Source organism: Acinetobacter sp. ABJ_C5_2 (genome assembly GCF_044538485.1).
In the GTDB taxonomy this organism is placed as follows: Bacteria; Pseudomonadota; Gammaproteobacteria; order Pseudomonadales; family Moraxellaceae; genus Acinetobacter; species Acinetobacter nosocomialis_A.
Genome location: NZ_JBIUCS010000008.1, coordinates 57,672 through 110,154 on the forward strand (window position 1 = coordinate 57,672; position 52,483 = coordinate 110,154).

Sequence of the window (52,483 nt, forward strand, 5' to 3'; positions counted from 1 at the left end):
ACTTGGTGAAGGTAAGGCACGTTATAAGGGTGAATGGTTACCAGCAGTTGAAGCTTTAAAAGTTGCAGGTTTAGAACCAATTTCTTTAGCTGCTAAAGAAGGTTTGGCACTTTTAAACGGTACACAAGTGTCAACGGCTTATGCGTTACGTGGCTTGTTTGAAGCTGAAGATTTATTTGCTGCTGCAACGGTTTGTGGTGGCTTAAGCGTTGAAGCAATGTTGGGTTCACGTGCACCATTCGATGCGCGTATTCACGAAGTACGTGGCCAACGTGGTCAAATTGATGTAGCTGCGGCTTATCGTGACCTATTAACAGACTCAAGTGAAATTGCACATTCACATGAAGACTGTAGCAAAGTTCAAGACCCGTACTCTTTACGTTGCCAACCACAGGTGATGGGTGCATGTTTAACCCAAATCCGTCAGGCTGCTGAAGTATTAGAAATTGAAGCAAATGCTGTATCGGATAACCCGCTCGTATTTGCTGAACAAGGTGACGTGATTTCTGGTGGTAACTTCCATGCAGAACCTGTTGCAATGGCAGCAGATAATTTAGCATTGGCGATCGCTGAAATTGGTTCACTGTCTGAACGTCGTATTTCGATGATGATGGACCGTCACATGTCACAACTTCCACCATTCTTGGTTGCAAATGGCGGTGTTAACTCAGGCTTTATGATTGCACAAGTGACAGCTGCTGCACTTGCGAGCGATAATAAAGCACTTGCGCATCCTGCAAGTGTCGATAGCTTACCAACTTCTGCCAATCAGGAAGATCATGTATCGATGGCTCCGAATGCCGGTAAGCGTCTTTGGTACATGGCTGACAACGTTCGTGGCATTTTAGCTGTTGAATGGTTAGGCGCTTGTCAGGGTTTAGACTTCCGTGAAGGTTTAAAAAGCTCGCCTAAACTTGAACAAGCTCGTAAAATCTTGCGCGATCAAGTTCCTTACTACAGTGAAGATCGTTTCTTTGCTCCTGATATCGAACAGGCTAGCGAATTGCTTGCGAGTGGTTGCCTAAACGAGTTACTCATTCCAAAACTACTCCCTAGTTTATCTGAAGTGTGATTGATAAAACGGTCACATGGAGTGGCCGAATCCAACTAAATTTCCTCAAGGATTGGAGATTAAAATGTCACAAAACTCCACACTACAGCGGGGGTTGAACACCCGCCATATTCGTTTCTTGGCATTGGGCTCAGCAATTGGAACTGGGCTTTTCTATGGTTCGGCGACTGCTATCAAAATGGCAGGGCCTTCAGTATTACTTGCGTATATCGTTGCAGGGATTGCAATTTATATTGTTATGCGCGCACTGGGTGAAATGGCTGTCCATAACCCTGTCTCTGGCTCATTCAGCCACTATGCATCTCAGTACATTGGTCCGTTGGCTGGTTTTACCACAGGTTGGACCTATGTTTTTGAGATGGTGATTGTTGCAATTGCCGATGTCACTGCATTTGGTATTTATATGGGGTTCTGGTATCCCGATGTACCGCGGTGGATCTGGATTTTGTCTCTCATCATGTTCTTGGGTGCAATTAACCTTATTCATGTAAAAGTCTTTGGTGAACTCGAATTTTGGCTTTCAATTGTTAAAGTCAGTGCCATTGTTGCCATGATTGTCGGTGGTTTAGGCCTTATGTTTTATGGCTTCCATGTTGACCATAGCAATGTTGTACCGGGGCTTCAAAACCTATGGATTTATGATGGTTTCATGCCGCATGGTATTGCAGGTTTGATTGGATGTTTATCTGTAGTCGTGTTTGCCTTTGGCGGTATCGAAATTATTGGTTTAACCGCAGGTGAGTCACAAGACCCGAAAACCACCTTACCAAAAGCAATTAATGCCGTTCCAGTCCGTATTTTACTGTTCTATGTACTGACTATTTTTGTACTGATGTCGATTTTCCCATGGAACCAGATTGGTAGCCAAGGCAGTCCGTTTGTACAAATTTTTGAAAACTTAGGCATTAAATCTGCTGCAAATATTCTAAACGTGGTGGTGGTAACCGCTGCAATTTCAGCAATTAACAGTGATGTATTTGGTGCAGGCCGTATGCTGTACGGTATGGCAAATCGTGGTCAAGCACCGCAAGTATTCAAGAAACTTTCACGTAATGGTGTGCCATGGATGACTGTTGTGGTTATGGCTGGCGTGCTGTTAATTGGCGTGGTACTGAACTACCTGATTCCTGAAAATGTATTTGTCATCATTGCATCAATCGCAACGTTTGCAACCGTTTGGGTATGGCTCATGATCTTGCTTTCGCAAGTGGCAATGCGCCGTAAATTATCTACTGCTGAAATTAAGGCACTGGATTTCCCTGTATTCGGCTGGCCATATGCACCTGCTTTTGCAATCGGGTTTATGGTGTTCATTTTAGTGATGATGGGCTACTTCCCAGACTCGCGTCCTGCAATTTATGTAGGTGCGGCATGGCTTGCTCTGTTAACCATTGCGTATCGCATTTGGGTAAAGCCGGAGCAAAGCTTGGGAAAGGAAAGTGAGCCTGTCCAGCAAAACATAGAAATGGAAAGCTAACAATTCAACTGCCCAATGGTTTAACTGTTGGGCAGTTTCGAGGATAGGCTAATGAAAAAACTTTGGCAGAACTGCCATATTGCGACCATGCAAAATGGGCAATATTCTTATATCGAAGATGCTGCAATTGTTACCGAAGAGCATCTCATCCATTGGATTGGAAAACAACAACAACTTCCTGCTGACACTTATTCCAAAACAGTTGACTTAAATGGTGCTTGGGTAACCCCAGGTTTCATCGACTGTCATACGCATAGTGTTTTTGGTGGCAACCGTAGCGTTGAGTTTGAAAAGCGCTTACAAGGCGTAAGTTATGCTGAAATTGCAGCAAGCGGTGGCGGTATTGCAAGTACAGTACGCGCAACGTGTGAAGCCAGCGAAGAACAATTACTGAAATCAGCCCTTAAGCGTATTCGTTGCATGCAACAAGATGGTGTAACCACCATCGAAATTAAGTCTGGTTACGGACTCAACTACGAAAACGAGCGCAAAATGCTGCGTGTGATCCGTCAAATTGGTGAAGCTTTACCAATGACGGTCAAAAGCACGTGTTTGGCTGCTCATGCTTTACCGCCAGAGTACAAAGATCAAAGCGATGCTTATATCGAGCATATCTGTACAGAAATGCTGCCGAAACTGCATGCTGAAGGTTTAGTCGATGCAGTAGATGCTTTCTGCGAGCATTTGGCCTTTTCACCTGCTCAGGTTGAACGTGTTTTTAAAACAGCACAATCATTGGGTCTACCCGTTAAGCTTCATGCGGAGCAGCTCTCATCGCTAGGTGGTTCAAGTTTGGCAGCACGTTATCATGCTTTGTCGGCTGACCATTTAGAGTACATGACCGAAGACGATGTCAAAGCGATGGCAGAGTCGGGTACGGTTGCTGTATTACTACCGGGCGCCTTTTATTTATTGCGTGAAACACAATATCCACCAATTGAAAGTCTGATTAAACATGGTGTGCGTATTGCGCTATCGAGTGATTTAAACCCGGGTACATCGCCAGCACTTTCTGTGCGTTTAATGCTGAACATGGGCAGTACGTTATTCCGTTTAACGCCTGAGCAAGCTTTAGCTGGTGTCACCATTCATGCCGCACAAGCGCTCGGTTTAGAGCAAACGCATGGCAGTCTGGAGCAGGGTAAAGTCGCTGACTTTGTCGCTTGGGATATTGAGCATCCATCTGAAATTGTTTACTGGCTGGGCGGAGATTTGCCTAAGCGAGTCATTCAGCATGGACAAGAAGTTATTTTTTAAACGGTGTCACATGAATCACACATTTAAATGGCAAGGCCGACATGATGGCGAGGGTGAAGCACACCAACGTATTCACCATATTGTGAACAAGACCCAACATGCTGAATTTGCTCTGATTGGTTTTAGCTCTGATGAAGGCGTGAAACGTAATAAAGGGCGAGTTGGTGCTGCCGATGCGCCAGATGCGATTCGCACACAACTGGCTAACTTACCGGTTCATCGTCCAGTCCGTATTGTCGATTTGGGTACAGTGACCTGCGAATATGAGAATTTAGAGCAAGCACAAACCGAGTTAGCAGAACAAGTCGCAAATAGCCTACAAAATGGTTTAAAGCCGATTGTGTTGGGCGGTGGACATGAAGTTGCTTTTGGCAGCTTTAGCGGTTTATTTCAATATATACAAGCGCATGCGCCAGATAAAAAAATAGGCATTATTAATTTCGATGCCCATTTTGATTTGCGTGAAGCAGAGCATGCCACCTCTGGAACACCTTTTTTACAAGCAGCAAGGCTTTCAGAACAGCATCAAAAACAATTTAATTATTTATGTATTGGGGTTGCTAACCATGCCAATACTAAAGTTTTGTTTGATACAGCCGATGCTTTAAATTGCTCATATTTACGTGATCATGAGGTTAATATTTTTAACCTACCAAACGTGCTTGCGGCAGTTGATGCTTTTATTGAAAAAGTAGACTGTTTGTACGTTACGATTGATTTAGATGTATTCACGGCTGCGGTTGCACCGGGGGTCAGTGCGCCAGCTGTCAAAGGAATTGATTTAGCCACTTTTGAAGCAATTTTTAAGCATATTCAAGAGACTGGCAAAATCAAACTTTTAGATATTGCTGAGTGCAATCCAAAATTTGATTTGGACAACAGAACAGCAAAACTGGCTGCGTATATTGTTTATCAATATTTGTTTTCTTGAGAAACAATTTTTAATGTAGAAATAAAAAAGTGCACTGAGATCGCTCATGTGCGCTTTTTTTTGACTTTCTGGTAAATTAAAGTCAGATTCGGAATATAGATAGCAACTATAAATAATTTAATTAAAAAGAAAATTAATTTATAAAATCATTGAGTTAAAAAAATACTCGATTTTTACACTATTTTATAGGCTGCTTGGCACGTAATTTGTTTTGTCTATATTTTAAACTTCGTTAAATATTTCTGGATAATTAAATGAAAAACAAAACCTTACATTATGCTTGTATCAGTGTTTTATTTTGGATGTCTCATTCCTCTAATGCTAAACCCCCCGAAATAAATACAAATACCACCGAAAAATCACAAGCTAAACAAAACAGTAATGTCTCTGTTCGGGTGAAAGCTTTAAATCAGCTTTTACAAGAACAGTGGGAATATACTTTAAAAAATAATCCTGAAACTGCAACGACTTTAGGCGATTTACGCTACAACGATCGATGGACCGAGTTTTCAAAAAATCAGATTGAGAAAGATAAAAAAACTACGCAAAATTTTTTAAAACGTTTTGAAGCGATTGATAGCACAGGATTTTCAGCAACTGATCAATTAAATAAAGACTTAATGATTTATCAGTTGAAAGAGACGCTTAAAAGTTATGATTTGAAACTCTATGAGATGCCTTTCAATCAAATGTGGGGACTACATTTACAATTTCCGGGATTTATTAGTTCGATTCCATTTAACAATGCTAGGCAATATCAAGATTATATTGCTCGTTTAAAACAAATTCCTCTTATTCTTGATCAAGGTATTCAGTTAGCGAAACAAGGACAAAAAGATGGTTTGATACCACCGAAATATTTACTTGAAAAAGTGGCAAAGCAGATTGATAGCATTGCAACTCCAGCAGGGAAAGACAGTGTTTTTGCTTCTCCATTAAAGCAATTTCCAAAAAACATTTCGAAAGCAGAACAAGAGCGTTTAAGCCGTGAAATACTACAGGCCATAGATCAGAATGTTCGCCCTGCTTATCAAAAACTCGGCACGTTTATTCAGAAAGATTACTTACCCTATGGACGACAACACGAGGGTATATGGAGTTTGCCAAACGGTGACGAGCTCTATCGTTTTTATGTAGAAAACAATACAACCACCTCGGAAAGTCCTGAAACTATTCATCAGCTCGGGTTAAAAGAAGTCGCTCGTATAGAGGCGGAAATGCTGAAAATTGCTAAAGCACAAGGTTTCAATGACTTAAAAAGTTTCCAACAATCTCTAAAAACAAATCCTGCGGTTTTCCCAAAATCTCGTGAAGAAATTTTAGAGATTTATCGTGGATATATTGCCCAAATGCAACCAGAGTTGCCGAAGCTGTTTGGTTTATTGCCAAAAAATAAAGTCGAAGTTTTACCTGTAGAGCAATATCGAGAAAAAGAAGCGGCAGGTGCGGAGTATCACCAAGGGACACCGGATGGTTCACGCCCCGGACAAGTTTATGTAAATACTGGCGACTTCTCTGAACGTTCCAAAATATCAATGGAAGCGACTGCTTACCATGAGGCAATTCCCGGCCACCATATGCAGATTGATATTGCCCAAAACTTGCCAAATTTGCCGATGTTCCGAAAGCAACCCAACCACACTGCCTACATTGAAGGATGGGCACTTTATGCCGAGCAATTGGGCAAAGACGTTGGTTTCTATAAAGACCCACTTTCAGACTATGGAAGACTATCGAGTGAGTTGTTCCGTGCTTGTCGTTTAGTGGTGGACACTGGTGTACATTATAAAAAGTGGACCCGTCAGCAAATGATTGATTTCATGCGAGAACACTCAGCTTTAGATGAACCTGATATTCAGGCAGAGGCAGACCGCTATATTGCTATTCCTGCTCAAGCATTAGCTTACAAGATGGGCCAACTGAAAATTTTAGAGCTACGGGAGCTCGCGAAACATGAGCTTGGGGACCGTTTTGATATCAAAGCGTTCCATGACATGATCTTAAATGCAGGAACATTGCCTTTAAATATACTCGATGCACGTATTAAAAATTGGATTAAGGAACAAAAAGCGGCAGCTTAAAACAAAATTCGAAACTTAGGTCAGGTCCTCGTTGGGCCTGATTTAAAAACCAATAGAAAACAGAATATAATAATAAAAAATATATTTTCGAAACTAGAAATGGAAAAAAACCTAAAAGAATATCAGGCTATTATTTTTGATTTAGATGGCACCTTAGTCGACTCCTTTCATTTTTTTCTAAGCGTTTTAAATCAACTTTCCGCAAAGTATAAGTTTAAATCGGTAAGCCTTCACGAAGTCGAGTACTACAAACAACTTACGCCTAGAGAAATTATGAAAGAAATGAATGTTTCTAGGTGGAAACTGCCTTGGATTGCGAAAGATTTTATTCGGCTAATGAAAGAAAGAGATGAAGAAATTCATCTGTTTGAAGGTATGCGGGACCACTTAATTGAACTGCATAAGCAGGGGTATACACTCGCAATTATTACTTCAAACTCTAAAGAAAACTGTCAAAATGTACTGGGTAAAGAACTCTGTGAGCTTTTTAGCCATATTGATGGTGGCTCGTCTATATTTGGCAAAGCGAAGCGAATTAAGCGTGTTCTCAACATTCTGGATGTAAGTAAAAACCAAGCAATTTATGTCGGCGACCAAACCACGGATGGCGAAGCTGCACATGAAGCAGGTATTGATTTTGCTGCGGTAGGTTGGGGTTATACATCGGCTGAAAAATTAAAAACCATTCAGCCCAAAGTCGTGCTCACAGACTTGGCAACCATGAAAGAATTTTTCTAAATACATGAAATACAGGACCAACCATGAATAACAATAACAACCCGATTGGAATGATTGACTCTGGTTTAGGCGGGTTGTCTCTCTTTAAGCATATTCGGCAGGCTCTTCCGAATGAAGACATTATCTATTTTGCAGACTCGAAATATGTCCCTTATGGAGATAGGGAAAGTGACTGGATTGTTTCACGAACCACGCATTTAATTTCAAACCTAGTGACTCATGGCAAATGCAAAGCGATCGTGATTGCTTGTAACACCATGACGGCCGTAGCGGTTGAAACGATTAGAGCGAAAATTAGTGTGCCGCTTATTGCGATAGAACCCGCAGTAAAACCCGCTGTGGCAATGACCGTGAGCAAGCATATTGCGGTTTTGGCAACTGCAACCACGGTGAGGGGCAAAAACTTAAAAAGTTTAATTGAAACGTATGCGCAAGATATTAAAGTGTCTTTGGTGCCTTGTATTGGGTTAGCCGAAAAAATCGAAACGGGCAAAGCACATACCGCAGAAGTTAAAGATTATTTAAAAAATATTTTGGCGCCGTTAGTCGAGCAAAAAGTCGATACGATTATTTTGGGTTGCACACATTATCCATTTGTTTCAGATACGATTCAGGAAATTGTCGGTCGTGATATTCAAATTATTGAGCCTTCGGAAGCTGTAACTGCCCAATTAATTCGGCAGCTCAATCAATATCATTTAAATTCTGAAAGTCCAAATGAGGGGAATCATATTATTTGGACCAGTTCAGACCCGTTGGAAGTTGCGGGCGTTACTTTTTCTTTGTTAGGTAAGCATTTACCCGTAGAAACTACTGATTTTTAAAGCCAAGAAAAACGCCTAGCCCCATAAAAATGAGTCCACCCATCACTGACATAGATTTTTGGGGCTTCTTCGATTTAGTTAATTTTTGGCTAATATAATTGGCTAAAAACACACAAACCACATCAGCAGAAACAAAGATCAGATTCACAATCAGTCCTAAAATAATGAATTGAGACCAAACTGGAAAATCTAATGAGGTATTAATAAATTGAGGTAAAAATGCGATATAAAAAATAGCAGTTTTAGGGTTTAAAACTTCGACCAGAATGCTCTGCTTTAAAGATAACTGACCATTTTCAACATTTTGCTGAAGAGTCGGGGTAGAGGTAGATCTAATTAATTTAATGCCTAACCAAACTAAATACAGCGCCCCTAAAATTTTAATAATATCATAGAGTTTTGGAATAATTTGAAAGATGGTCGTTAAGCCTAAAGATGCCGCTATGATATGAAAACAGCCTCCTAAGAAAATTCCAAATGCTGCCATTAGGCCAGATTTTCTACCGCGAGAAAGCGTCTGCGCAGCGGTATAGAGCATTGCTGGACCCGGAATATAAGCAAAAATAATTGTAGTAATTAAAAATGTAATGAAAAGCTCTAAAGAAATCATGTTTTACCTATCTTATAGTTACTATTTTTGAATGAATTTTAAACAATTTAAAGTATAAGAAATTTATAAGTATTTCAATTTTATAATCAGGTTTATTTCTATAAAACTAAAAATCATCCAAAGAATGATTTAAATTCTTTGGATGATTGAAAATAAACTTACTTAGCTTTTAGAGTCGCTCTCTAAAGTCTTAATGACTAAAAACTAAGCTCAGCGCCTAGATTAAGCTTATTTCAATTCCCAGCGCTGTTTTGGGTCATCAGATCGTTGACTAATACCTACAGATGAACCCCAGATATGTGTCAGTACAGCATCTGGTTGACCCTCTACAAAGATATAACCATCTTCAAATGCCCAATTAGTTTGGTACTGGCGACCCGCGCCTTGCAAGAAAACATCGCCACTATGCCAATTAACAGGTTTTATTTCTTTACCATTGGTACTGTTTAACGCTGTTTGCAATTGTTCAAAAGACTCATCTGATTTTAAGCTGACTTTTAAAATCTTTTTGACCGTATCCATATTTTTTTCATTCGTATGTAAATTTAGAGTTTTTCTAAGCTCTAAAAGGACTTTTATGGCTTCTTTTTTGAGGTCTTGAGTATTTTCATATTCTTTATATGCTTTTACACGAAGCTCTTGCAGGTTCTCTTTTTTCATATTTTTTAGTAGAGCATCGATATTTTGATGGCGTAAATGCAATCGGAACTCTGACCTTGTAGTCCAATCTTTTTGATCCAAGACATCTAATTGTACAGAGGCAAGAATGATCTTATAGATTTGTTCATTCTGCTGAGCGAAAGGATTTTCAGACAAACCTTTAAGTTCAGGAATATCTAAAAAGAGCCAAGGAGAGGCAGCATATTCATAGAACTTTTGTTCGATGCGACGAATTGACTCATGAGCGAGTACAGCATTTAAATATTCGTTCAGCTTAGTCTCATCGAGTTTACCAACAAGTTCCGATTTAATGGTTTCTTCGCCGTTACTATAAATAAATGTTTCTAATAAACGAACGATATCAAGACAATCACTGGTTTTTAAGTGGGCGAGTGTTTCTTCATCTTGCTTTGGTAAAAGACTAAGGAAATGCTCTAAGTCTTTATCAAATAATTTATATGCAATCGCATTTGTTTCAACACGAGCACCGAGCACCCAACTAGAACGGATATCTTTAACTTTGTTGTATAGTTTATTCTCTCGACCACTACGATAGTCGCGACTGTCAAAATACCAAAGCTCTTCGTCTATGTTTTTAACTTTATCATGTACCGTAAATAGTCGGTCATTTGTATGAGAATAAGGTAAAACACCTGTCTCACCACGTGCAGTTACAGCATCTTGTAAGCCATGGGTTTGCCCACCGTATGCGCTTGCGATACATGCACCTGTTTCTTTGTTAATGATTCTAAAGTTTCCACCTGGAAATCCATTAGCCATGATAAGTTGCTCCTTATAATTAGAAAGTTTTTGTAATAGTCGAAATTTATAGTTATTAGGCAAATTTCGAAGCGTGATTTATATCATGATTTTTCATGTAAAAAGCCAAGTGTTTTTGTTGGTTTTTGTATATAACATGTTGATTTAGTTGTATTTATTAGAATGTCTTAATAAAGGCCAGAGACTATGCTTTAGAGCTTTATAAATTCAATAAAGCTATAGAGAAATAAGTTTTAGAAAAGATGCTAGAAGTGCTCGCTTATCAACTTATGGAGTAGGGCGTTCTATAAGTTGTTTTTATAGCTAAATCGTCTTTATCTTAGAGTCATTTATATAAACTATTAAATTAGAATTAACGATTAATCTATTTTATTAACTAAATATATATAACCAAATTTTATATTTTAAATTTAATTTAAAGACATAAATATAATAAAGAGAATAATATTATTTAAACATTAATTAAATTATTATATTTAAACTTTTTCATTAAAATAAATTGACGTTCTTTATTATACCGATTATTATCTCGTTGCTGGCCTACATTGCCAGACGGTTTTGACAGACCGTAAGTCCCCATAGCGGATTATAGTTCTACTATAAGTCGTTAGACCCTTGCGTCCCCTTTCTTTGCGGTAGGACGGAAGGGGGACGCCCCGTGCGTGCTGGTCTCTATGGGCACCAGTCTGTCAACCCTCTTTCGTTCTGCCACCCTAATCAATTGACGGTGATTTGGTGGTAGGACTCCATTTTTAAGGAGTTGGCCATGCCATTATTCAAACTCATTTTCTCTCTCATTTAACTATTTTATTTATTTAAAATTTGGGTTTTTGCTACCTGATTTTTTAAATTTATAAATTATTTTTATTTTAAAATCTTAATTATTTTATTTTCCTATTTTTGTGGGAGGATTAATTATTATTTAAAAAATTATTTTAATATTTATTCGAATCATATTTTTGTTTTATTTAAAGATATAAATAATCATGAGAATAATATGAAACTTCATAAATTTATATTGTTTTTAAAACTTGTGGTCGGTGCTTACGGTATTACAAATGATGACGCCAATGCTCAGCAGGAATTTAAAAGAATTTGCTTGTCAGGTGAGCACATGCAAGCCAGTTGCGATTGTATTTGCCAACAGCTTGCACAGGTGTATTCGCCTCAAACCGTACAACGTTTAAAACAAACCAGTTTGCAAAGTCCTGATCTCCCACAGGACTTTGCCCCTAATTTGTTTAGCAGCATTCAACGCTGCGACAAAAATGAAATGGGCTAAGTTCGCTTAGCTCCTTTATCTCTGTGTCGCAATGATCTCTCAAACTTTAAATCAGCGCAAAAGTAAAAGTCTGTTGTGGCATGGGGGCCTAGGGGGGAGTGTTCAGTTAGCCTAAGTCGGTTGTGCAATAGCCTTTGTTCACCATGTTATTTCGCTTTTTTATTATTCGAAGAAACTTGAAGACTATTTAAAATAAAGTCGTGGAGCTGTATGACATTTTTTTGGCTGATATTCGAATAAAATGACTCATTGGGATTGGTCATTTCCGCACTTTCTAAACTATAGTGAATAAAGGGGTCATTGTAATTATCTAAGGTTCCCAGATATTGCCAAGCTCCATCTTCAAATCCACGTTCAGCTAATCCTCTTTCGTAAATATGATTGAGAACTTCTTCTCCAGCTAAACCATGAATCACTTTTTGTTGTTCGCGAAGATTTTTGACCCCTAACTTTATTTTGGCTATTTCGGGCAAATCTTGCTGATTTTTTTTCATCATAGCAATTAAGGGTTGATCGGATTCATAGGTAACTCGATGATTTATATCTATTCGCACTCCAGGATAACTTGGGAATTTAAAATGCAAATAGCCCCCACCAAATGGAATATTTTTACTCATGTCATCTAAAATAAAAAACTCTTTCCAACATAAACCAGCCTGTTCCTCACCTTTAGTCGATCTAATTTTTATATTTTTTAATGTTTGTTTCATGTCCTCAACAGCTTCATCCAATAAATCATTACTAGCTCCGCTTTTTAGAATAAGTAGTTTTCCCGGACTTAAATAAAGATAACCATAAATTTCATAAATTGATGTTACATACTGCCCATCTCGAAAAATAATGATATGGCTAACTGAACGACCAACTTGATTTACAGGACCTTGAATTTCTCGTTTTAATAAAACACCCTCTGTTTCATGAGGTTCATGCTTTAAATACTCAATCTTGTCATTAATGAGTTTTTGATACGCTTCGTATGTTTTTACACTTTCATCAACTTCTATATCACTACCATTATAGTTAAAGTTACTGTATTCAACTTCTGTTTCTTTCGGGATCGTTAATTCAATTCGACCAAAACATACTTTTTTAGGATTACTATAATCAATCACTTGAATTCCTTCTTTTTGTTTCTCAACATTTGAACAAGCACTAAAAGAAACTGCTGTTAAGGTGCAAAGCATTAAGCTCTTTAATAGTTTCATTCTTAACCATCCTTCGTACTTTATTCTGGAGAAAATACTTCAATATTTAACGCGGTCATCACATCTTTGGTAAAAACTGTGGTTTTCCCATCTTTACCAGATACCCCTTCAAAAACCTGACCATCTTCAGCCGTAATTCGGTATTTCAGATTCTTGGCGGGTTCGCCATCTGGATAATGCAAAATAAAATGCTCGTCATATTGTGATTTTAGTTCCGGCATTGCTGGTAACTGACTCGAAAGGGAAGCGCCGCTTTTTGTCTGGATTTGACCAGCTTTAAGTTCCATTAAACCGGGGCATGCAATTTCTATATTTCCATCCTGAATTTTGATGTACCCACCACCCGCAGTAATCAAGATGCCTTTGCCACTTTCGATACGGACAAAATCATTAAGCGAGTAAACATGCATTTGTTGTTTGGAAGCTAAGGTCATTTTTCCTTTTTGAGCTGCTATGTCTACATCACCTTCACCCGATTTAATTTTGATTCCTGCATGTTTTGCAAAAATACTAATTTTATCCAGTGCCTTTGCTATCCAGTTTTTACCTGTAAAAAATTGCAGGTTTTTCGGTGTACTGACATCAATGTTTTGTTTAGCTGCAAGTTGGAGGCTTTCTTTGCTATCTAAAATCATTGCTGATTCACTATGCAAAGCCACTAAAGCATCTGAACTTTCATTCCATTTATCAAATTTTTCTTTAAGTGTATCTTGCGCCCCTAAATCAGGCTCATCCACTTCATGGGCCGAAGCAAGTTCTTTAAAGTATTTATTACTTTCATTATGAAAATTAATATTCTCTTTTATATTAGACCTTGTGAGTTGTTCGCCTTGTGCTTGTTCTGCCGATTCGGATGTTAAAAGTATTCCTTTCGCAGCACGAATAGCTCCCCATTCATCTGTTCTTAATTCAAAGCCTTGTCCACGTCCTTCGCTTTCCGCTTTATCTTTCGGATGGCTTAAATTCCCCAAGTTAAGCTGAGAGGAACCATGACTGCTATGTAACTGAGCGCTAATTTGTCCTGTAGTATCGTCAAAACGCAGCTGGTTAAAGCCTTTACCATCAACCTCTTTGGAGCGAATACCACTCAGTTTTTTTGTGTCAGGAAGTTGCCCTTTAATATCAAACTTCGTTGGCGAACGCTGAGCTTCATGAATACGGCCCGTTACAAAAGGACGGTCAATGTTGCCATCAAAGAAATCAATCACAACCAACTCATCTTTACGGGGTAAGAATCGAGCACCATAGCCTTCACCCGCCCACGGAGTAAGAACATCAACCCAAGCCGAATCTGTATCACTATCATTGGCGCCCGCACCACCATCATGGGAGTGGTCATCGGTACGTGTGAATAAGAATCTGACTTTAATTCGTCCCCATTCATCCACGTGAATTTCTTCACCATCACTGACCACTTTGGCACGTTGTACATGGGCAGCAGGGCGGTGCTTTAATGGATCATATTCAGGCACTACGGTAATGTTTCTACGAACAGTCATAAATTCATTGGCCTGACGCTCGTGTTCACTGTCATGATTGCTTTGCCAGTGACTTAAGGTTAATAGTTTTTCTACTTGGTCTTGTATATCTTTGGGCAAGTTATTTTGGTTATAAAAATGCTTATTAAGGATTAAAAATTCCTTATCATGCTGACTATGATTTTTTTCTAATTCTGGATAGTCAAGCAATTGGAACCAATAACCAACTTGAATATCTCGTACACTGCTATGCGCTTTAAAATACTTGGCTTGTAAAGCTTGATACTGATTCAGATGCTTATTCAGTCGCTCTAACTGACTATTACTTGAAGCTGTGGCTTGATCCTCTCCTTTAAGGTCTCTTGTCCATGCTGGTGAGATATTCCATGCCTGTTCTAAACTTAAGCTTTCATTATCTCGTAGAGCGCTATGCTTATGTAAGCTAATGACTGACCCACTGGCGTCTTCCTGACTTAGACTATCAGCTTGCCAACGTTGCACATGGATAGCTGTTGGCTGTAACTGTCGCTGAGCGATAAAGCTGGTTGTCATATTGCTCAGTCGCATTTGAACGGTGATAACGAATGGTTCTGCGTTCAAGCGATTGAAATTGGTTATTATCATCAATTAAACGTAGTTTCTGTGCTTCAATACTCTGACTATTACTTGCTATAAGATAATTGGACTCATCCACAAGCCAGTTAATCGATTCTTCACGCATTATTCTGGTTAAATATGCATAATCACTTTCATTTGATTGCATAGAAAAAGGGCGTACATCATATGTTTTGGTTAAACCACTCGTATCTAACTGTAAACTCGCCGCAAACAATGGGCTTTTATTTTGCCACTCTTTAAAGATGACCTCGATAATATCGACAACACTTTTATTCATAAACACACGACTATTACGTCGTTTATGCCATAAGCTGGTCGCGTCCTGCATAGTCAAACGGTATAGGCTAAAAGCACCATCGCTTTGACCTTGGCTAGCGCCAGTGACTATACCCGTAATTCTAAAAAGTTGACCTGAATCTGTCACTTGATCAACTGCAACCTGACAGCCAATAAATTGTTTTAGTTCAATATAGGGGTTTGTCGATAAGCAAATAAGCTCTGCTGATAGTCCATCATTAATGCCATGATAACCATCAATACGTTGCAACATAATCTGAGAATTAAGTTCGGTATTTGAAAGTTGAACGTTAATCGCACGTTTTTGAGTACCAAAACCTATTTTTTCTAAAATACTAAAGATATTTTTCAACATTATGATGAAAGATTTATTATTAATTTGAACGATACTAACAGAAAGGTCTGTATATTTCAATTTTACCTATTTTATGTTTTTCTCTTTTAATATATTTTTTCTATTATTACTCTCACTTGGATCTGAAATAAAAAATAACGAATTATGAAGATTGCTATACAGTTTATGATTCTTCTCAGTTATACCTAATCTTTTAGACTCGGGGTGAGCTTTAATAGTTTTAAATTCTGTAATGAAGAATTTAAAAGTACTTTTATTAATTTAAAGATTCTAATTATTTTTAGCTACTGCCAGATTAAATTTAATTAATCTAATATCTAAGAAATTTATAAATATTTTAATTTTATAATTAGATTTTTATAAAGTCTAAAATAATCCAAAGAATGATTTTAAATTCTTTGGATTATTGAAGAGAATTTAAACTAATTTTAGAATCATTATCTAAAAGACTTAAACCTATGTTCAGAACCCCTAAATTCAGCTTATTTAAGTTCCCAGCGTTGATTTGGGTTGTCAGATCGATGACTAATATATATTGATGAGTCACAGCTATGTGTCAGTACAGCATTGGGCTGATCTTCTACAAAGATATAGCCATCTTCAAATACCCATTTAGTTTGGTACTGACGACCGCTTCCTTGTAAGTCGACATCGCCGTTATACATATTAACTGATTGTAATTTTTTACCATTTGTACTGTTTAATGCTGTTTCGAGCTGCTCGAAGGCCTCGTTTGATTTTAGACTTGTCTGCAAAATCTTTTTAACTAGATTAATATTTTTCTCATTGTTACTTAAGTTCAGAAGTTGACTAAGCTCTTGAATAATTTTTACTGCTTTTTTTCTAGCGTCTTCTATATCTTTCAATTCTGTCTGTGTTTTGAATTTGATTTCCTCAAGTCTCTCTTTTTTAAGTTTTTCTAGAACTGTTTCAGTATATTTAATTTCTTCACTACTGTGATGGCTTAAGTTTAATTTCAAAACTGCTTTGCCTGATGAAGTATAAATTTGAGTATTTAGAATATCTAATTGAATAGAGGCGAGAAGTATTTTGTAGAGTTTTTCACCTTGTTGTTTATATTTCAGTTCATATTCTTCTTTGATAATCGCTAATTCAGCAGCATCCAAAGTGTAAAAGGGAAAGGAAGTATATTCTTGGAGTTTATACTTACATTTGAAAAACTCTCGTTCAATGCGAGGCAGTGACTTATAAGCTAATGCTATGTTTATAGAGTTATTCAGCTTATCATCACCAAACTTACTAATGTATTCCGATTTAATGGTTTCCTTGCCGTTAATATCAATAAATGTCTGTAATAAACGAACAATATCAAGGCAATTACTACTTCTTAAGTGGGTTTGTGTTTCTTCATCTAGCGTTGGTAAAAGCTCAAGAAAAGTTTCTAAATCTTTATCTAGTAATTTATCAGTTGCTTCTGCACTAACAGAAGCAATTAATACCCAGCAAGTGCGTATATTTTTAACTTTATCGTGTACCGTAAGTAGTCGGTCATTTGTATAAGAGAATGGTAAAAAAACGGGTCTCACTAGGTGCAATCACTTCATTTTGTACATCATCTGTTTGCTCAAAATATTGGCTTGCAATACATGTACCTGTCGCTTTGTTAATGATTCTAAAGCTTCCAGCTGGAAATCCATTAGCCATGATAAGTCACTCCTTATAACTAGAAAGTTTTTGTAATAGTTGAAATTAATAGTTATCAAGCAAATTTATAAACGTGATTTATATCATATTTTTTCACATATAAATCAAATGTGTTTTGTTGAATTTTGTATATAACACATTGATTTAAATGTATTTATTAGAATGTCTTAATAAAAACGGAGACTATTTTTTAGAGCTTTATGAATGCAATAAAAAAGCCCGATAGGCAATTAATGCATATCGGGCTTTCTAATCAAAAGAAGCGATCTACGCCACTGATGGTATAGATCGCGCGTTTGATTATTACTCTACAGTTACTGATTTCGCCAAGTTACGTGGCTGGTCAACGTCTGTACCACGTAATACAGCAACGTGATAAGACAACAACTGAACTGGTACGCTATAAATGATTGGAGCAAGCCATTCGTTTACTGCCGGAATTTGTACAACGTGTTGACGATCTTTTTCGACTACGCCGCTATTTTCATCAGCGAAAACGAATAATTCACCGCCACGTGCCTGAACTTCTTCCATATTCGACTTAAGCTTATCAAGCATTTCGTCGTTTGGCGCAAGAATCACGATTGGCATTTCAGTATCAACAAGTGCCAATGGGCCATGTTTTAACTCACCAGCCGCATAACCTTCTGCGTGAATATATGAAATTTCTTTAAGCTTTAAAGCACCTTCCAAAGCGATTGGATAGTGTGTGCCGCGGCCTAAGAATAAACAGTGTTGTTTTTCAACAAACAATTCTGATAAACGTAAAATTTCAGAATCTTGCTTAAGCGTATCAAGAATGACTTTCGGGCTGTGCCACAATTCACGAGCAATCTCTTCAATCATGACATTGCTAATACGCTGTTTTACTTGTCCAATTTTTAGAACGAGTAGCATAAGCGCAGCAAGCTGAGTCGTGAACGCTTTAGTTGATGCAACACCAATTTCAGGCCCAGCAAGGGTCAATAAGTGGTGATCAGTTTCACGAACCATTGAAGACGTAGCAACGTTACAGATAGTCAAAGTTTGAATATCGATATTGTTTGCTTTCGCACGTTTTTGAGTTTCACGTAATGCAGCTAAAGTATCAGCTGTTTCACCTGATTGAGAAATACAGATATAAAGCGTATTTTCAACAATCACAGGTGTGCGATAGCGGAATTCACTTGCGATTTCAACTTGGCAAGGCACGCCAATCAGTTGTTCAAACCAATACTTCGCGATCATGCCTGAGTGGTAACTTGTACCACACGCAATAATCTGTACGCTTTGAATTTTGCTGAAATCTGCCTCAGCATCTTGCAAGAAATCTTCGCGTAAGCTGTTGCCATCAAGTGCTTGAGAAATCGTTTGTTTGATTGCTTCTGGTTGCTCATAAATTTCTTTGAGCATGTAGTGCTTGTATTCACCTTTTGAAGCATTGCTTACTGTTGCGTCAAGCTCTTTCACTGGACGTTCAACAGGTTGACCGTTTGCAAATACTTCAATTGAAGTACGAGTCAGGCGAGCAATATCACCTTCTTCTAAATACATAAAACGGTTAGTTACAGGTAACAATGCAAGTTGGTCTGAACTGATAAAGTTTTCGCCAATACCTACACCAATTACCAGCGGTGAGCCTTCACGTACAGTGATTAACTCATCTGGGTAATCGCTATGGATAATACCCAGTGCATATGCACCTTTAAGCTGAGGAACAACAGTTTCAACGGCTTCTAAAAGGCTATCTGTGCTTTTTAGTGCTTCTGCAACTAAGTGAGCGACAACTTCTGTATCTGTTTGAGAAGTAAATACATATCCTAGAGCTTGAAGGTCATCTTTAAGCTCTTGATAGTTTTCGATAATACCGTTGTGAACGACTGCCACTTTACCCGACATATGTGGGTGAGCATTATTTTCAGTTGGTTTACCATGTGTTGCCCAACGTGTATGAGCAATACCAACTACCCCAGTGAGCTGCTGATCAGCAACAGCATCGGCAAGATTAATCACCTTACCAACACGACGCTCACGTAAAACTTGTTGATTATTCAGTAAAGCAACGCCCGCTGAATCATAACCGCGATATTCAAGACGTTTTAAACCTTCGATTAAAATCTCGGTTACACAACGCTCTGCAACGCCTCCGACGATACCACACATAATTCAATCCTCTTATTTTTCACGCTTTTGGGGACGTTGATAATTTGCTTTAGAAATTTGTTGAGCACGTTCAAAGGAGAGACTTTGTTCAGCCACATCTTTCGTAATCACAGAACCCGCACCGACTGTTGCTCCATTTCCAATAGTCACAGGCGCAACCAGCGAGCTATTAGAACCGATAAAGACTGCATCGCCAATAGTGGTTTTGTGTTTATTTGCACCATCATAATTGCAGGTAATTGTACCTGCCCCAATATTTGAGTCAGCACCGATCTCGGCATCACCTAAGTAGGTGAAATGATTGGCTTTACTGCCAAGACCAATGGTTGTATTTTTGACTTCAACGAAGTTCCCAATGTGGACTTCGTTAGCCAATTTAGCGCCTGGGCGTAAGCGTGCAAATGGACCAATTTGGGTATTTTCACCAACAATTGCACCATCAAAAACGCTATAAGCCTGAACTTTGGTTCCTGCGGCAATTTTTGTATTTTTCAAAATACAACCAGCACCGATTTCTACAAAGTCACCGAGTTCACAGTCACCTTCAATAATGACATTTACGTCAATACGAACATCGTGTCCAACTTTTACAGAACCGCGTAAATCAAAACGGGCAGGGTCTGCAAAAGTTACGCCTTGTTGCATAAGTTCTTTTGCTTGCTGTTGCTGAAAATCACGCTCAAGTGCTGCAAGTTGTAAGCGGTCATTCACCCCTTCAACTTCAAAAGCAAGTTCTGGCTGAATAGAGGCAATTTCTAAGCCATCTGCAACCGCCATCGCAACGATGTCAGTTAAATAGTATTCGCCTTGTGCATTTTCATTTGAAAGCTTAGGCAACCATTCATGAAGTTTTGCATTGCTGACACAGTAAATGCCTGTGTTGATTTCTTGAATTTGGCGCTGAGCATCAGTTGCATCTTTATGTTCAACAATCGCTTGAATTTTTCCGTCTTGGCGAACAATACGGCCATAACCTGTTGGGTTTTCGACATGTAAAGTAATCATGCCAATACCGGTTTTACTTGATACTTCAACAAGTTGCTCTAACGTTGTTTGACGGACTAAAGGAACATCACCGTATAAAATTAATGAAATACCGTCTTTAGGAAGTACCGGTAAAGTCATTTGTACAGCATGACCTGTACCTAATTGTTCTGCTTGCTCAACCCATTGAATGTTTTCTTGTGCAAACGTCTGTTTTACGTGATCGCCGCCATGTCCATAAATGGTAATGATATTTTCTGCTAATAGTTGTTTTGCTGTCTTAATAACATGTCCTAGTAGCGGGCGACCAGCTAAAGGTTGTAATACTTTAGGTAGTTGTGAACGCATTCGCGTTCCTTTGCCTGCAGCAAGGATAATGACGGTAGTTGACATGAGTAAACCTACTTAAATGGCGTTACGCCCCAGAAAGTAATAAATATGATGATACAGAGTGCCGCCCAAAGCCCTGCAATGATGTCATCCAGCATAATTCCGAAGCCACCAGCAACTTTCTGGTCGGCTACACGGATTGGCCAAGGTTTCCAAACATCAAACAGGCGGAATAAGCAAAAACCAATTAGTGCCCATTGTAACGACATTATATTAAAAAATATTAAAGGCAGAAGAGTAATTGATTGTCCTGCAAATTCGTCCCAAACAATTCGCCCATCATCATGAACATCAAGGACTTTTGCCGTTTGACCACAAATATAAATTCCCACCAAGGACATGATGAGAATAGCGATTAAACTTAAGTTAAATCCGAGAGATAACCAGATAGGAATGAAAAGTAAGGCAAAAGCAGAGCCAAAAGTACCGGGTGCTTTAGGAGCGAGACCAGATCCAAAACCAACCCCACAGAAAACGATGCAGCGGTTGAACCAAGACATGTTCTTAAAATGAATCGGCGGTTTATGCAAAGTGTTGGTATCCATGAATTTGCAATGGGTAATCTGAACCCAAATGCTCAAAAGTTAGTTTTGTTTGTTCAACGATCTGTCCAATCATTGTAATCTTAACGTCCAGTTGTTTTTGCAAAAGTTTTTCATAATTTTGCGGTGTTATTGTAAAACATAATTCGTAGTCATCACCACCTGCAAGTGCATATTGCCAACGTTGTTGTTCTTCGAGTTGTTGCAATACAGGATCAACAGGTAATTTTTCCAAGACGAGTCGAGCTCCAACCTTGGATGCTTTTAAAATATGTCCTAAATCTTGAGCTAAGCCATCTGACACATCAATCATGCTAGAGGCAAGACCTTTTAGCTCTTGTCCAAGCTGACAGCGTGGTGTCGGATAGTCGAGTCTTTGTTGCAGCGGATGGCCTAAGTGCTGTAAACCGTAGGCTGCATCGCCCACCTGACCGCTCACACACACATAATCACCGACTTTTGCGCCTGAACGTAACACGGCTTTTCCGGTTTCTATCCAGCCCATTGCGGTAACGGTAATCGTGAGATGTGGGCCTTGGGTGGTATCTCCACCAATTAAGGCAACACCAAATTGATTACAACAGTCATAGATTCCCTGACTAAACCCTTCAAGCCACTCATGGTCAACTTGAGGCAAGCTGATTGCTAGTAAAATACTGTGCGGTTTGGCACCCATTGCAGCAATATCTGAAAGATTTACAGCAACACTTTTCCAGCCAATCGCATGAGGTGAGGTTTCAAGAGGGAAGTGACGTCCAGCAACAAGTGTATCTGCACAGATCACCAGTTGTTGATTTGGAGGGGGAGTAATTAAGGCTGAGTCATCACCAATACCAAGCGCGACATCGGAGTTTGACTGCCGATTAAAGTACTGGTCAATAATTGAAAACTCAGCCATAGAACACCAAGCCTATTAGTTTGCTTGTTGTTTTTCTGCGCTACGCAGTGTCGAACTTAGGCGGTCTAATACACCATTGATGTATTTATGACTGTCTGCTCCGCCAAAATGCTTAGCGAGTTCGATAGCTTCATCAAGTACCACACGGTATGGAATTTCTAAATGATCACGTAACTCGTAAGCACCTAAACGTAAAGTCGCGAGCTCTACACCATCAAGCGCGTCAATTTCACGGTCAAGTACCGGAATAAGTAACGCATCAAGCTCTTCGTGCTGAGCGATAACTTGAGTAAGTAGTTCGTGATAATAGCTTAAGTCGACCTTGTGCATTGCATTTTCAGCACGGGTACGTGCTTCAATTTCATGTACAGGGTTGTGACTCATTTGCCACTCGTAAATACCTTGTACAGCAAAACGACGTGCTTTGCGTTTTGCTGCATAAGCGGCTTGCAGTGTTTGAGACATGCTTTAAATTGCCTTTAATAAATTAACCATTTCAATTGCAGTTAAAGCAGCTTCGCTACCTTTGTTTCCTGCTTTTGTACCTGAGCGTTCGATTGCTTGCTCGATGCTGTCAGTAGTTAATACACCATTGATAACAGGCAAGCTGCTTTCTAACGCAACTACACCTAAACCTTTAGCACATTCACCAGCAACAAAGTCAAAGTGAGGTGTGCTGCCACGAATCACTGCGCCAAGAGCAATGATGGCATCAAACTGGTTTGATGTAGCTAATTTTTTAGCCACGATCGGGAGTTCCCATGCGCCAGGAGCGTGAATAACAGTAATGTTTTCTTCATTTACGCCGTGACGTTTTAATGTGTCGATCGCGCCTTCCAATAAGTGTTCAACAACAAAGCTGTTGAAACGACCCACTAAAATCGCATAACGACCTTCGCTTGCGAGATGTAATAAACCTTCAATACGGCGAATTGCCATAGCAACCTCGATTATTTCGTTGTGATTTGATCAGCAGTGACATATTCCACTACTTCTAAATTAAAGCCAGATAAAGCATTGAAACGTAATGGTGAGCTAAGAAGCTTCATTTTTTCAACACCTAAATCACGCAAAATTTGAGCACCTACACCAATCGTTTGATATTGATGTGAAAGTGCTGCATTGGATTTCACCGGTTTTGGCTTGTTTAAATCATCCAACGCTGGTCCCAAGTCTTGCAAATGATCTTGTCCGATCCAGACTAAAACACCGCGATCACTCGCTGCAATCGTCTGTAGTGCGCGGTCAAGATTCCAAGCAGGTTCGCCGTCAGCCTTATTCAGCTTAAGCAAATCACGAATTGGGCTGAAACCATGTACACGTACCGTTGTAACACCTTCTTTAGGCTCGCCTTTAACCAAAGCCAAATGAATGTCCGGGTTACCAATCTCACGATAGCGATAGAGCTCAAATGAACCGTATTCTGTTTGAATCGTTTTTTGATCCAAACGTTCTACAGTCTGCTCATTCGTCATACGGTAGTGAATTAAGTCGGCAATTGTACCAATTTTTAGACCATGCTTCTCAGCAAAAATTTCTAAATCTGCACGACGTGCCATTGTGCCATCTTCATTGATGATTTCACAAATGACAGAAGCTGGTTCAAGACCTGCTAAACGTGCCAAATCACAACCCGCTTCGGTATGACCTGCGCGGTGTAATACACCACCTGGTTGTGCCATAAGTGGGAAAATATGACCCGGTTGTACGATATCGCTTGGTTTAGCATGCGCTGCAACAGCAGCTTGAATGGTATGTGCACGCTCTGCTGCCGAAATACCTGTGGTAATACCTTCGGCTGCTTCAATAGATAACGTAAAGTTAGTGCTATGCTGAGCGCCGTTCTGGTCAACCATGAGTGGAAGATTTAACTGCTTACAGCGTTCACGGCTTAACGTCAGGCACACTAGACCACGTGCATGGGTAATCATGAAGTTAATATCTTCAGGACGAACATGCGTTGCTGCGATGACAAGATCACCTTCATTTTCGCGATCTTCGTCATCCATCAAGATAACCATTTTGCCTGCACGAATATCGGCGACAAGATCTTCAACACGACTCAGCGGCATTCGCTTTCACCTTTTTTTGTCGTAAGACAATTTCTATTGAATAAATTTCGCATAGTTTACGCTGTTTATAGAATTTTGCCTATGATTCTGATTTATCCAAATTTACCACCCAACATAATAGATCTGGATTTATTTATCTGAATAAATCATAAGAAAATAAAATTATTTAAACTAAATACCATGAATTTAAATAAAAAAAACCTAGCCAAAAGGCTAGGTTTAAATGCGCACAAAGACTTTTTAAGAAGCTGCACTACTTGGACTGTCGTTTTGTGGAATTGATTTTTTACCCATCAAAATTTCAGTTCTAATATTTTGTGCAAGCTCTGCACATTCAGCGTTCATGCCATTAATCATAAATGCATGACGAGTCATGATATTACTTGGGTTTGGCATTGCAACAAGCTGATAGCTGTCTTGAATAGCTTTAAGCTGATCATTCTCAAGATAAAGCGCAGACTCTTTTGCATGTAGATGTTGTGCTAAACGCTGAGCAGCTTCTTTCGCATCAATCTGCATTGCTTCTACGGCATGACACACGGCACTGCGGGTTTGCAGCGCAAAGCGTTTATCTTCACGGTAACGTTTATATAAAACGTCTGATAGTAATTGGAAAACTGTACCTACCATAAGCAAACATTCTACAGCGTGCGGATGTGAAGTTGAGATTGCGAGTGTTGCGCCTTCTGCATGAAACTCATCTACCACCTCAATATCAGTCGCCTTTAAATGATAATGCTTTGTGCATAGCTCGATACTTTTATTTAAGAAGAGCTGACAAAGTTTAAAATAAGGAACCGAAACAGACTGGTTAACGCTACTTAATAACTGTTTAGGGTCATAAAACTGAATATTAAGTGCTAAGGTATCTTGGTCTGTAGCTTCTGTGCTTTTTTCTGGTTGTGGGCGAACCAGTGGTTTCGCTTTAGCTTGCTGCTGAGCTTGAGCAACCAAAGTTACTGTATTTTGTTTTTCAAGCGCGAGGGCTTGGGTTAACTCTTGAATTTCATGTTTTAAACGATTTTCTTCGTTAATACGGGCTAAGTATTCGCTACGGGTTGGACGAGCGATGGCACGGTAAGCAAGCCATAATAAAACATGTAGGAACAGTGAAGCTAAAATCGCAAGCCATTGGGTACGAAGAATTTCCCCAATACTTGGTTGAATAAGTGTAATTTCAATAGAACCGACTTTCTTCTCGTTTTGAAGAGCATCACGAACAAAAATTTCACCTTCGCGAGTTTTTGACATGCCGCTTGTTGCCAAGACTTGTTTATTGGCATCAAGAATACGGATAGATGCCACACTTGGATTGGTCGCATAGCGATTGGCAATAAGCGCCAAAGATACCGTATTGGCAGGCTCAAGCTCAGATAAGCTGTCTGCTACGAGTTGACTGGTCATGAGCTGACCTTGACTCGCACGGTTTTCATTGAGCTGGTGTGTTGTTGCAATCACCAATAAAAAGGTATGCAATGCAAAACTAATGATCAGTAGGCTAGCAAATAGCCCTTGTCTAGGCGCAATCAAGTTAAACTTCCAAGGCAATTATATTGAAATTCGATTATGATTCTTACAATAGTTGTCACTCAGACTAGAGTCAATTCATGCGAGAAATCATTCTTATATCCTTTTTAGGACCGGACCAACCAAACCAGTTTACCCGATTAATGCAAGTACTATCCGTACATTCATTGCAAATACTGGATGTAGGTCAGGCCGTTATTCATAATCAACTGACATTGGGCATCGTGGTCGCTTCAGATAATGAAACTGCGACAGCGTTGGCAATGAAAGAGATTTTGATTTTAGCACATGATATTGGCTTAACAGTGCGCTTTAAACCAATCTCGGGCGCAGAATACGATCAATGGGTAAGCGAAGGTGGACGAACTCGTTATATCGTCACGGCTTTAGCGCCAGAACTCACTGCTGCACATTTACAAGCAGTTACACAAATTGTGTCTACACAAGGTTTTAACATCGAAACGATAACGCGTTTATCCGGCCGTGTAGACCTTGAAAAAGACAGTACATTGCCTCGTCGTGCTTGCGTACAGTTTGGTTTAAGCAGTGGTCCAACTTTAGATGCACAAGCCATGCGTGCAGCTTGTTTACTTCTTTCAAGCGAATTAAATATTGATGTTGCTGTTCAAGAGGACAACGCATATCGACGTAACCGCCGCTTAGTGTGCTTCGATATGGACTCAACCTTAATTGAGCAAGAAGTGATTGATGAGTTGGCGATTGAAGCAGGGGTAGGCGCACAAGTTGCTGAAATTACTGAAAGAGCAATGCAAGGCGAACTTGATTTTCAGCAAAGCTTCCGTGCCCGTGTTGCATTATTAAAAGGGCTTGATGCTGCTGTTTTACCTAAAATTGCTGAGCGTTTAACCATTACCGAAGGTGCAGAGCGCCTCATTTCAACGTTAAAAGCACTTGGATATAAAACGGCTATTTTATCAGGCGGTTTCCAATATTTTGCTGAATATTTACAAGGCAAACTAGGCATTGATGAAGTTCATGCCAATGTTTTAGACGTACAAGATGGCGTTGTGACAGGTGAAGTAAAAGGTGTAATTGTTGATGGCGCACGTAAAGCTGAATTATTACGTGAGCTTGCCAACAAACTCGATATTTCATTAGAGCAGGCAATGGCTGTCGGTGATGGCGCAAATGATTTACCGATGCTTGCGATTGCAGGACTTGGCGTAGCATATCGTGCTAAACCGCTTGTTCGCCAAAATGCGAATCAGGCGATTTCAAGCGTTGGTTTAGATGGTGTGCTGTATTTACTCGGTATGCATGACAAAGATTTAAACCGTGCTTAAATAATACTGAACAATCATTAAGCGCTGCTCAAGAGTAGCGCTTTTTTTATGCAGAATAGTCATAAAAACAAGCAAGTTATGACAGAATTATGCACAGAAAAAAGGCAATAAAAAAAACTGAAAAAAACTTATTTTCAGGCAAAAAAACGGCATAGTTTTTTGTAATGACACGCCAGAATTGATGCCATATAGGACGTAGAACTTTTTTAAATTTACAAAAATGTAATGACAAAAGAATGTTGCGACAAAGTATGTCGCATCGACAAATAACAGGTCTTTTTTTCTAAAAAAAAACATCCATAATGCTTTCTAAGCTTCAACACAAATCATGAATTAAAGTTGTTTTTGGAATGAGGTCTGGTGTTCAGACCGAATGTTTTTAGACGTTTTCATTAAGACGGAGGTTTCTATGGTAACAGCGAATTTTGCCGCTATCGCCGGATTCAGCTTAATTGCTGTCGCGCTTGTTGCTGTTTTCTTTTCTCCTTACCGTCGTTGGCTTGGTTTTATGCTTGCAGGGATGTTTTTTTGGGGGCTATTGGAAGTGGTCCGTTTTGGAGTTCAAGTCACTTTTGAAATGCCAGTCACATATAGTTATTTAACTGCACTAAGTCTAGCGATGGTAATGGTCACATTTGTTTTATTACGTGAGGATAAACAGGCACAGAAGGCTTTGGCAAATCGCCAATATATAGAACATACGCCAGTATATGAAGATGATCAGCAGCAATGTTCTAGCCGATAATTAAATTGTTATCTAACGGTAAAAAGGTATGCACAGCATGCCTTTTTTATTTACGAAAACATGATTTTTATTATACAAAGCATTTATTAAAAAATAGCCAGTTATGCTACGATAGGCTGGTCTGTTGACGTTTCATATATAGATTGCGTTGCCAATTAGAATATCATCAGTCGATGCACAAAACAGGCAATGGGGAGCCCTTGCTGAGTTTTGCCCCAAGGTTTTCATAAAAATACAATAGGCGTGAATGTTCATGAAACTTTCTTCTATACCTGTAGTCAAGTTACCACTTGTTGATGTCAGTACAGACCCGTTAGATTTATTGGTAGCAGGTTTGGCACTGCGTATGAAACAGTTGGCACGTACAAGTCCTAAGTTTATTGAGCTAGTGCATGACCGCGCATTCCGCATTCAAATTGGTACTGATTTAGGTGTTGCTCGCCAAATTATTATTAACAATGGTCACATCGATACAGTTGCTGGCTCACCTGAAAAAGCTGACTTTATTTTGCAATTTGCAGATAGCGAACAAGGTGTAAAAACTTTACTTAAAGGTGACCCAACTGCATTTATGACGGGTATGCAAGACGGTAGCATTAAAATGGAAGGCGATTTCAGCCTGCTCGTTTGGTTTAACCAAGCAGCTAAACTCATTCCACCAAGATTACCAAAACCAGTAAAAGATAAAGTACGCCAAGCACGTGCTTTTATTAAAGAAAAAACTGGTCGCTAAGATCTAATAAAAAACTCCCGATTGGGAGTTTTTTTATATCTATGCTTCAACTTCTAAATTGAAAGTGACTGGCCCATCATTAATGAGGTGTACTTTCATGTCAGCAGCAAAAATACCTGTTTGAACAGTTTCAAACTGTGAGCGGGTATATTCAACCAACTGTTCATAGAGTGCTTTTGCGTCGCTAGGTGGCATGGCTGGACCAAAGTCTGGACGTAAACCTTTTTGGGTTTGAGCCATGAGCGTGAACTGAGAAACAAGCAGGACTCCGCCATTTGCCTGAGATACGTTCCAGCCCATCTTGCCTTGTTCATCATCAAAAATACGATATTTCAAAATCTTATCGATAAGCTTCTGGCCTATGGCTAAAGTATCGTCTCGGCCAATTCCTAAAAAAACCAATAAGCCATGCTGGATTTCACCGGTCGTTTCACCGTCTACCACCACTTTAGCTTCAAGAACTCGTTGTATTAAAGCGCGCATTGTTAGAGAGAGTTTCTGCAATTATTTGAATTGATGCAGTTTAGCAGAAATTAATTTAAATGATTTTTAAAAGGAAATTTCATGGAGTTGCAACAATGGTATAAAAGCTCATAATTCATCTATAAAAATATGCTTTAATGCTAAGAAGCAAGCGAATAATCATTGACTATGTCTCCAATTATCCATTCTTTACTTGATACAGACTTGTACAAATTTACGATGCTACAAGTGGTTTTGCATAAATTCCCGCAAACACATAGCGTCTACCATTTTCGTTGCAGAAATTTAGAAGATACTGTTTATCCATTAGTGGATATTTTGGATGATTTAAACGAGCAACTCGACCATTTATGTAATCTCAAATATAAAGAAGATGAACTACAATATTTAAGAAAACTACGATTTATTAAAAGCGACTTTGTTGATTATTTAGAATTATTCCAGCTTAAACGACGTTTTATTCAGGCCAGTATAGATGCCGAAGGCCGACTAGATATTCGTATTGAAGGGCCAATGGTTCAGGCCATGATGTTCGAGATTTTTGTCCTAGCCATTGTAAACGAGTTATATTTTAGCCGTATTAAAACAGATGAAGTCTGGGCTGAAGGTGAACGCCGTTTAAAAGCCAAGCTTGAATTGATTCAGCAATATGAAAAATCCCAGCAGCCGAATGACCCTCCATTTTTAGTTTCTGATTTTGGTACACGCCGCCGCTACAGCTTCGAATGGCAAAAACATGTTGTAGCAGCCTTTCATAAAACAGTGCCAAATGTGTTCCGTGGTACAAGTAATGTCCTGCTTGCAAAAGAGTTAAACATTACACCAATTGGGACCATGGCTCATGAATTCCTACAAGCTTTTCAGGCACTTGATGTACGACTACGTGACTTTCAAAAAGCTGCTTTAGAGACATGGGTTCAAGAATATCGTGGAGACTTGGGAATCGCTTTGACCGACGTTGTTGGTATGGACGCTTTCCTTAGAGATTTTGACTTGTATTTCGCGAAACTGTTTGATGGCTTACGTCATGACAGTGGTGACCCTTATGAGTGGGGCGATAAAGCCTATGCGCATTACCGTAAATTAAAAATTGATACCAAAACTAAAATGCTCACCTTTAGTGATGGCCTTAATTTGCCAAAAGCATGGGAATTGCACCAATACTTCAAAGACCGTTTTCAGGTCAGCTTTGGTATTGGAACCAATTTGACCAATGATATGGGCCAAACACCGCTCAATATTGTGTTGAAACTGGTTGAGTGTAATGGTCAGTCGGTTGCCAAAATTTCGGATAGCCCAGGAAAAACCATGACCGACAACGATACGTTCTTGGCTTATTTACGTCAGGTTTTCCAAATTGAAGAGCTTGAAGAAGCTGTTTAATTACAATGTAGTTTGACAGCTTGGCAGGCACTTAACGCTTGAGAATGTTTATATCTGATTTTTTGCTAAACGGTAGCAGAAAATCAGAGTTTGATAGATATAAGCTTATGCTAAGATGAAATTAAGCTGGTATAAAAAGTAACCATGACGATGACACTCCCTGATTTTAAACTCGATTTATTAATAGAAGCAGAAGAGTTAGTGCCTTATTTAGGCAATGAATATATTCGCATTGTAGATTTGAGCCGTGCCTCGGTTTATGAACAACTCCATATTCCACATGCCATTCACTTACAGCCTAAATGGTTGGTGGCTCAGCATGAAGAAGCCACTGGCATTTTGCCAGATGAAGCAGGTTTACAAGCGCTCATTGAAAAATTGAATATTTCGCCAAATCACCATGTGGTGGTCTATGACGATGAAGGTGGGGCATGGGCTGGGCGTTTAATCTGGAATTTGCATTGCTTAGGGTTTACCCGTACCAGTTTAATTAATGGCGGCATTCATGCATGGTTAGGTGCAGGTTTACCCACCACCGCTGAGGTTGAAGAATTACCTAGAGTTGATAACTTAATTCAGATTGATTTATCACATGCTGCTCAGTTCCGAGTGAACTATGAAGAACTACGCAAACAGGTTGAACAAGAAAGTATTCAACTGTGGGATTGTAGGACGATTGATGAATATAGTGGTGTTCGTTTAGCGGCTCGACGAGGTGGTCACATTCCAAATGCACTCCATTTTGAATGGAGTACTGCACTTAATCGTCAAAATCATCTAAAATTGCATCCGCTTGAACGCACGCGGCAGCGTCTTGAACAACTTGGGTTCGATTTAAAACAACCTGTAGTCGTATACTGCCAGTCACATCACCGTTCTGGTTTGGCCTATATTTTGGCTAGACTTTTGGGTTGGGAAGCAAAAGCCTATGATGGTGCGTGGAGTGAATGGGGCAATCGCCTCGATAGTCCTATCATTACTGGAGAATCGCCGTCTTGAGTTTTACATCTCGCTTAAAAAAAGAATTATTTATTAAGGCACAAAATCTTGTTCCTCAGCATCAGTTAAGCCGTGTGGTGGGTAAAGTTGCTGCAAGTGAAAATCCAGTGTTAAAAGCTGCGGTTATTCATGCATTTAAAACCAAATACGGCATTGATTTATCAATTGCTGAACAAGGCAATGCACTCAAATATAAATCTTTTAATGATTTCTTTACCCGTGCATTGAAAGATGGCGTACGTCTAGTTGACGAAAATCCAGACAGTATTGTTTCACCAGCAGATGGCGCAATTTCTCAAATTGGTAAAATCACTGCTGGCGAAGTTTTTCAGGCAAAAGGCCAAAGCTTCTCTGTAGAAAAATTAATTGGTGACCCACAACTTGCTCAACCTTTCCAAGAAGGCGAGTTTGCAACGGTTTATTTGTCTCCACGTGATTATCACCGTGTTCATATGCCATTTTCAGGCACATTAACTGAAACTTTATATGTACCGGGTGAGTTATTTTCAGTAAACCAGGTCACTGCTGAAAATGTACCGGGTTTATTTGCCCGTAATGAGCGTATGGTTTGCTTGTTTGATACTGAACTTGGTCGTATGGCTGTTGTTTTAGTGGGCGCGATGATTGTTGCAGGTATTGAAACTGTGGCAACAGGTAAAGTAAAACCGTCGGGTCGTATTGAATTACAGCATCATCAGTTGAAGTTAGAGAAAGGTGCTGAGCTTGGCCGTTTTTATTTAGGTTCTACTGCAATTATTTTATTTGAAAAAGATAAAATCGAGTGGGAAAAACGTTTTAAAGCCGAGTCCGTTGTTGTCATGGGCGAACGTATGGGCCATACAATCTAACCCAGAAATAAGATTTAAAAAGAGAGCATTTGCTCTCTTTTTTATTTACATTCCTATAATTAACTATATTTTTAAATATAATGTTTAACGGTAAATTAATTTTTAATTCATTATAAAGATTCACTAAGAGAATAAAATGTCCCCAACTCCTATCATTAGTTTATATTTTGCTTCGGCTTTGACTTTCGTGGCCGCGTTACTTCATTTTATTTGTGTGTTTTGGGGAGCAAATGGTTTTCGGTTTTTAGGAGCTGGGAAAAGTATTGTTCAGATGGTCGAAAGGGGACATTGGTATCCGAATTTTACAGCTATAGCTGTGGGGATTATTCTAACAGTATGTTCTATGTATGCCTTCTTTGCAGCAAAAGGACTACAGCTATTACCTTTTACCGAAATTATTTTGTCACTTGTCGCAGCCGTGTTTCTTATTCGTGGTTTTGCTTTTCCATGGTTAAAATCAAAATTTGTTGGAAATAGTGATTTATTTTGGTATATCAGCTCAGCCTTTTGTTTAATACTGGGTACTTTATACGCCGTAGGCGTATATTCAATATTAAAGAATATATTTTAGCTTAGGTAGAATTAATACTTTTAAAAAGTAAAAAAGGGAGTATGACTCCCTTCTTCATTATTTAGTCCAACCATATTTTTTGAAAATAGCATTGCCTTGTTGAGACGATAGAAAATCTACAAAACGTTTAGCTTCAGTGTCTTTTAAACTATGCTTGGTTAAAGCTACACCTGTATCTCGATAAATAACTAGCTCTGGTTCAATTGGTATAATTTGTCCAATGTCTGGGTTACTGACTCCCCAAATATTAAAGACTAACCAAGCATCATAGCTGCTATTTTCTTCCCAGTTTTTCTTGGCAATTCCTGTGTTGGCTGCATAGGTGGCAATATTTTTTCGAAAAGATTTGGTTAATTGAATATTTCCAGTTCTGCCAGCAATATCTTCCCACATACCGACTTGACCTGCGCCATGCGTAACTAAAACCTTAACGCTGGGTTTAGCGAGGTCTTTAAAACCTTTAATATTCTTAGGGTTTCCCTTTCTCACTAAAATGGCTGCGGGACGTAAATATAAAGGCTCTACCGAGTCTTTTATAATTTGCTCAGAAAAAGCATTTTCAAAATCAGACATCATGGCTTCGGAACCGCTATATATAACATCGGCATCTTGTTTCGCTTTTTCCGACCATTGAGAAGTAGGTCCAGAAGTAACATGGACTGCTATGCCAGTTTTATTGGTGAATTGTTTGGCGACTTCTTTCATTGCGGGTGCTGGACCACCAGGACCATACACTTGTACGTCTGCAAAGCTATGGATAGATACAGAACCGAGAATAAGACAAATTAGGTACGGTATAAATTTATATTGTTTTGACATTTTAATCGCTGTAGTAATTAGGAAAATATCAGCATATATTTTTTATTATTTAAACGGGATTAATTTTTGCAACCGTATTTATATTACATATTTTTAAAATATAGTTTTATTAAATTTCAGTAAATCTGTTTTAATGTGTTTTTAGATTGAATATAAATTATAGATAATTTTATGGTAATTTATATTTTATAAATTTATTATTTAAATAGATGCAATGTAAATAATAGAGGAGTAATCCCTTGATTAGAAAAAGTAATTCCCTTTTAAAAATTTTATTCAGCGGTATTTGTTTGATATCTGGTTCTGCTATGGCTGCTCCAATTACAGATTTGAATAAGCAAATAGTGAGTGAAAAACCAGGTTCAATATTGTCCATAGAACAACAAGATGTAACGAGTTTATTTCCCCATGCCGATCAGCGTTTGTTGATCAATTATCGTAGTCGAGGTGTGAATGGCGAGCCTATCGTTGCCTCAGCATTTATTTTATTACCAAAAGGAACACCTCCAAAAACGGGCTGGCCGATACTTGCATGGGCGCATGGTACGACCGGAGTTGCTGACACCTGTGCACCTTCTGGTGACTATGTAGGTGGTCCTGTTCATTCTTATCAAGAAGTTGCTTCCAAAGCTTTAGATTCTTGGCTCGCACGCGGCTATGCGGTTGTTGCACCTGATTATCAGGGCTTAGGTACACTAGGTGCACATCCCTATATGAATGCCAAGAGCCAACTGCATACAGTGGTAGATGCCGTACGAGCATTACATTTGCTTAAGCCAAAAGATTTTAATAAACAATGGCTAGTGATGGGCCATAGCCAAGGCGGAGCTGCTGCTATTGCTGTGGCGGCTTATGGGCAAAAAGATGCACCTGAACTAGATTTAAAAGGAGCGATTGCGCTTGCGCCAGGGGGCTATCAATATGAAGGCATTGCAGAATATGTAAAAACTAATCCAAACCCAGAACCTAGTGTGGCAGCTTTCTTCCCGATTGTGTTATTAGGAGCGCAAGCAGCAGAACCAAGCATTGTCCCTGAAAATTTAGTTAGTGCCGAAATGAACACTGTGCTCACACAAGCACGTAGCCGCTGTTTATCTGAACTTCAATCTGATTTGAAAAAATCTCCTTCTAGCATATTTAAAGCTGATGCAGATTTAAAACCTCTTTTGGCTTATCTAAAACAGCAGTCTATTGAAAATATGGTACCGACTGTACCATTAATGATTGTTCAGGGTTCTAAAGATCATTTGGTTGACCCTAGAGGGACATACGCTTATTACCAACAGCTATGTAAATCAAAAAAACCAACCATTTATCAAACAATTGATGGTGGAGATCATCGCGATGCATTACGCCAGAGCAACACTTTTGCCACCAACTTTTTAAATGTTATAGAGAAAAATCAGACGAAATCATATTGCTCTAATTTTAAGTAAATAGGTTGAAATGTGACAAAAAAGCCGACTTTTCAAGAGTCGGCTTTTTATATGTGAGAAGGCAACTTTAGGTCATGTTATATAGTCTTTCTTTTGGAAAAACTGCGGTAAATGTTGATCCCTCGTTTTCTTTAGACTGCACATCTAAATACGCGCCGTGTTGCATTAATACGTGTTTTACAATCGCAAGGCCTAAACCCGTTCCACCTGTTTGACGGCTACGATCACTGTCTACACGATAAAAGCGTTCGGTCAGACGCGGTAAATGTTTTGGATTAATCCCGATACCGGTATCTTGTACGCTAAAGTAAGCATGTTCACCATCATCATGCCAGCCAATGGTAATGGTTCCACCTTTTGGCGTGTACTTGATGGCATTCGTAATTAGATTACTAAATGCGCTGGCAATTTCCATGTCAGAACCAATCAGGTCACAGTGGCTATCAATGTGTAAATTGAGCGTGTGTCCATAATCAGCATTATAGGCCTGAGCATCATCAAACAATTGATTCATTAAACTCGGCATTTCAATAATCTGGTTTTTTGCAATTTTCTTATTATTTTCTAAATTTGATAACAGCAGTAAATCATTCACTAACGCGTTCATACGCTTAGTTTGAGACTGCATCTGATCAAATGCGCGTTTCCAGCGTGGGCTAATATCTTCTTGGTCGGTAAATGTTTCGATATAACCACTGAGTACAGTTAACGGTGTACGCAGCTCATGCGAAATATTATCGACGAAGTCTTTACGCATTTGCTCAAGGTTGTGCATACGCGTAACGTCGTAAGCCACCAATAAACGACTTTCTCCACCGAACCGTGTGAGTTTGACCTGTACATAACGGTCATCATCAAGACTTGAATGGAGTTTTATCCCATCCGGTGCTTGATCAATATTGTTAAAATATTCAATAAAAGTAGGCTGGCGCAAAATGGTTAATAAGTTACGACCACGGTCGAGAGGGCTGATTCCCAATAAACGCTCTGCAGCAGGGTTCCACCATTCAATTTGATGTTGATCATCAATGAGTACTACTGCTTCAGCGAGGGCAACTAAAGAAGATTGAGCACGGTCAATCAGCCCCACCATTTCGGCCTGAACAATACGTTCCTGACGCTGAGCACGATACACATTAAATAATAATGCCCCCCAAATACCACTTAGGTTGGGAGGAACATCGTAAGGGTTGTTGGCAATCCAGTCATTCACCAAATATAAAGAACGCAACTGGAGTGCAAAAAACACCACGAAGGCGATAAAAATACAGCTCCAGAAATACCCAACCCCTAAACCGACTAAACCTGCAATAATCAGGAAAAATAATAAAAGTCGTAAATCTTGTTTAGCAAACGTCCACAAACTACTGTAACGGGAAAGCTTTTGTTCACGTACCTGTTCAGGGACGGGGTAGGGTTCATACATAAATTTTGGTTAACCTGCGGCTAAATCTGCACGTGTAGAGAAACGATAACCTGTACCACGTACGGTTTGAACAAATCGGTCAACACCAAAAGGTTCTAACACTTTACGCAAACGACGGATATGTACATCGATGGTACGATCTTCAATGTATACATTACCGCCCCATACCTGATCGAGCAACTGGGCACGTGTATATGCACGTTCCGGATGGGTCATAAAAAATGCAAGTAAGCGATATTCAGTTGGTCCCATATCTAAAATGCTGTTACCAAAGCTTACGCGTTGGCTTACAGGATCAAGAATTAAGCCATTGGCATCAATTGTTTTTTCTCCGCTTAATGCATTTGCACGGCGTAGAACAGCTTTAATACGAGAAACCAGTTCACGGGTTGAAAATGGCTTAGTCATATAGTCATCTGCGCCAGCGTCTAGACCTTGTACTTTGTGGTCTTCTTCTCCGCGAGCGGTGAGCATAATGACTGGAATTTCTGCTAGGTTTTCATCACGTTTTAAGCGGCGGCATAAATCCACACCACTTACGCCTCCAGGTAACATCCAATCAAGCAAGATAAGCGCCGGACGTTGGTCGACGATAATTTGATGAGCCTGTTTGGCATCTTCAGCCTGTAAACATTGAAAGCCTGCCATATCCAAAGAAGTATGGATCATTTCACGAATAGGAAGCTCATCATCGACAATTAAAATATAGTCATCTTTCACAGCGTAATACCTTGTAGATTTTAACGGTGAACCGTTTTGTAGTTATGACAGGCTTATTACAAAGATTAATTATGACAATTTCATTGCAGAAAAGTCTATAAAATCGAATTTAGCAATAATTTGTGACAAAAATACGGCAAGCACATGACCGAATGATGACAGGTCGGCATAAATTTTCTTAAAGCCATTCAAGGTGTTACCAATTTGCTTTCAGCTAGTTTTTTGGACTTAAAGTAGTGTCAAAAAACTTTAATATTATTTTGAAACTTGTGCCAATAAAGACAAGAAAACAATACGGCAGGCTGTCAAAACTTGTTCAAGAGACTGCTCAAAGCCACCCATGACCCATCGAATTGCAATTTGCGTGACGTATCCGTTTAGCCCTGTTGCAATTAAAGAGAGCTCATTTTCCTTGTGCTGTATTTGCGGCATGGTCAGCATAACGAATGCTTGGATCATACGGTCAAACTGAGCAAGGGTTTCTTGAATGGTGGCCTGATTATGTAATTCCTGAACCAGAACTGCATCAACGTAGACGATACGGGCTAAACGAGGGTCTTCTTTTAAAGTCGTCAGCAGTGCTCTTAAGCCTGCATCGACCATTTTTTCTGGATCTGGCGCAGCTTTGATCACAGCTTGCATTAAGTTTTGCTGTAACTCTTCAATCATTTTTAAAAAGATGGTCTGGAATAAATCCTCACTCTTTTTAAAAGATTCATAAAAATAGCGTTCGGTGAGTTTTGCTTCTTGGCAGACATCCTTTACCGTCACTGAAAAAAAGCCAAGGGTCCCATAAGTCGCAATACCCGCTTCAATGAGTTTTTCGCGGCGTGCTTCTTTACGTTCGGAAAGAGATAACCCTTTGAACTGACGTTCTTTACTCACAGTTTTTGTTTTCTTTTTACTGGTTGAGTCGTTTGTCGCCATAAATAAATGGTTTCCTGATTTATCGGTTTTTCGGCAAATATGAGGCCTATGATAAAGCGGTCAGCAGAATTGTGCCAATCTATCTGAAATTACAGTGTACTATATTGACAATGATTATTGTCAAAATTATATTAAAAGAGTCTAAAATGCACATGCAATGAACCGGTTGTGCAAATCGAAAAACAAAGGATGGACAATGAAAAATTTTAAAAACAAAGTCGCTGCAATTACGGGCGCAGGTTCTGGCATTGGGCAACAATTAGCAATTCTTTTGGCAAAACAAGGTTGCCATCTTTCATTAAGTGATATTAATGAAAAGGGTTTAGAGAAAACTGTTGAGCTATTAAAACCCTACAGTAACATTACTGTAACAACCAAAAAGTTAGACGTTTCTGACCGCGAAGCAGTAAAGCAGTGGGCACAGGAAACCGTGCAAGATCATGGCTCTGTTAATCTCATTTTTAACAATGCTGGGGTTGCCTTAGGTTCGACTGTAGAAGGCGCAACTTACGAAGATTTAGAGTGGATTGTTGGAATTAACTTCTGGGGCGTGGTTTACGGTACTAAAGAATTTTTACCGTTTATTAAGCAAACTCAAGATGGTCACATTATCAATATTTCCAGCTTATTTGGTTTAACAGCTCAGCCAACCCAGTCTGGCTATAACGCGACTAAATTTGCGGTACGTGGTTTTACCGAATCGTTACGTCAAGAGTTAGATATTGAAAAAAGTGGCGTGAGTTCTTTGTGCGTACATCCGGGGGGAATTCGCACTAATATTGCGAAAGCTGCAAAAATGAGTGATAGCTTGAGTAGTTTAGGTATGGACCCAGCTAAATCGATTCAAAACTTTGATAAGTTCCTACGTACCCCACCAGAAGAAGCGGCTCGTCAAATCTTAGACGCAGTTTTGAAAAATAAACGCCGTTTATTGATTGGTAGCGATGCAAAAATTCTGGATGCATTCCAACGTTTGTTCCCGACAGGGTACCAACGTGCTTCCACCATTGTCACGAAATGGATGAAATAAGATTTAAATTAAAAAAGCCATCAATTGATGGCTTTTTTTATAAGGCTTAATTTATTTTAAATAAGGGCTTTGATCTTCTTTTTCTTCCAAATAAACTGGTAATACAAGCCTTGAACAATACAGAGGCTGACAAATGCCAAGGCATAGGCAAACCAGATTCCTTTAAGTCCCCATATTGAGCTAAACCAGTAAGCACATGGAATTTCAATAAATAAAATAGCTGAGATATTAAGTAACATTGGGGCTGTTACGGTACCACTGGCACGCATGATCGATGCAAAAATAGCACCCGCACCAAAGAATAGAATTGCCCAAAGTACAATAAATAAAAGCTGCTGCCCTAATACCACCACGGTTGGGTCGGTAATAAATAAAGCCATTAAGTATTTTGAAAAGAGATAGCCAAGCGCAATTAAGGCACCTGTAAATAAAAAGTTCATACCTAAAGCCGTGCGGGTAACACGTGCAAGTAGGTCTGATTTACCTGCACCAATGGCTTGTGCTGCAAAAATTGAAGCCGCAATTGAGATTGATAAAGCAGGGAACTGAATATAGTTGAGTACTTGGTTTACGGCACCATACGCAGCTGTCGCATGCGCTCCAAAGCGGTTAACTAAACCTACAATTACGAGTCCCGCCATTGAGGTCGTAATCATTTGAATACCGGTTGGAACACCTAAACGTAAAATGATTTTGCTCAATTCTGGGTTGTGACGGATATGTTGCAAAAGCTGGCGGTTCGGTCGAAGCGGATGCTTTTTCTTATTTAGATAAATCGCAAGAAAAATTAAGATAGCAATATAACTAATAATTGATGCTATAGCTGGTGCAATAATACCGAGGGCAGGAAAGCCAAAATAACCTTTCAGCAGAATTGGTGTAATAATTACGCCGATCACGCTGGTTAAAGCCAGTGCAAGTAAAGGCGTGGTGCTGTCACCCACACCACGTAAAATTGAGGTATAGATAATATAAACAAAGAGAAGAGGACTACCTGCTAACATCCATTGCACATAAGGCAAAGAGAGGTGCATCACCTTCGGGTCCGTACCTAAAAGCTCTAAAATATCGTGGGCAAAAAATACACCAATAATCGCGGTAATGATTCCGCCAATAATGGTCATAAACAGGGTAGAACCCACTACACTTTGTACTTTTTCAAAATTCTGTGCGCCCCATGCTTGTCCTACTAGCACTGTGGTGCCTGTTGAAATTCCGATAATAAAAGCAAGCAGTAAAAACAAAATCGGGAAATATACAGAAACTGCGGCAATTGCATCGACTCCCATCATTTGTCCAACAAAGATGGTGTTAATGGTGCCAGACAGATTTTGCAAAATATTGGTTGCAATAAGCGGCAATAAGAAAACAAAAAATGTTTTCCATAAATTTTGCTGATGAATTAAAGACTGTCTTGGTGGCATTTGTTCTCCATCGCCCATCTCTTTGATGAGCGGGGCGGATATTCAACTTAGCATATTTAGGTGAGATTTCTTGTAGTGTTTTGCTAGGCTAAGTTTCTAAATTTATTAACATTCATTCAAGATTTCTCCTGCTTTTTGCAATGTTTCATCATTTTTAGCAAAGCAGAAACGAATGAGGCGTAAAGACTCGGGTGCTTGCTGGTAGAAAACCGAAACAGGAATAGCCACAATTTTATGTTGCTCGGCAAGAAACTGGCACATTTCAACATCGTTTAAGTCAGGTCTAATCTGACTGTAATCAAGATTTTGGAAATAAGTCCCTTGCGATGGTTTAAGTAAAAAACGGCTATTGTGAATCGCTTGATTAAATCGATCTCGCTTAGTTTGATAAAACTGCGAAAGTTCCTGAATATGTTCTGGATGTTGCTGCATATATTGCGCTAGCGCAATCTGACAAGGTGTCGTACCACAGAAATTCGCATATTGATAAATCTGGCGGAACAGACGCATTAATTCAGGTGAAGCCACACAGTAACCTGTTTTCCAGCCTGTCACATGAAAGGTTTTCCCAAAAGAACCAATCACAAAACTACGTTCTCTGAGCTCTGGAAAATGCAAAGCACTAAAGTGTTGCTGACCATCAAAAACCAAATGTTCATAGACTTCATCGGACAAAACCACAATATTTTTATCTCGAATCAGTTCAATAAGTTCTAACCAGTCTTGTTTTTCCCAGATGGTGCCAGTGGGATTGTGAGGCGTATTCACCACAATCATACGGGTTTTGTCATTAATCAAATCTTTAACTTGTTGCCAGTTCACCTTAAAGTCAGGTGCTTGCAGGGCAATACGAACAGCTTTACCACCTGCTAGCTGAACAGAAGGTCCATAGCTGTCATAACTCGGGTCAAAAATAATGACTTCATCACCTGCATTGATGCAGGCTTGTATGGCACAGAAAATAGCGATGGTTGCGCCGGGAGTAATCGTGATCTGGGTTACAGGATCAAGTTGAAGCTGATCACGCTGCTGAAACTGTAAAGCAAGCCGTTCACGGAGTGCAAGAATACCATCACCAGGTGGGTATTGATTGTGTCCAGCCAAAGTTGCGTGTGAGAGGGCTTCGAGCAAAGCAGGAGGCGCAGGAAAGTCTGGGAAACCTTGTGAAAGGTTAAGTGCACCCAAGCGCTGTGCCGTTGCCGTCATGGTACTAAAAATAGTTACCCCTTGTGCGGGCAATTTTGACTGAAGCTGTAGCATGTTGTTCTCTTAAAGAAATTATTAACGTTATAAAATCGATTCAATCGCTGCGCGGATTACACCTAGAGTTAAACCGATAAATGCACCAACTACAACGCCATTTACTCGAATCATGTGTAAGTCGCCACCGACTTCATTTTCAATTTTTCCAATCATTTCACGTGAGTCCCATTCATGAATGCGCTCACTCACATAGCGTATGATTTTATGGCTATATTGATCCGTAAAGTTCATGGCAAGTCCTGTCATTTCTTTGTTGAGAACTTCACGTACTTTTACATTTTGAACAAGATTTTCACCCAATTGCTGAATGGCAGCTCTCAGGTTCATTGCAATGCCAGAGTCTTCTTTCATTAAATCTGCTTTAATGGCATCACATAAAATGGTGACAGCACCACTAATGAAATTTAGAACTTGTGGACTATCTAACAGGGCATCTTTACCGCTATTGAGACGTTGACTGGCAACACTGTCAGGATTTGCTAATTCGAGCATAAGTGAATGAGCAACGGTTTCAATTTCCTGTCGCCATGGGTGTTCGTGGTCAGCCAACATCGACTCTACTTTTTCAACCAGTGAATCGATGGTACGTTGCTGAACATCAATACCAATCCAACTTGCACCTTTTGCAAGAGACCAGACACCCAGTGCTTTAAACATTTTTCGGGTTAACTCACGGGTTTTATCTGGGTTTTGTACCACCCACTCATGCGCAATATCGAGACCACGTTGCAATACATCTTGGTGGAAATCATTTTCCAAGACCGCGCGTAGCATTTCACTGGCGAGTTTATTGACTTGAGTGTTACGCACCCATTGCACACTGTTGTTTTGCACAAAATTAGCAATTTGCTCTTGGCTAACAAATTCAAAAATTTTCGGGACAGTTTGCTGAATGAGCTGCACTACTTGTGTGTTGTTTTGTGGGCTGGCTAGCCATTGCCCAATGGCAAGGCTTAGGTCAGTTTTTTCTAAGCTTCGTTCTACTACTTGAGGTGACAGAAAATTTTCCTGCACAAATCGGCCCATTGACTCTGCAATACGAGCCTTATTGCGTGGAATAATTTCGGTATGATCCCGCAAAAATTTTGGGATAGGAAGCTTACCAAATGGGTTTCGAAACAGAACGGTAATTGCATACCAGTCTGCGAGTCCACCCACTACGCCAGCTTCCGCGCCTAACATTAAAATATGAATTAAGTTGGTGTACTCTGGCAGAAAGCGATTGGCAATCAATAACCCAATCCACAGCACTACCACAATAATAAGTGCCAGCGTTGCAAAGTATTTGCTGCGCTTCAGATTGGGTGCATGGTGTACTTCTTCTGCCATATTCATACGGTCATCCTATTCATTTTTGTTTTACTGGCGGCTCAGGCGGTGGCAGCAATTCTCCTGTCGGGCTTAAACCATATTTTTGTCCGATAGATTTGAGAATTAACGTTGCATCAAAAGCGTCCTGCGGAGCCTGCTTTTGATCCCGATAACATTCAATAGTATACGACACTTGAACAGGGTCGATATTGACCACTTGTGGGAAATCATAGAACGGATCATGCCAGAAGCCCGGATAACGGCGACCATAACCATACGGATAAAAACTCGGCGCAGATGGGTAAACCACGGCCTGACGAGGTGGTTTTTGGCTTTGATTGCTTGGGTCATTTTGCACTTTAAAAAAGCGGAAGCCTTTTTGTACGGTCGTTTGTGCTGCTTTCACCAAGGTAATTTCTTCAGCTGTTCCATAGCTCATGTTTGAGTCAGCTTGGAAGCTGATTCTGAACGTTTGTGCATTTAACGGATAGGCTGAAAACTGGCCAAGCTGATTGAAGGTTTTGGGTTTGCTCGGTAGGGTTGAACAAGCACTTAAAGTTAAGGCAGTGCCTAAAGCTAAACAAAGAGAGAGATATTTCATGGTGAACTCCCAGCTGAGCATGGAAGAATGGATAACTCAGCATTAAAAAATAAAGCGGTCTTAAAAACTGCTGTTCGGTTCTAATAAAAATTCGGTTTCCTCTGGTGTTGAAACACGTCCAAGGATGGCATTGCGGTGAGGATAACGTCCAAAGCGATCAATAATCACTTTATGTTTTTTCTCAAAGCTTAAATTAATTTCATTGCCGAGGCGTTGAAATAATTTTAAGGCAAATTCATGAATCAGCTTTGATTCACTATGCATAAACGGCATGTATAAAAACGAGCGCTGTTCAGGGTTAAGCTGTGCATCGAGTTGCAAACTAATTGCTTCTTGTGACAAAGCTAAAGCGAGGCTGTCGTAAGCAAAAGATTCGGGTTGATCACGATAAATGTTGCGAGAAAACTGATCTAGCACAATAATCTCTGCAAGACGACCTTCTGCCGTTTTTCGCCAAGACCAAAGTTCTGCTCGAGTTGCCTGACGATGAATGTCTGCAAATTGATCACGAATTTTTGTGTCAAATTCATCACTTTTTGCAAACCAAAGTGAACGGTGTTCAGGTGAAAACCAGAAGTTTAAAATGTCTTGATCGTTCATGATATTGACAACTCTTTAGCAATTATTCTTCAATAAAATCACAATTCTTTCGTGTCTTAAATAACAAGATTGTGATAAAAATTGCCAAACTGAAATGATGTGATCATATCAACATCCATATCATGTCACGATTTTGTATATAGTGATCTTTTATAAGCGAGCAAATGCATGAGTCAACCCACTACACCATCTCAATCAGTTATTCCTGCTTGGGTGGATTCGTCGCTACTACAAGGCATGTTACGTGGAATAGAACGTGAAAGCCTACGTATGCAAAGTAATGGGTTCTTATCACAAGAGTTACATCCAAAAGCATTAGGTTCAGCTTTAACACATCCAAAAATTACAACTGACTATTCAGAAGCGTTGATGGAGTTTATTACTTCACCACAGCCAACGATTGGGGATGCCTTGCATGAGCTCACCGATATTCATGCGGTTGTACACCGTCATTTAGAAAATGGTGAAAAACTCTGGCCGTTGTCTATGCCATGTATGCTAGATGACAATGAGGAGCGTATTCGTCTAGCGCAATACGGTACTTCTAATATTGGGCGTTTCAAGACGCTTTATCGCCGTGGATTGGGTATTCGTTATGGTCGCCGTATGCAGACGATTTCGGGCGTACACTATAATTTATCTTTTCCAGATTCGCTTTTTACTGCCTTGCAGGCACATGAAACTGACGAAAAACTAAAAGCACTCAGTCTGCAAGATTATCGTAGCCACCGCTATTTTGGGCTTATCCGTAACTTTATTCGCTTAACGCCACTGGTAATGTTCTTAGTCGGAGCGAGTCCTTCGGTTTGTCGTTGTTTCTTGACTGGACATGAACATCATTTGTTGCCTTTAATCAAAGGGTCATACTATTTACCGTATGCTACAGCCCTGCGTATGGGACGTTTAGGCTATCAAAACTCGGCACAAAAAAGTTTAGGTATTCACTACAACAACCTATCTGGTTATCTGGCTGGTTTACAAAAAGCAGTACATTCTCCTTACCCGCCATTTAGCCGTTTAGGGTTAAATGATGCCTCTGGTGAACCGTTGCAAATTAATGACCATGTTTTACAAATCGAGAATGAATATTACAGTCTCGTGCGTCCAAAACAGGTGCCTCACGCAGGTGAAACACCATCTCAAGCCTTGCAAAATCGAGGAGTGGGTTATGTTGAACTCCGTGCAGTAGATGTAAATCCATATTCACCAATTGGTGTAAATGAAACAACGGCTGGTTTCCTTGAGGCATTGGCGCTTTATTGCTTACTCAGTGATAGCCCTGAGTTGTTATGTCCTGAGCAAGATTTGATTGAGAAAAACCAGACAGAAGTGGTTAACCGTGGCCGAGCGCCAAACGCAACCATTACTGATTTAAGCGGGTCTTACCATATTGAGGACTGGGCACGTCAGCATATTTCGAACATGCAGGCTTGTGCCAAATTACTTGATCAGACCTATGCAACAACTCTGTACAGCTCGGCTTTGACCGTAATGCAAGAACGCATTGATGAAGTAGATGAAACATTATCTGCACATGTGATTGATGACACATTAAAGCATGGTGGAACCTGGAGCTTTGGCAGTCATATGGCACAGATGCATGCTGAAAGTTATGAAAAGCATGAAATCAGTGCAGAGACTTTACAATATTTTGAACAATTGGCTGCACAATCTTTACAGCAGCAAGAACAACTTGAACAAGATAGTCAGATCAGTTTTGATCAATATCTTGAACAATATAGATAAAAATGAGGTTTTACATGCGATTAAGTTACCGTTTGGTGAGTGGACTGCTTGTACTGGCAAGCATTGTCGGCATGTCTTTTGCGTTATATTTGGAACATGTAAAAGGGTTAGAGCCATGTCCGCTCTGTATTTTTCAACGTGTTGGCTTAATGGCAATGGGATTTGTGGCGCTCATTGCATTTTTGCATAACCCAGTTTCCAATGCGATTAAACGCTTCTACGCATTTTTAGCAGGCATTGCAATTTTATGGTCTGTAGGCGTGGCAGGCCGTCATGTCTGGATACAACATTTACCACCAGACCAAGTACCAAGCTGTGGACCGGGTTTAAATTATTTAATCGATGCTTTACCGATGAAAGCTGTTTTACAAGAAGTGCTTTCTGGTTCAGGTGAATGTGCGGCAATTGACTGGACTTTTTTAGGCCAGTCTTTACCAGTGTGGTCATTAGTGTATTTTGTTTTGCTATTACTGGTTTGTTTATGGCAATTATTCCGTTTTTATCCAGTATTTAAGACGGCTAAAAACTAAGTTTAATATGATTAAAAAAAGCTCAACTCAAGTTGGGCTTTTTTTAATCATATTAGAATAAGTGAGAATATAAGAAAAATTGATAAAAATAGCGCATAATTTTGTAGACAGATAGTTCTGTTTTTTATAAAGTGCACCCGTTTATATATCCTTACGATTATAAAAAAATGCTTTTTAATATATTTAGTGTCTTGGAAAAAATAGGGCTAAATGCTCAGAAACGTGCTATCCATGTACAGTTCTCTAATGAACTACTCAATAACCAAATATTCTTACAACGTATAGAAGGCCAACATCAGCTGAATGGTGGCCTAATGGCAGAGTTGATTTGCCTTTCAACCAATGCCCAAATTGCATTGAAGCAATTTATTGGCGTTCAGGTCGCTGTTGATCAGGTCACAGATTCGGGACAATTGTTCCGAACAACAGGTATTGTGACTGAAGCCAGTTATGGACAAAGTGATGGTGCTTTAACGCTTTATAAGCTGACTTTAGAAGATGCGACAAATTTATGGCACAAACGCCGTAATAGTCGTGTTTTTATGAATAAAAGTATCGTAGAAATTACCGAAGTTTTATTTAAAGAGTGGCAAGAAAAAAGTCCACTGTTTGCTGCGAGTTTAAGTCTTGACTTGGGTGGGTTAAGTCAAAACTATGATATTCGACCTTTCACCATGCAGCACAATGAGTCTGACTATGACTTCCTTACGCGTTTATGGCGAAGTGAAGGTATTAGTTGGCTCATTGATGAATCAGAGCTTTTTGTTCCACATTTTACTGCGCCAATACAAGCTCAAAAGCTAAGATTAATTGATGACAATAGCCAGTATCAGGCTTTAGCGCGTCGTAGTATTCGCTATCACAGAAGTAGCGCAACCGAATATCAAGATAGTATTACTGGTTTTGTTGCAGTGCGGAGTTTACAACCAACCGCGGTACATGTGCAGCGCTGGCAACCGGATGCCCTTGCACAAGAAGAGGGTAATGGTTCAGTTGTTACCACGCATACACACTCAGATAACTTTGACTCAGCCACTTTAAGTCTTGAGCAAGCATGGCACGTAAGCCCTGCTTGGATGCAAGATTTAAAAGGGGAAGATCAGGCAACGGCATCAGGCAGTAGTCAATTAGAAAAATTAAATCAGCACTTCACCGACATGCATGCGAGTCGGGCGAAATATTTTAAAGCCTATAGTAGTGTCCGCGATAGCCAAGTCGGCTATTGGTTTAATCTACGCGAGCACCCTGAAATTGATCAGCATGAAGGGATAGATCAAGAGTTCCTGATTATTGCTAAAAACTTCTATAACCAAAATAACTTACCTAAAGATTTACATCAGCAAGTGAGCCAGTTATTAACCCAAAGTCGTTGGGATCAACATGGCTACGATGATATAGAGCGTCAAGGTAATGAATTGACCCTAATACGCCGTCAAATCAAAACTGCGCCTGAATATAATCCAGAACAGCATCGCCCAATTGCCTACCCGCAAAGAGCGAAAGTCGTGGGGCCGCAAGGAGAAACCATTCATGTCGATGAATGGGGGCGCATTAAAGTACGTTTTCTATTTACCCGTAGCGATGATCATGGTCATGACGGTGGCGCAGGTAGCAATGACAATGATACCGACTCGGCTTGGGTGGATGTACTGACTCCTTGGGCAGGAGAAGGTTATGGCGCGCGTTTCTTACCACGTATTGGTGAAGTGGTTGTCATTGACTTCTTTGATGGCAATATCGACCGTCCATTTGTGACTGGGCGCATCCATGAAGCGCAGCGTTCACCCACCAAGTTCGATGTAAAAGGGCAACTTCCTGCGACTAAAAAACTGAGCGGGATTCGCAGCCAGGAAATCAATGGAAATGGCTTCAACCAATTACGCTTTGATGACACAACTGGGCAAATCAGTACTCAACTCCAAAGTAGTCATGCGGCAACACAGCTAAATTTAGGTAATTTAAGCCACCCGAAAGAACAAGAGACGAGCCAAGGCCGTGGTGAAGGCTTTGAACTGAGAACAGACGCTTGGGGTGCCGTGCGTGCGGGTAAAGGCATGCTCATTAGTACCTATGCACAAGAGCAGGCGATTGCAGACCATTTAGAGGCTGCACAAGCACAATCTTTACTTTCACAAGGCTACGAGAGTATGAAAATGCTCAGTGAAGTTGCAGCCAAGCAACAAACTGATGCTTTGAATGTGATTAATCGCTTACCTAAATTTATCCAGTCGCTTGAGCTAAAAACCACAGGACAGGCATTAAATAGTACGGTAAACCTATTTAAAGAAGGCATTAATAACGACCCTATTCACGCTTTAAAAGACTGTGGCGGCTTTATCCAAGACATTGGTGCACTAGGTGGAAATGCAAAAGGCGTTGTAGATGAATTTAATGCTTTCTTTACCGATGCCAAAGATGCAGTGGAAAACTTAAAAGCGTTCATCGAAAACGTTGAAGAACATGGTGCCGATATCGTTAAAGGTAAACTTGCCAGCATTAAAGATCGCATTCATAAAAATCCATTTGAGAGTATTAAAGAGGTCGGAAAAGTCTTAGCGAATGTCGAGACTAAAGACTTTGACATGATGAGTGTATGCGGAACTTTTAGTAAAGGCAGTAAATTGGAAGTATCACCTTCTAAAGCATTGAGTTCTTTACAAGGCTTTATGGAGGGTTATACCCAAGGTTTAGAAAGTAGTTCCGATACTAAACAGCAAGAACAAGGCAAGATTTTTAGACAAGCGCTTATGTTATTAGCATCGCCAAATGGTATTGCCTTGACGACACCTGAAAATATTATTCTGCAAGCGTCGCAAGATATTGCCGAAAGTGCTAGCGGTTCAATTAATTTGAGTGCACAGAAAAATATTATTGGGCATGCACAAGACAAAATTAGTTTCTTCGCTGCGCAAAAAGGTTTGCGCGCTTATGCAGCAAAAGGAAAGCTCGAACTACAAGCACAAGACGATGCTATTGAAGCAATTGCCAAGAAGGTCATTAAGCTGATTTCTACTGAAGATAAAATCGAGCTTACGAGTCCAAAAGAAATTGTATTAACCGCAGGTGGGTCACAGCTCAAAATTAATGCCAATGGCGTGTTTTCAACAACAGGCGGTAAGTTTGAAAGTAAAGCTGGGCAGCATTTGTTTACGAGTGGGGCCAAGGTTTCATATGAGGTTCCTGAGTTGCCAAAAAATGGGCCTTATGCTGTTGATTTTTTATTTGCTAGTTTAGCTGGAAATGGTATAGAAAATGCAAAAATACAGCTGTATGAACCAGACAAAAAAGAAATTATTTGGGAGGGTAAAACAGATTTAAGAGGGAAAAGTAATTTATCTCTCCAGAATGAGTCAAAACGATATGAAGCTCTGATTGGCTTTGATGATTGGTCAAGTATATTTGATGATGAAGATAATTATGAAGAAGAACATGAAGAAGAATTTGAAATAGGTGAGCATGGTATGCAAGCTGAAGAAAATAACTTAGAAGAATAGGTATAATTTATGTCAAAAATTTATATTGTTAAATCAGGTGATACTCTTTGGGGAATTTCAAAAAAGCATCATACCTCAGTAAAAGAGTTAGCTAGAATTAATTCATTATCAGGTAGAATGATTCATAATCTTAGAATTGGGCAAAAGATTTATTTACAAAATGATGTAAATAACACTAATAATTTTGAAACCCAATTAAAAATTATTTTAATGGATCTTTCTTTTAAGCCTATACCAAAAGCTACCATTCAATTAGAGTTTGATGGAAAAAAAATTATTAGAAGTACAAAAAATAGTATTTTTGAAGATATAAACATTCAAGATCATTCGAAAGGATTAAAAGTTTTTTTTAAAAACTTAAATGGTACTTTCGATTTAATTGCTGATCATAAAGTGCTTCCATTAGGGCGAAAAGTATTAAAATTAACATCAAGAAAAATGAAAGTAGAAGGTTCACATTATGCAAAAGATGGAATATTAAATGAAACAGTTAATCAGATTATGAATAATTTAAAAAGGATTGGAAAACCTATAGTTGAAAGTATATCTACTACATCAAATAAAGATGAATTGAAAAATAAGCAACCACCACCAAAAATACCTGAAGAAAAAATAGAGCAAAAGCGTACTGATAATGGTAATAGTACCCACATAATTGCTGCACAATTTACAGAAGATAATTTTTTATTAAAACCTGTGAATAATAAATATCGAACTTATATTGTGAACGCAGCTAAAAGACATGGTTTCACCCCCCACTCTTTAGCAGCTGTTATTGAAGCTGAAGCAGCAAAAATAAAAAAGACAGGTGAATGGAATACTAATAGTAAAGCAAACTCGAGTACTGCAGCAGGATTGACCCAATTCTTAGATGAAACATGGTTAGCTATGTGTAAGGATAAAAGTTCATTAGTTGGGCAATATGTAATGAATAATCCTAAACTAACTAAAGAGCAGAAATTAAATTTAAGATTTAATGCGGAAATGGCTATTGATGCTGCCGCAGCCTATGCAATTAGTAATTTTAAATCGTCTGGTTTGCCCTATCAGAAACTAACAGAACCAAGTTCAATCGCTAAGTTTGCTTATTTGTTACATCATGAAGGAGCTACAGGAGGTAAAAATTTTGTACTAAACACTTTAAGTCAGGAACGTGCACACAAATTACTTTTTACTCAATTTGGAAAGAATGGCGCTAAGCAAGCTGCAGATTTTTTAAGCCGGTATAAAGGTGATGCAAAAGCTGCTTATGGAGCATGGCTGAGAAATTATATTGATGGGCATATAAATATTTATCAATATGTTGTAGATAAGAGCAAGACTTCTGGAATAAACTTAAGTACGGATGAAACTATAAAGTTATTGAAAGGACAAACAATTTCCACTCCTGCTCCTAAAATATCAACTACTACTAATAATCAACAAGCGACAAAAGTCAGTACTGTTGAAAAATCTGAATCTAAAATTGGAATTAATACTTCCCAAGCCCCAACAATTAATGTTGGAGGAGATAATAAGTGGCATAATCCTTTAGCAGATTGCAAATTAAGAACAGCAGGTTTAGCGAATGCTAAAGGTGCAACATTTGGTAAAGTAAGAAATAATGGTACTAAGAATCACCAGGGTGTTGATTTACAAGCTAATCCAGGTACAAAAATATATGCAGTCTGCGGTGGTGTTATTGCATTTGCTGGGGCAACTGGCGGTGCATATGGTAAAGTAATTGTCTTAAAGGTTGATATAAACGATTTACCTGAAAAGCAAAAGAAATATGCTCAAACTAAACTTACAAAAAATAAATATGTCTACTTCTTTTATGCTCATTTATCAGTTATTGATGTAGATAAAGGTGATCCAGTTGATACTGGCGAAGTAATTGGAAAAACGGGTGCAACAGGTAATGCTAATAAAATGACCACTATATCCAAAGGTGCTCATCTTCATTTTGAAGCCAGAAGCGCTCCCTTATTAGGAGTAGGGTTAGATGGAAGAATTGACCCAATCCCATTTATAAATGCAAATTTACCATATTAATTTTGAGGTACTTATGAAAGTTTTAAATTCTTTTGCAATGATGATAGCGTGTAGTGTTTCTTTTAATATTTGTTATGCAAAAGAAAATAGCGAGTGGAATGATTATTTACAAGATTCTACCCAAATAAATTCACCTATAGAATATATAGATTCTTATAATAAATATACAGT

At 39.3% G+C, this 52,483-nt stretch carries 41 protein-coding genes and 4 pseudogenes (1 of these 45 running past the window's edge); 22 read left to right on the forward strand and 23 right to left on the reverse strand.

Annotated elements, in window-relative coordinates; translation table 11 throughout:
- The 7 genes from hutH to murI all read left to right on the forward strand — a co-directional run.
- Positions 1–1,072, forward strand: partial view of a histidine ammonia-lyase gene (hutH, locus tag ACH8JV_RS10355; protein ID WP_039245890.1) — the 3' portion only. 467 nt of this gene lie to the left of the window's left edge; only the last 1,072 of its 1,539 coding nucleotides appear in the window; the start codon falls outside the window, past its left edge; its stop codon occupies positions 1,070–1,072.
- 64 nt (positions 1,073–1,136) lie between these two features.
- Entirely contained in the window at positions 1,137–2,549 is a 1,413-nt protein-coding gene (locus tag ACH8JV_RS10360; RefSeq protein ID WP_151818533.1) for an amino acid permease, read from the forward strand.
- Positions 2,550–2,600: 51 nt separating this feature from the next.
- On the forward strand, positions 2,601–3,806 hold the full coding sequence (hutI, locus tag ACH8JV_RS10365) for an imidazolonepropionase (RefSeq protein ID WP_396521113.1): 1,206 nt from the start codon (positions 2,601–2,603) through the stop codon (positions 3,804–3,806).
- 10 nt (positions 3,807–3,816) lie between these two features.
- Positions 3,817–4,737, forward strand: coding sequence for a formimidoylglutamase (gene hutG, locus ACH8JV_RS10370; RefSeq protein ID WP_396521115.1), 921 nt, complete (start codon positions 3,817–3,819; stop codon positions 4,735–4,737).
- Positions 4,738–4,991: 254 nt separating this feature from the next.
- On the forward strand, positions 4,992–6,818 hold the full coding sequence (locus ACH8JV_RS10375; protein WP_396521117.1) for a DUF885 domain-containing protein: 1,827 nt from the start codon (positions 4,992–4,994) through the stop codon (positions 6,816–6,818).
- A 99-nt stretch (positions 6,819–6,917) separates the two neighbouring features.
- Complete coding sequence (locus tag ACH8JV_RS10380; RefSeq protein WP_396463199.1) at positions 6,918–7,556, forward strand: HAD family hydrolase; 639 nt, start codon at positions 6,918–6,920, stop codon at positions 7,554–7,556.
- Between the two features lie 23 nt (positions 7,557–7,579).
- Complete coding sequence (murI, locus tag ACH8JV_RS10385) at positions 7,580–8,380, forward strand: glutamate racemase (RefSeq protein ID WP_396521119.1); 801 nt, start codon at positions 7,580–7,582, stop codon at positions 8,378–8,380.
- On the opposite strand, the gene ACH8JV_RS10390 is transcribed toward murI, so the two are convergent.
- Together ACH8JV_RS10390 and ACH8JV_RS10395 are read right to left on the reverse strand one after the other, a co-directional pair.
- Positions 8,367–8,990 (reverse strand): LysE family translocator, encoded by a 624-nt coding sequence (locus ACH8JV_RS10390; RefSeq protein ID WP_396521121.1) that lies wholly within the window; start codon positions 8,988–8,990, stop codon positions 8,367–8,369. The two genes, murI and ACH8JV_RS10390, sit on opposite strands and share 14 nt — an antisense overlap.
- A 228-nt stretch (positions 8,991–9,218) precedes the next feature.
- Positions 9,219–10,430 carry a hypothetical protein gene (locus ACH8JV_RS10395; RefSeq protein ID WP_396521123.1) on the reverse strand — a complete coding sequence of 404 codons (1,212 nt, stop codon included), beginning with the start codon at positions 10,428–10,430 and terminating at the stop codon, positions 9,219–9,221.
- Positions 10,431–11,427: 997 nt separating this feature from the next.
- Between ACH8JV_RS10395 and ACH8JV_RS10400 the strand changes: the two are divergent.
- Positions 11,428–11,722: pseudogene (locus ACH8JV_RS10400) on the forward strand (hypothetical protein).
- 136 nt (positions 11,723–11,858) lie between these two features.
- Here ACH8JV_RS10400 and ACH8JV_RS10405 read toward each other — a convergent pair.
- From ACH8JV_RS10405 to ACH8JV_RS10455, 11 genes and pseudogenes are all read right to left on the reverse strand, one after another.
- Complete coding sequence (locus ACH8JV_RS10405; RefSeq protein WP_396521125.1) at positions 11,859–12,917, reverse strand: T6SS immunity protein Tli4 family protein; 1,059 nt, start codon at positions 12,915–12,917, stop codon at positions 11,859–11,861.
- 20 nt (positions 12,918–12,937) lie between these two features.
- Positions 12,938–15,665, reverse strand: a pseudogene (locus ACH8JV_RS10410) (type VI secretion system Vgr family protein).
- 482 nt (positions 15,666–16,147) lie between these two features.
- Positions 16,148–17,330, reverse strand: a pseudogene (locus ACH8JV_RS10415) (hypothetical protein).
- 303 nt (positions 17,331–17,633) lie between these two features.
- The gene (glmS, locus tag ACH8JV_RS10420) at positions 17,634–19,472 is read right to left on the reverse strand and encodes a glutamine--fructose-6-phosphate transaminase (isomerizing) (RefSeq protein ID WP_396521127.1); all 1,839 of its coding nucleotides are present in this window, start codon (positions 19,470–19,472) and stop codon (positions 17,634–17,636) included.
- A 12-nt stretch (positions 19,473–19,484) separates the two neighbouring features.
- Positions 19,485–20,849 carry a bifunctional UDP-N-acetylglucosamine diphosphorylase/glucosamine-1-phosphate N-acetyltransferase GlmU gene (gene glmU / locus ACH8JV_RS10425; protein WP_396521129.1) on the reverse strand — a complete coding sequence of 455 codons (1,365 nt, stop codon included), beginning with the start codon at positions 20,847–20,849 and terminating at the stop codon, positions 19,485–19,487.
- Between the two features lie 8 nt (positions 20,850–20,857).
- Positions 20,858–21,391 carry a phosphatidylglycerophosphatase A gene (locus tag ACH8JV_RS10430; protein ID WP_199999755.1) on the reverse strand — a complete coding sequence of 178 codons (534 nt, stop codon included), beginning with the start codon at positions 21,389–21,391 and terminating at the stop codon, positions 20,858–20,860.
- Positions 21,369–22,286, reverse strand: a complete 918-nt coding sequence (gene thiL / locus ACH8JV_RS10435) for a thiamine-phosphate kinase (RefSeq protein ID WP_199999754.1) — start codon at positions 22,284–22,286, stop codon at positions 21,369–21,371. The genes ACH8JV_RS10430 and thiL overlap by 23 nt, the downstream gene beginning before the upstream one ends.
- A 15-nt stretch (positions 22,287–22,301) precedes the next feature.
- Positions 22,302–22,751, reverse strand: a complete 450-nt coding sequence (nusB, locus tag ACH8JV_RS10440) for a transcription antitermination factor NusB (RefSeq protein ID WP_108679740.1) — start codon at positions 22,749–22,751, stop codon at positions 22,302–22,304.
- A 3-nt stretch (positions 22,752–22,754) separates the two neighbouring features.
- Positions 22,755–23,225: a 6,7-dimethyl-8-ribityllumazine synthase gene (gene ribE / locus ACH8JV_RS10445; protein WP_396521132.1), complete on the reverse strand. Its 471-nt coding sequence runs from the start codon at positions 23,223–23,225 to the stop codon at positions 22,755–22,757.
- Between the two features lie 11 nt (positions 23,226–23,236).
- Positions 23,237–24,358 carry a bifunctional 3,4-dihydroxy-2-butanone-4-phosphate synthase/GTP cyclohydrolase II gene (gene ribBA, locus ACH8JV_RS10450; protein WP_200027009.1) on the reverse strand — a complete coding sequence of 374 codons (1,122 nt, stop codon included), beginning with the start codon at positions 24,356–24,358 and terminating at the stop codon, positions 23,237–23,239.
- Positions 24,359–24,598: 240 nt separating this feature from the next.
- Positions 24,599–25,906 (reverse strand): hypothetical protein, encoded by a 1,308-nt coding sequence (locus tag ACH8JV_RS10455; protein WP_263614866.1) that lies wholly within the window; start codon positions 25,904–25,906, stop codon positions 24,599–24,601.
- Between the two features lie 59 nt (positions 25,907–25,965).
- On the opposite strand from ACH8JV_RS10455, the gene serB reads away from it, so the two are divergent.
- From serB to ACH8JV_RS10470, 3 genes are all read left to right on the forward strand, one after another.
- Complete coding sequence (serB, locus tag ACH8JV_RS10460; protein ID WP_200027011.1) at positions 25,966–27,189, forward strand: phosphoserine phosphatase SerB; 1,224 nt, start codon at positions 25,966–25,968, stop codon at positions 27,187–27,189.
- Positions 27,190–27,598: 409 nt separating this feature from the next.
- A complete protein-coding gene (gene aciT, locus ACH8JV_RS10465; RefSeq protein WP_004704819.1) occupies positions 27,599–27,934 on the forward strand; it encodes a ciprofloxacin tolerance protein AciT in 336 nt (111 codons plus the stop codon).
- 253 nt (positions 27,935–28,187) lie between these two features.
- Entirely contained in the window at positions 28,188–28,667 is a 480-nt protein-coding gene (locus ACH8JV_RS10470; RefSeq protein ID WP_263614865.1) for an SCP-2 sterol transfer family protein, read from the forward strand.
- 39 nt (positions 28,668–28,706) lie between these two features.
- Here the strand turns inward: ACH8JV_RS10470 and dtd are convergent, their stop codons facing one another.
- Positions 28,707–29,150, reverse strand: a complete 444-nt coding sequence (dtd, locus tag ACH8JV_RS10475; protein WP_396521135.1) for a D-aminoacyl-tRNA deacylase — start codon at positions 29,148–29,150, stop codon at positions 28,707–28,709.
- Between the two features lie 168 nt (positions 29,151–29,318).
- Here dtd and pncB point away from each other — a divergent pair, with 168 nt between their 5' ends.
- From pncB to ACH8JV_RS10495, 4 genes are all read left to right on the forward strand, one after another.
- Positions 29,319–30,533 (forward strand): nicotinate phosphoribosyltransferase, encoded by a 1,215-nt coding sequence (pncB, locus tag ACH8JV_RS10480; RefSeq protein ID WP_396481514.1) that lies wholly within the window; start codon positions 29,319–29,321, stop codon positions 30,531–30,533.
- 150 nt (positions 30,534–30,683) lie between these two features.
- The gene (locus ACH8JV_RS10485) at positions 30,684–31,532 is read left to right on the forward strand and encodes a rhodanese-like domain-containing protein (protein ID WP_311087279.1); all 849 of its coding nucleotides are present in this window, start codon (positions 30,684–30,686) and stop codon (positions 31,530–31,532) included.
- On the forward strand, positions 31,529–32,380 hold the full coding sequence (gene asd / locus ACH8JV_RS10490; protein ID WP_004884964.1) for an archaetidylserine decarboxylase: 852 nt from the start codon (positions 31,529–31,531) through the stop codon (positions 32,378–32,380). Before ACH8JV_RS10485 ends, asd begins: the two co-directional genes overlap by 4 nt.
- A gap of 136 nt (positions 32,381–32,516) precedes the next feature.
- A complete protein-coding gene (locus tag ACH8JV_RS10495; RefSeq protein WP_396521137.1) occupies positions 32,517–32,951 on the forward strand; it encodes a hypothetical protein in 435 nt (144 codons plus the stop codon).
- A gap of 57 nt (positions 32,952–33,008) precedes the next feature.
- On the opposite strand, the gene ACH8JV_RS10500 is transcribed toward ACH8JV_RS10495, so the two are convergent.
- The gene (locus ACH8JV_RS10500) at positions 33,009–33,770 is read right to left on the reverse strand and encodes an AcfC family putative adhesin (protein ID WP_396521139.1); all 762 of its coding nucleotides are present in this window, start codon (positions 33,768–33,770) and stop codon (positions 33,009–33,011) included.
- A gap of 239 nt (positions 33,771–34,009) precedes the next feature.
- On the opposite strand from ACH8JV_RS10500, the gene ACH8JV_RS10505 reads away from it, so the two are divergent.
- On the forward strand, positions 34,010–35,206 hold the full coding sequence (locus ACH8JV_RS10505; protein WP_396521141.1) for an alpha/beta fold hydrolase: 1,197 nt from the start codon (positions 34,010–34,012) through the stop codon (positions 35,204–35,206).
- A gap of 67 nt (positions 35,207–35,273) precedes the next feature.
- Here ACH8JV_RS10505 and phoR read toward each other — a convergent pair whose 3' ends face one another.
- From phoR to ACH8JV_RS10520, 3 genes are all read right to left on the reverse strand, one after another.
- Positions 35,274–36,632 (reverse strand): phosphate regulon sensor histidine kinase PhoR, encoded by a 1,359-nt coding sequence (gene phoR / locus ACH8JV_RS10510; protein WP_263614859.1) that lies wholly within the window; start codon positions 36,630–36,632, stop codon positions 35,274–35,276.
- Between the two features lie 9 nt (positions 36,633–36,641).
- Entirely contained in the window at positions 36,642–37,352 is a 711-nt protein-coding gene (gene phoB / locus ACH8JV_RS10515) for a phosphate regulon transcriptional regulator PhoB (RefSeq protein ID WP_000650776.1), read from the reverse strand.
- A gap of 255 nt (positions 37,353–37,607) precedes the next feature.
- Complete coding sequence (locus tag ACH8JV_RS10520; RefSeq protein WP_198071896.1) at positions 37,608–38,279, reverse strand: TetR/AcrR family transcriptional regulator; 672 nt, start codon at positions 38,277–38,279, stop codon at positions 37,608–37,610.
- Positions 38,280–38,475: 196 nt separating this feature from the next.
- Between ACH8JV_RS10520 and ACH8JV_RS10525 the strand changes: the two genes are divergently transcribed.
- Positions 38,476–39,309: an SDR family NAD(P)-dependent oxidoreductase gene (locus tag ACH8JV_RS10525; protein WP_348888319.1), complete on the forward strand. Its 834-nt coding sequence runs from the start codon at positions 38,476–38,478 to the stop codon at positions 39,307–39,309.
- A gap of 56 nt (positions 39,310–39,365) precedes the next feature.
- On the opposite strand, the gene ACH8JV_RS10530 is transcribed toward ACH8JV_RS10525, so the two are convergent.
- The 5 genes from ACH8JV_RS10530 to ACH8JV_RS10550 form a co-directional block, all read right to left on the reverse strand.
- Complete coding sequence (locus ACH8JV_RS10530) at positions 39,366–40,733, reverse strand: MATE family efflux transporter (RefSeq protein WP_396521143.1); 1,368 nt, start codon at positions 40,731–40,733, stop codon at positions 39,366–39,368.
- 105 nt (positions 40,734–40,838) lie between these two features.
- Complete coding sequence (locus ACH8JV_RS10535) at positions 40,839–41,993, reverse strand: pyridoxal phosphate-dependent aminotransferase (RefSeq protein WP_396521145.1); 1,155 nt, start codon at positions 41,991–41,993, stop codon at positions 40,839–40,841.
- Positions 41,994–42,020: 27 nt separating this feature from the next.
- Positions 42,021–43,331: a DUF445 domain-containing protein gene (locus tag ACH8JV_RS10540; protein WP_263614855.1), complete on the reverse strand. Its 1,311-nt coding sequence runs from the start codon at positions 43,329–43,331 to the stop codon at positions 42,021–42,023.
- A gap of 13 nt (positions 43,332–43,344) precedes the next feature.
- Positions 43,345–43,908, reverse strand: a complete 564-nt coding sequence (locus ACH8JV_RS10545; RefSeq protein WP_151761708.1) for a CC0125/CC1285 family lipoprotein — start codon at positions 43,906–43,908, stop codon at positions 43,345–43,347.
- 60 nt (positions 43,909–43,968) lie between these two features.
- A complete protein-coding gene (locus tag ACH8JV_RS10550) occupies positions 43,969–44,508 on the reverse strand; it encodes a DUF924 family protein (RefSeq protein ID WP_191028761.1) in 540 nt (179 codons plus the stop codon).
- A 168-nt stretch (positions 44,509–44,676) separates the two neighbouring features.
- Between ACH8JV_RS10550 and gshA the strand changes: the two genes are divergently transcribed.
- The 5 genes and pseudogenes from gshA to ACH8JV_RS10575 form a co-directional block, all read left to right on the forward strand.
- Positions 44,677–46,254, forward strand: a complete 1,578-nt coding sequence (gene gshA, locus ACH8JV_RS10555) for a glutamate--cysteine ligase (protein ID WP_311070077.1) — start codon at positions 44,677–44,679, stop codon at positions 46,252–46,254.
- Between the two features lie 14 nt (positions 46,255–46,268).
- Positions 46,269–46,784, forward strand: coding sequence for a disulfide bond formation protein B (locus ACH8JV_RS10560; protein WP_004704854.1), 516 nt, complete (start codon positions 46,269–46,271; stop codon positions 46,782–46,784).
- A gap of 167 nt (positions 46,785–46,951) precedes the next feature.
- The gene (locus ACH8JV_RS10565; protein WP_396521148.1) at positions 46,952–50,278 is read left to right on the forward strand and encodes a type VI secretion system Vgr family protein; all 3,327 of its coding nucleotides are present in this window, start codon (positions 46,952–46,954) and stop codon (positions 50,276–50,278) included.
- Positions 50,279–50,287: 9 nt separating this feature from the next.
- A complete protein-coding gene (locus ACH8JV_RS10570) occupies positions 50,288–52,312 on the forward strand; it encodes a peptidoglycan DD-metalloendopeptidase family protein (RefSeq protein ID WP_039047196.1) in 2,025 nt (674 codons plus the stop codon).
- Positions 52,293–52,483: pseudogene (locus tag ACH8JV_RS10575) on the forward strand (hypothetical protein); the annotation flags it as partial. The gene ACH8JV_RS10570 and the pseudogene ACH8JV_RS10575, both read left to right, overlap by 20 nt.

Bases quoted from the DNA above. Each gene is read 5' to 3' on its own strand.
- ACH8JV_RS10360 (WP_151818533.1), top strand. From the start codon at position 1,137: ATGTCACAAAACTCCACACTACAGCGGGGGTTGAACACCCGCCATATT.
- hutI (WP_396521113.1), top strand. From the start codon at position 2,601: ATGAAAAAACTTTGGCAGAACTGCCATATTGCGACCATGCAAAATGGG.
- hutG (WP_396521115.1), top strand. From the start codon at position 3,817: ATGAATCACACATTTAAATGGCAAGGCCGACATGATGGCGAGGGTGAA.
- ACH8JV_RS10375 (WP_396521117.1), top strand. From the start codon at position 4,992: ATGAAAAACAAAACCTTACATTATGCTTGTATCAGTGTTTTATTTTGG.
- ACH8JV_RS10380 (WP_396463199.1), top strand. From the start codon at position 6,918: ATGGAAAAAAACCTAAAAGAATATCAGGCTATTATTTTTGATTTAGAT.
- murI (WP_396521119.1), top strand. From the start codon at position 7,580: ATGAATAACAATAACAACCCGATTGGAATGATTGACTCTGGTTTAGGC.
- ACH8JV_RS10390 (WP_396521121.1), bottom strand. From the start codon at position 8,990: ATGATTTCTTTAGAGCTTTTCATTACATTTTTAATTACTACAATTATT.
- ACH8JV_RS10395 (WP_396521123.1), bottom strand. From the start codon at position 10,430: ATGGCTAATGGATTTCCAGGTGGAAACTTTAGAATCATTAACAAAGAA.
- ACH8JV_RS10405 (WP_396521125.1), bottom strand. From the start codon at position 12,917: ATGAAACTATTAAAGAGCTTAATGCTTTGCACCTTAACAGCAGTTTCT.
- glmS (WP_396521127.1), bottom strand. From the start codon at position 19,472: ATGTGTGGTATCGTCGGAGGCGTTGCAGAGCGTTGTGTAACCGAGATT.
- glmU (WP_396521129.1), bottom strand. From the start codon at position 20,849: ATGTCAACTACCGTCATTATCCTTGCTGCAGGCAAAGGAACGCGAATG.
- ACH8JV_RS10430 (WP_199999755.1), bottom strand. From the start codon at position 21,391: ATGGATACCAACACTTTGCATAAACCGCCGATTCATTTTAAGAACATG.
- thiL (WP_199999754.1), bottom strand. From the start codon at position 22,286: ATGGCTGAGTTTTCAATTATTGACCAGTACTTTAATCGGCAGTCAAAC.
- nusB (WP_108679740.1), bottom strand. From the start codon at position 22,751: ATGTCTCAAACACTGCAAGCCGCTTATGCAGCAAAACGCAAAGCACGT.
- ribE (WP_396521132.1), bottom strand. From the start codon at position 23,225: ATGGCAATTCGCCGTATTGAAGGTTTATTACATCTCGCAAGCGAAGGT.
- ribBA (WP_200027009.1), bottom strand. From the start codon at position 24,358: ATGCCGCTGAGTCGTGTTGAAGATCTTGTCGCCGATATTCGTGCAGGC.
- serB (WP_200027011.1), top strand. From the start codon at position 25,966: ATGCGAGAAATCATTCTTATATCCTTTTTAGGACCGGACCAACCAAAC.
- aciT (WP_004704819.1), top strand. From the start codon at position 27,599: ATGGTAACAGCGAATTTTGCCGCTATCGCCGGATTCAGCTTAATTGCT.
- ACH8JV_RS10470 (WP_263614865.1), top strand. From the start codon at position 28,188: ATGAAACTTTCTTCTATACCTGTAGTCAAGTTACCACTTGTTGATGTC.
- dtd (WP_396521135.1), bottom strand. From the start codon at position 29,150: ATGCGCGCTTTAATACAACGAGTTCTTGAAGCTAAAGTGGTGGTAGAC.
- pncB (WP_396481514.1), top strand. From the start codon at position 29,319: ATGTCTCCAATTATCCATTCTTTACTTGATACAGACTTGTACAAATTT.
- ACH8JV_RS10485 (WP_311087279.1), top strand. From the start codon at position 30,684: ATGACACTCCCTGATTTTAAACTCGATTTATTAATAGAAGCAGAAGAG.
- ACH8JV_RS10495 (WP_396521137.1), top strand. From the start codon at position 32,517: ATGTCCCCAACTCCTATCATTAGTTTATATTTTGCTTCGGCTTTGACT.
- ACH8JV_RS10500 (WP_396521139.1), bottom strand. From the start codon at position 33,770: ATGTCAAAACAATATAAATTTATACCGTACCTAATTTGTCTTATTCTC.
- phoR (WP_263614859.1), bottom strand. From the start codon at position 36,632: ATGTATGAACCCTACCCCGTCCCTGAACAGGTACGTGAACAAAAGCTT.
- ACH8JV_RS10520 (WP_198071896.1), bottom strand. From the start codon at position 38,279: ATGGCGACAAACGACTCAACCAGTAAAAAGAAAACAAAAACTGTGAGT.
- ACH8JV_RS10525 (WP_348888319.1), top strand. From the start codon at position 38,476: ATGAAAAATTTTAAAAACAAAGTCGCTGCAATTACGGGCGCAGGTTCT.
- ACH8JV_RS10530 (WP_396521143.1), bottom strand. From the start codon at position 40,733: ATGCCACCAAGACAGTCTTTAATTCATCAGCAAAATTTATGGAAAACA.
- ACH8JV_RS10535 (WP_396521145.1), bottom strand. From the start codon at position 41,993: ATGCTACAGCTTCAGTCAAAATTGCCCGCACAAGGGGTAACTATTTTT.
- ACH8JV_RS10540 (WP_263614855.1), bottom strand. From the start codon at position 43,331: ATGAATATGGCAGAAGAAGTACACCATGCACCCAATCTGAAGCGCAGC.
- ACH8JV_RS10545 (WP_151761708.1), bottom strand. From the start codon at position 43,908: ATGAAATATCTCTCTCTTTGTTTAGCTTTAGGCACTGCCTTAACTTTA.
- ACH8JV_RS10550 (WP_191028761.1), bottom strand. From the start codon at position 44,508: ATGAACGATCAAGACATTTTAAACTTCTGGTTTTCACCTGAACACCGT.
- gshA (WP_311070077.1), top strand. From the start codon at position 44,677: ATGAGTCAACCCACTACACCATCTCAATCAGTTATTCCTGCTTGGGTG.
- ACH8JV_RS10560 (WP_004704854.1), top strand. From the start codon at position 46,269: ATGCGATTAAGTTACCGTTTGGTGAGTGGACTGCTTGTACTGGCAAGC.
- ACH8JV_RS10565 (WP_396521148.1), top strand. From the start codon at position 46,952: ATGCTTTTTAATATATTTAGTGTCTTGGAAAAAATAGGGCTAAATGCT.
- ACH8JV_RS10570 (WP_039047196.1), top strand. From the start codon at position 50,288: ATGTCAAAAATTTATATTGTTAAATCAGGTGATACTCTTTGGGGAATT.